Source organism: Escherichia sp. WS33, from assembly GCF_046486385.1.
Classification (GTDB): domain Bacteria; phylum Pseudomonadota; class Gammaproteobacteria; order Enterobacterales; family Enterobacteriaceae; genus ECMA0423.
The window spans coordinates 1-57,671 of record NZ_JBJQLJ010000029.1 but is presented as its reverse complement, the minus strand read 5'-3'; the positions used below and the strand labels follow the sequence as shown (position 1 = coordinate 57,671).

Annotated in this window: 53 protein-coding genes and 1 tRNA gene; 37 read left to right on the top strand and 17 right to left on the bottom strand. The window is 52.1% G+C overall.

Going from position 1 to position 57,671, the window contains the following annotated elements:
• The first annotated feature begins 142 nt into the window (after positions 1-142).
• Entirely contained in the window at positions 143-1,642 is a 1,500-nt protein-coding gene (gene pitB, locus ACJHXA_RS19620) for an inorganic phosphate transporter PitB (RefSeq protein WP_000933279.1), read from the top strand.
• A gap of 48 nt (positions 1,643-1,690) precedes the next feature.
• On the opposite strand, the gene ACJHXA_RS19615 is transcribed toward pitB, so the two are convergent.
• Positions 1,691-2,383 (bottom strand): dTMP kinase, encoded by a 693-nt coding sequence (locus ACJHXA_RS19615; protein ID WP_001190773.1) that lies wholly within the window; start codon positions 2,381-2,383, stop codon positions 1,691-1,693.
• Positions 2,384-2,556: 173 nt separating this feature from the next.
• Between ACJHXA_RS19615 and ACJHXA_RS19610 the strand changes: the two genes are divergently transcribed.
• Genes ACJHXA_RS19610 through lptG form a run of 7 tightly spaced genes read left to right on the top strand, consistent with a single transcriptional unit; the run spans position 2,557 to position 9,028 of the window.
• Entirely contained in the window at positions 2,557-3,270 is a 714-nt protein-coding gene (locus ACJHXA_RS19610; RefSeq protein WP_001076237.1) for a dTMP kinase, read from the top strand.
• A 31-nt stretch (positions 3,271-3,301) separates the two neighbouring features.
• Positions 3,302-4,060 (top strand): hypothetical protein, encoded by a 759-nt coding sequence (locus ACJHXA_RS19605; RefSeq protein ID WP_000339532.1) that lies wholly within the window; start codon positions 3,302-3,304, stop codon positions 4,058-4,060.
• Positions 4,061-4,105: 45 nt separating this feature from the next.
• The gene (locus tag ACJHXA_RS19600) at positions 4,106-5,455 is read left to right on the top strand and encodes a lipopolysaccharide biosynthesis protein (protein WP_000896880.1); all 1,350 of its coding nucleotides are present in this window, start codon (positions 4,106-4,108) and stop codon (positions 5,453-5,455) included.
• Positions 5,455-6,279 (top strand): hypothetical protein, encoded by an 825-nt coding sequence (locus ACJHXA_RS19595; protein WP_000984977.1) that lies wholly within the window; start codon positions 5,455-5,457, stop codon positions 6,277-6,279. The genes ACJHXA_RS19600 and ACJHXA_RS19595 overlap by 1 nt, the downstream gene beginning before the upstream one ends.
• An 11-nt stretch (positions 6,280-6,290) precedes the next feature.
• A complete protein-coding gene (locus ACJHXA_RS19590; protein WP_001315848.1) occupies positions 6,291-6,851 on the top strand; it encodes a YtfJ family protein in 561 nt (186 codons plus the stop codon).
• Positions 6,852-6,881: 30 nt separating this feature from the next.
• Complete coding sequence (gene lptF, locus ACJHXA_RS19585; RefSeq protein WP_000779644.1) at positions 6,882-7,952, top strand: LPS export ABC transporter permease LptF; 1,071 nt, start codon at positions 6,882-6,884, stop codon at positions 7,950-7,952.
• Positions 7,949-9,028, top strand: coding sequence for an LPS export ABC transporter permease LptG (gene lptG / locus ACJHXA_RS19580; RefSeq protein WP_001298753.1), 1,080 nt, complete (start codon positions 7,949-7,951; stop codon positions 9,026-9,028). The genes lptF and lptG overlap by 4 nt, the downstream gene beginning before the upstream one ends.
• 34 nt (positions 9,029-9,062) lie before the next feature.
• Here lptG and spt read toward each other — a convergent pair whose 3' ends face one another.
• Genes spt through ACJHXA_RS19560 form a run of 4 tightly spaced genes read right to left on the bottom strand, consistent with a single transcriptional unit; the run spans position 9,063 to position 13,147 of the window.
• On the bottom strand, positions 9,063-10,235 hold the full coding sequence (gene spt, locus ACJHXA_RS19575) for a serine palmitoyltransferase (protein WP_000524972.1): 1,173 nt from the start codon (positions 10,233-10,235) through the stop codon (positions 9,063-9,065).
• Positions 10,235-10,483, bottom strand: coding sequence for an acyl carrier protein (locus tag ACJHXA_RS19570; RefSeq protein ID WP_000248097.1), 249 nt, complete (start codon positions 10,481-10,483; stop codon positions 10,235-10,237). The genes spt and ACJHXA_RS19570 overlap by 1 nt, the downstream gene beginning before the upstream one ends.
• A gap of 31 nt (positions 10,484-10,514) precedes the next feature.
• A complete protein-coding gene (locus ACJHXA_RS19565; protein WP_001077177.1) occupies positions 10,515-11,429 on the bottom strand; it encodes an NAD-dependent epimerase/dehydratase family protein in 915 nt (304 codons plus the stop codon).
• Positions 11,426-13,147, bottom strand: coding sequence for a fatty acyl-AMP ligase (locus tag ACJHXA_RS19560; protein ID WP_001390306.1), 1,722 nt, complete (start codon positions 13,145-13,147; stop codon positions 11,426-11,428). The genes ACJHXA_RS19565 and ACJHXA_RS19560 overlap by 4 nt, the downstream gene beginning before the upstream one ends.
• A 370-nt stretch (positions 13,148-13,517) precedes the next feature.
• On the opposite strand from ACJHXA_RS19560, the gene yghO reads away from it, so the two are divergent.
• Complete coding sequence (yghO, locus tag ACJHXA_RS19555; RefSeq protein ID WP_000388786.1) at positions 13,518-14,660, top strand: protein YghO; 1,143 nt, start codon at positions 13,518-13,520, stop codon at positions 14,658-14,660.
• A 6-nt stretch (positions 14,661-14,666) separates the two neighbouring features.
• Here the strand turns inward: yghO and glcC are convergent, their stop codons facing one another.
• A complete protein-coding gene (gene glcC / locus ACJHXA_RS19550) occupies positions 14,667-15,431 on the bottom strand; it encodes a transcriptional regulator GlcC (protein WP_001297764.1) in 765 nt (254 codons plus the stop codon).
• 250 nt (positions 15,432-15,681) lie between these two features.
• Here glcC and glcD point away from each other — a divergent pair, with 250 nt between their 5' ends.
• The 20 genes from glcD to yghD all read left to right on the top strand — a co-directional run bounded on the left by glcD (position 15,682) and on the right by yghD (position 41,064).
• Positions 15,682-17,181, top strand: a complete 1,500-nt coding sequence (gene glcD, locus ACJHXA_RS19545) for a glycolate oxidase subunit GlcD (protein WP_000026117.1) — start codon at positions 15,682-15,684, stop codon at positions 17,179-17,181.
• Complete coding sequence (gene glcE / locus ACJHXA_RS19540; protein WP_000943059.1) at positions 17,181-18,233, top strand: glycolate oxidase subunit GlcE; 1,053 nt, start codon at positions 17,181-17,183, stop codon at positions 18,231-18,233. The genes glcD and glcE overlap by 1 nt, the downstream gene beginning before the upstream one ends.
• Positions 18,234-18,243: 10 nt before the next feature.
• Positions 18,244-19,467: a glycolate oxidase subunit GlcF gene (gene glcF, locus ACJHXA_RS19535; RefSeq protein ID WP_001194682.1), complete on the top strand. Its 1,224-nt coding sequence runs from the start codon at positions 18,244-18,246 to the stop codon at positions 19,465-19,467.
• A 4-nt stretch (positions 19,468-19,471) separates the two neighbouring features.
• A complete protein-coding gene (locus ACJHXA_RS19530) occupies positions 19,472-19,876 on the top strand; it encodes a GlcG family protein (protein WP_000853256.1) in 405 nt (134 codons plus the stop codon).
• Positions 19,877-19,897: 21 nt separating this feature from the next.
• Positions 19,898-22,069, top strand: a complete 2,172-nt coding sequence (glcB, locus tag ACJHXA_RS19525) for a malate synthase G (protein WP_000084053.1) — start codon at positions 19,898-19,900, stop codon at positions 22,067-22,069.
• Positions 22,070-22,424: 355 nt separating this feature from the next.
• Positions 22,425-24,107, top strand: a complete 1,683-nt coding sequence (gene glcA, locus ACJHXA_RS19520) for a glycolate permease GlcA (protein WP_000259303.1) — start codon at positions 22,425-22,427, stop codon at positions 24,105-24,107.
• Positions 24,108-24,591: 484 nt separating this feature from the next.
• Positions 24,592-29,160, top strand: a complete 4,569-nt coding sequence (sslE, locus tag ACJHXA_RS19515; RefSeq protein ID WP_001034504.1) for a lipoprotein metalloprotease SslE — start codon at positions 24,592-24,594, stop codon at positions 29,158-29,160.
• 139 nt (positions 29,161-29,299) lie between these two features.
• The gene (gene pppA / locus ACJHXA_RS19510) at positions 29,300-30,109 is read left to right on the top strand and encodes a prepilin peptidase PppA (protein WP_001317326.1); all 810 of its coding nucleotides are present in this window, start codon (positions 29,300-29,302) and stop codon (positions 30,107-30,109) included.
• Positions 30,110-30,174: 65 nt separating this feature from the next.
• Positions 30,175-30,585 carry a type II secretion system pilot lipoprotein GspS-beta gene (gene gspS2, locus ACJHXA_RS19505; protein WP_001349452.1) on the top strand — a complete coding sequence of 137 codons (411 nt, stop codon included), beginning with the start codon at positions 30,175-30,177 and terminating at the stop codon, positions 30,583-30,585.
• A gap of 17 nt (positions 30,586-30,602) precedes the next feature.
• The gene (gspC, locus tag ACJHXA_RS19500; RefSeq protein WP_001317325.1) at positions 30,603-31,562 is read left to right on the top strand and encodes a type II secretion system protein GspC; all 960 of its coding nucleotides are present in this window, start codon (positions 30,603-30,605) and stop codon (positions 31,560-31,562) included.
• A gap of 29 nt (positions 31,563-31,591) precedes the next feature.
• On the top strand, positions 31,592-33,652 hold the full coding sequence (gene gspD / locus ACJHXA_RS19495; protein WP_000498824.1) for a type II secretion system secretin GspD: 2,061 nt from the start codon (positions 31,592-31,594) through the stop codon (positions 33,650-33,652).
• On the top strand, positions 33,652-35,145 hold the full coding sequence (gene gspE / locus ACJHXA_RS19490; RefSeq protein ID WP_000249368.1) for a type II secretion system ATPase GspE: 1,494 nt from the start codon (positions 33,652-33,654) through the stop codon (positions 35,143-35,145). The genes gspD and gspE overlap by 1 nt, the downstream gene beginning before the upstream one ends.
• Positions 35,145-36,368 (top strand): type II secretion system inner membrane protein GspF, encoded by a 1,224-nt coding sequence (gspF, locus tag ACJHXA_RS19485; protein ID WP_001173448.1) that lies wholly within the window; start codon positions 35,145-35,147, stop codon positions 36,366-36,368. The genes gspE and gspF overlap by 1 nt, the downstream gene beginning before the upstream one ends.
• A 16-nt stretch (positions 36,369-36,384) precedes the next feature.
• The gene (gene gspG / locus ACJHXA_RS19480) at positions 36,385-36,840 is read left to right on the top strand and encodes a type II secretion system major pseudopilin GspG (protein ID WP_001087296.1); all 456 of its coding nucleotides are present in this window, start codon (positions 36,385-36,387) and stop codon (positions 36,838-36,840) included.
• A gap of 3 nt (positions 36,841-36,843) precedes the next feature.
• On the top strand, positions 36,844-37,407 hold the full coding sequence (gene gspH, locus ACJHXA_RS19475; protein WP_001115139.1) for a type II secretion system minor pseudopilin GspH: 564 nt from the start codon (positions 36,844-36,846) through the stop codon (positions 37,405-37,407).
• Positions 37,404-37,775 (top strand): type II secretion system minor pseudopilin GspI, encoded by a 372-nt coding sequence (gene gspI, locus ACJHXA_RS19470; protein WP_000820125.1) that lies wholly within the window; start codon positions 37,404-37,406, stop codon positions 37,773-37,775. Before gspH ends, gspI begins: the two co-directional genes overlap by 4 nt.
• Positions 37,772-38,377, top strand: a complete 606-nt coding sequence (gene gspJ, locus ACJHXA_RS19465; RefSeq protein ID WP_001255030.1) for a type II secretion system minor pseudopilin GspJ — start codon at positions 37,772-37,774, stop codon at positions 38,375-38,377. Before gspI ends, gspJ begins: the two co-directional genes overlap by 4 nt.
• Positions 38,374-39,351: a type II secretion system minor pseudopilin GspK gene (gene gspK / locus ACJHXA_RS19460; RefSeq protein WP_000633239.1), complete on the top strand. Its 978-nt coding sequence runs from the start codon at positions 38,374-38,376 to the stop codon at positions 39,349-39,351. The genes gspJ and gspK overlap by 4 nt, the downstream gene beginning before the upstream one ends.
• Complete coding sequence (gspL, locus tag ACJHXA_RS19455) at positions 39,348-40,526, top strand: type II secretion system protein GspL (RefSeq protein ID WP_000094989.1); 1,179 nt, start codon at positions 39,348-39,350, stop codon at positions 40,524-40,526. Before gspK ends, gspL begins: the two co-directional genes overlap by 4 nt.
• Before the next feature lies 1 nt (position 40,527).
• Positions 40,528-41,064 carry a GspM family type II secretion system protein YghD gene (yghD, locus tag ACJHXA_RS19450; RefSeq protein WP_000942795.1) on the top strand — a complete coding sequence of 179 codons (537 nt, stop codon included), beginning with the start codon at positions 40,528-40,530 and terminating at the stop codon, positions 41,062-41,064.
• Between the two features lie 148 nt (positions 41,065-41,212).
• Here yghD and ACJHXA_RS19445 read toward each other — a convergent pair.
• Positions 41,213-41,288: transfer RNA gene (locus ACJHXA_RS19445), tRNA-Phe, on the bottom strand.
• 105 nt (positions 41,289-41,393) lie between these two features.
• Positions 41,394-42,101: a DUF554 domain-containing protein gene (locus ACJHXA_RS19440; protein ID WP_000234514.1), complete on the bottom strand. Its 708-nt coding sequence runs from the start codon at positions 42,099-42,101 to the stop codon at positions 41,394-41,396.
• A 152-nt stretch (positions 42,102-42,253) separates the two neighbouring features.
• Between ACJHXA_RS19440 and ACJHXA_RS19435 the strand changes: the two genes are divergently transcribed.
• Both ACJHXA_RS19435 and speC read left to right on the top strand, forming a co-directional pair.
• A complete protein-coding gene (locus ACJHXA_RS19435) occupies positions 42,254-42,337 on the top strand; it encodes a hypothetical protein (protein ID WP_212734590.1) in 84 nt (27 codons plus the stop codon).
• Between the two features lie 161 nt (positions 42,338-42,498).
• Positions 42,499-44,634, top strand: coding sequence for an ornithine decarboxylase (speC, locus tag ACJHXA_RS19430; RefSeq protein WP_283512349.1), 2,136 nt, complete (start codon positions 42,499-42,501; stop codon positions 44,632-44,634).
• 49 nt (positions 44,635-44,683) lie between these two features.
• Here the strand turns inward: speC and nupG are convergent, their stop codons facing one another.
• The 4 genes from nupG to mutY form a co-directional block, all read right to left on the bottom strand.
• Positions 44,684-45,940, bottom strand: coding sequence for a nucleoside permease NupG (gene nupG, locus ACJHXA_RS19425; RefSeq protein ID WP_001049791.1), 1,257 nt, complete (start codon positions 45,938-45,940; stop codon positions 44,684-44,686).
• A gap of 201 nt (positions 45,941-46,141) precedes the next feature.
• The gene (mltC, locus tag ACJHXA_RS19420; RefSeq protein ID WP_001298916.1) at positions 46,142-47,221 is read right to left on the bottom strand and encodes a membrane-bound lytic murein transglycosylase MltC; all 1,080 of its coding nucleotides are present in this window, start codon (positions 47,219-47,221) and stop codon (positions 46,142-46,144) included.
• A gap of 64 nt (positions 47,222-47,285) precedes the next feature.
• Positions 47,286-47,561, bottom strand: a complete 276-nt coding sequence (locus tag ACJHXA_RS19415; RefSeq protein ID WP_000091700.1) for an oxidative damage protection protein — start codon at positions 47,559-47,561, stop codon at positions 47,286-47,288.
• A gap of 27 nt (positions 47,562-47,588) precedes the next feature.
• Positions 47,589-48,641, bottom strand: a complete 1,053-nt coding sequence (mutY, locus tag ACJHXA_RS19410; RefSeq protein ID WP_001298922.1) for an A/G-specific adenine glycosylase — start codon at positions 48,639-48,641, stop codon at positions 47,589-47,591.
• A gap of 160 nt (positions 48,642-48,801) precedes the next feature.
• Here mutY and trmB point away from each other — a divergent pair, with 160 nt between their 5' ends.
• The 5 genes from trmB (at position 48,802) to ACJHXA_RS19385 (ending at position 53,096) form a co-directional block, all read left to right on the top strand.
• Positions 48,802-49,521 (top strand): tRNA (guanosine(46)-N7)-methyltransferase TrmB, encoded by a 720-nt coding sequence (trmB, locus tag ACJHXA_RS19405; protein WP_000786911.1) that lies wholly within the window; start codon positions 48,802-48,804, stop codon positions 49,519-49,521.
• Complete coding sequence (locus ACJHXA_RS19400; RefSeq protein ID WP_001107564.1) at positions 49,521-49,847, top strand: YggL family protein; 327 nt, start codon at positions 49,521-49,523, stop codon at positions 49,845-49,847. The genes trmB and ACJHXA_RS19400 overlap by 1 nt, the downstream gene beginning before the upstream one ends.
• Before the next feature lie 183 nt (positions 49,848-50,030).
• Positions 50,031-50,750 carry a DUF2884 domain-containing protein gene (locus tag ACJHXA_RS19395; RefSeq protein WP_000984796.1) on the top strand — a complete coding sequence of 240 codons (720 nt, stop codon included), beginning with the start codon at positions 50,031-50,033 and terminating at the stop codon, positions 50,748-50,750.
• Positions 50,751-50,925: 175 nt separating this feature from the next.
• On the top strand, positions 50,926-51,972 hold the full coding sequence (ansB, locus tag ACJHXA_RS19390; RefSeq protein ID WP_000394125.1) for an L-asparaginase 2: 1,047 nt from the start codon (positions 50,926-50,928) through the stop codon (positions 51,970-51,972).
• Between the two features lie 116 nt (positions 51,973-52,088).
• A complete protein-coding gene (locus tag ACJHXA_RS19385; RefSeq protein WP_000745217.1) occupies positions 52,089-53,096 on the top strand; it encodes a DUF1202 family protein in 1,008 nt (335 codons plus the stop codon).
• Between the two features lie 63 nt (positions 53,097-53,159).
• On the opposite strand, the gene hemW is transcribed toward ACJHXA_RS19385, so the two are convergent.
• From hemW to yggS, 5 genes are read right to left on the bottom strand one after another with little or no spacing between them, the layout of a single operon-like run.
• A complete protein-coding gene (gene hemW, locus ACJHXA_RS19380; RefSeq protein ID WP_000239939.1) occupies positions 53,160-54,296 on the bottom strand; it encodes a radical SAM family heme chaperone HemW in 1,137 nt (378 codons plus the stop codon).
• Positions 54,289-54,882, bottom strand: a complete 594-nt coding sequence (locus ACJHXA_RS19375) for an XTP/dITP diphosphatase (protein ID WP_001174743.1) — start codon at positions 54,880-54,882, stop codon at positions 54,289-54,291. The genes hemW and ACJHXA_RS19375 overlap by 8 nt, the downstream gene beginning before the upstream one ends.
• 7 nt (positions 54,883-54,889) lie before the next feature.
• Positions 54,890-55,180 carry a DUF167 family protein YggU gene (yggU, locus tag ACJHXA_RS19370; protein ID WP_001277222.1) on the bottom strand — a complete coding sequence of 97 codons (291 nt, stop codon included), beginning with the start codon at positions 55,178-55,180 and terminating at the stop codon, positions 54,890-54,892.
• A complete protein-coding gene (gene yggT, locus ACJHXA_RS19365; RefSeq protein ID WP_001094831.1) occupies positions 55,177-55,743 on the bottom strand; it encodes an osmotic shock tolerance protein YggT in 567 nt (188 codons plus the stop codon). Before yggT ends, yggU begins: the two co-directional genes overlap by 4 nt.
• A gap of 17 nt (positions 55,744-55,760) precedes the next feature.
• The gene (gene yggS / locus ACJHXA_RS19360; RefSeq protein WP_000997795.1) at positions 55,761-56,465 is read right to left on the bottom strand and encodes a pyridoxal phosphate homeostasis protein; all 705 of its coding nucleotides are present in this window, start codon (positions 56,463-56,465) and stop codon (positions 55,761-55,763) included.
• A 17-nt stretch (positions 56,466-56,482) separates the two neighbouring features.
• Here yggS and ACJHXA_RS19355 point away from each other — a divergent pair, with 17 nt between their 5' ends.
• Entirely contained in the window at positions 56,483-57,463 is a 981-nt protein-coding gene (locus tag ACJHXA_RS19355) for a PilT/PilU family type 4a pilus ATPase (RefSeq protein ID WP_001349546.1), read from the top strand.
• The last annotated feature ends 208 nt before the right edge of the window (positions 57,464-57,671 follow it).

Here is a 57,671-nt window from a genome sequence, read left to right as displayed (position 1 = left end):
GGTTTTGAATGAATGCTTATTGTCTGATACACAAGAAATAACACTCTTTTTATCGTTAAAAAATGATATTTCACTTTGCCCATGCCGTTAAAGTCACTGATAATGCGTCCGTTCGTAAATTCAAAATGGCGTAATCTAATATATGCTAAATTTATTTGTTGGCCTTGATATATACACAGGGCTTTTGTTATTGCTTGCTCTGGCATTTGTGTTGTTCTACGAAGCAATCAATGGTTTTCATGACACGGCGAATGCGGTGGCAACCGTTATTTATACTCGTGCCATGCAACCACAACTTGCTGTGGTGATGGCGGCATTTTTTAACTTTTTTGGCGTGTTATTGGGCGGACTTAGCGTTGCCTATGCCATTGTCCATATGTTACCAACCGATTTGTTGCTGAATATGGGGTCAACCCACGGTCTGGCGATGGTCTTTTCCATGCTGCTGGCGGCGATTATATGGAACCTGGGGACGTGGTTCTTCGGTTTACCGGCCTCCAGTTCGCACACCTTGATTGGTGCGATTATCGGCATCGGTTTAACCAACGCGCTGTTAACCGGCTCATCGGTGATGGATGCGTTAAACCTGCGTGAAGTGACCAAAATTTTCTCCTCGCTGATTGTTTCCCCTATCGTCGGCCTGGTCATTGCGGGAGGCCTGATATTCCTGCTGCGACGCTACTGGAGCGGGACGAAAAAGCGTGATCGTATTCACCGCATTCCGGAAGATCGCAAAAAGAAAAAAGGCAAACGTAAACCGCCATTCTGGACGCGTATTGCGCTGATTGTTTCCGCTGCGGGCGTGGCGTTTTCGCACGGCGCGAACGACGGGCAGAAAGGGATCGGCCTGGTGATGCTGGTACTGGTGGGGATTGCCCCTGCTGGCTTCGTCGTCAATATGAACGCATCCGGCTATGAAATTACCCGTACTCGCGATGCCGTCTCCAACTTCGAACACTATCTGCAACAGCATCCTGAACTGCCGCAGAAGTTGATTGCGATGGAACCTCCATTGCCTGCGGCATCGACTGATGGCGCGCAAGTAACAGAGTTTCACTGTCATCCGGCAAATACCTTTGATGCGATTGCGCGCGTTAAAACGATGCTGCCAGGCAATATGGAAAGTTACGAGCCGTTAAGCGTGAGTCAGCGCAGCCAGCTGCGCCGCATTATGCTGTGCATCTCAGATACCTCCGCGAAGCTGGCGAAACTGCCAGGCGTCAGTAAAGAAGACCAGAACCTGCTGAAAAAACTGCGCAGCGATATGTTAAGCACCATTGAGTACGCTCCGGTGTGGATCATCATGGCGGTAGCACTGGCGCTCGGCATTGGCACCATGATTGGCTGGCGTCGTGTAGCAATGACCATCGGTGAGAAGATTGGTAAGCGCGGCATGACGTATGCGCAAGGCATGGCGGCACAAATGACGGCGGCAGTGTCTATCGGCCTTGCCAGTTATATTGGGATGCCCGTCTCTACAACACACGTACTCTCATCTGCCGTAGCAGGGACGATGGTGGTGGACGGCGGTGGGTTACAGCGTAAAACGGTAACCAGCATCCTGATGGCATGGGTGTTTACTTTACCGGCGGCAATTTTTCTTTCTGGTGGGCTGTACTGGATAGCATTGCAGTTGATTTAACCTTCCTGAAAATGCCCGGTCCTGGCGATCGGGCATTTCCATTTTTGACTAGTGATAACCACGCGCGGTCATAAAATCCGTAATCGCTTTTTCTGCATCAACCAACACCTGTTCCAGTGGCTGATTGGCATCGATATCAACCAGTTGTGCACCACCAAAGGTTAACTGTGGCGTTATGGCTATCTTTCTTGCCAGCGATTCCCTTTTGTGGTCAGGCTTACGCGCGCAGGCCACGTCTAGATCGACATTGAGTTTGATGACCAGATCAGGCTTATGGCTCGCCATCCAGTGAAACGCTTTACGTTCCTGGCTTGCCAGCCATGAGACAAAACGACCACCTTCAACGTTAGGTGGGAACACCGTACCATCGTAAGCGCCAGGAATTTGGTCCTGAGGATAACGGTCGGTTAGAACAATTAACCCGCGACGACGACAGGCAAGCATATGACGAAAGCGCAGTAAGCGACGGGCGACAAACGCTGTAATTACCAGCGCCGGAACTGGTCCTGGCAATTTTTTTGCTGTTTTCACCTGATTTCGTTCAATTGTTTTATGTAAGGATTTTCCCATCAACGGTAATTTTGTCACTGCACGACCGACATTTCCGGCTTGTTTTCCTAAATGAACTCTTTCGGCAGCACCATATTTTTCGACAACGGTAATGAGATGTTCACACACCGTTGACTTGCCTGAACCATCGCTACCAATAACGGCAATTAATGGAGGTGTTATTGACTGCATGAATATATCCTTAAATTTAAATATCCATCCAAAATATTTATTTGGTTAATATGTTTTTATGAAAGCGTAATTCAGGTCAATGTCACAATTAACCATTGTCACAATAAGGTTGAACGGATATTCTGAGCACGGACCACGTAATATTCAATACATTATTTACTGCCGGGTTTTTCGTGAATCAACGTAATATGTCAATAATTAATTCCACGCCAGTGCGTGTTATTGCCATTGTAGGATGTGATGGTTCAGGTAAATCGACCCTCACGGCAAGCCTGGTAAATGAACTGGCAGCAAGAATGCCAACAGAACACATTTATCTCGGGCAATCGTCCGGGCGAATTGGCGAATGGATTTCACAGCTCCCTGTTATTGGCGCACCTTGTGGGCGTTATCTGCGAAGTAAAGCGGCACATGTGCACGAAAAACCCTCAACACCGCCTGGCAATATTACTGCGCTGGTTATCTATCTGCTTTCCTGCTGGCGGGCGTACAAGTTTCGCAAAATGTTGTGTAAAAGCCAGCAAGGCTTTCTGCTCATCACCGACCGCTACCCGCAGGTTGAAGTGCCGGGTTTTCGCTTTGATGGCCCGCAATTGGCAAAAACCACGGGCGGTAACGGTTGGATAAAAATGTTAAGGCAGCGCGAGCTGAAGCTGTACCAATGGATGGCATCTTATTTGCCCGTATTGTTGATTCGTCTTGGCATTGATGAACAAACCGCGTTTGCGCGTAAACCTGACCACCAACTGGCAGCGTTACAGGAAAAAATCGCCGTTACGCCGCAACTGACATTCAATGGCGCAAAGATCCTTGAACTGGATGGGCGACACCCCGCCGATGAAATTCTGCAAGCGTCACTACGCGCAATTCACGCCGCGCTTTCCTGATCACCAAAATGGATAGGGGATGATTTAACGAATGGATGCACTACAAACTCAAACTGTTAATAGTACAACCGCGCCGCAGCCCAACTACATTCCGGGGCTGATTGCGGTGGTCGGGTGTGATGGCACCGGTAAATCCACACTGACCACCGACCTGGTGAAATCGCTGCAACAACACTGGCAAACCGAGCGGCGCTATCTGGGGCTGCTCTCCGGCGAAGACGGCGACAAAATCAAACGATTGCCGTTGGTTGGCGTCTGGCTGGAACGGCGACTGGCGGCCAAATCCTCGAAAACCCAAAGCATGAAAACCAAATCTCCGGCGCTATGGGCGGCGGTGATTATGTACTGCTTCTCGCTGCGAAGAATGGCGAATCTACGCAAGGTTCAGCGACTGGCGCAAAGTGGCGTTCTGGTGGTCAGCGATCGCTTCCCGCAGGCTGAAATTTCGGGCTTTTATTATGATGGACCGGGGATTGGCGTCGAACGTGCGACCGGGAAAATCAGCATGTTTCTGGCGCAGCGCGAACGGCGTTTATACCAACAAATGGCGCAATATCGCCCGGAATTAATTATTCGCCTGGGCATTGATATTGAGACTGCCATCTCCCGCAAGCCTGACCATGACTATGCCGAGCTGCAGGACAAAATCGGCGTCATGTCGACGATTGGCTATAACGGCACAAAAATTCTTGAGATTGATTCCAGAGCGCCCTACAGCGAAGTGCTGGAACAGGCACAGAAGGCGGTTTCTCTGGTTGCCATCGTTTCTGACCGCCGAAGTTTAACTTAAGGCTGGCGGGATACTTTTTACTATCAACGATAAGGTCAGGCTGAATTGGCGGGTTTTAACATCAAACATTGGTTTGCAGATGGCGCGTTTCGCACCATTATTCGCAATAGCGCCTGGTTAGGCTCCAGTAATGTCGTGAGCGCCTTGCTGGGTCTGTTGGCGCTCTCGTGTGCCGGTAAAGGGATGACGCCCGCCATGTTTGGCGTACTGGTGATTGTGCAATCGTACGCCAAGTCGATCAGCGATTTTATTAAGTTTCAGACATGGCAACTGGTGGTTCAGTACGGAACGCCAGCCTTGACCAACAATAATCCGCAGCAATTTCGCAATGTCGTCTCATTTTCCTTCTCGCTGGATATCGTCAGCGGCGCGGTGGCGATTGTCGGCGGCATTGCCTTACTGCCATTCCTTTCCCATTCATTAGGTCTGGATGACCAAAGCTTTTGGCTGGCGGCGCTGTATTGCACGCTCATTCCTTCAATGGCTTCCTCCACGCCGACCGGCATTCTGCGTGCGGTAGATCGCTTCGATTTAATTGCTGTACAGCAGGCGACGAAACCTTTTCTGCGCGCAGCGGGGAGCGTCGTAGCCTGGTATTTTGACTTTGGTTTTGCGGGTTTTGTTATTGCCTGGTACGTGTCGAATCTGGTTGGCGGCACCATGTACTGGTGGTTTGCAGCGCGCGAATTACGCCGCAGAAATATCCATAATGCCTTCAAATTGAATCTGTTTGAGTCTGCCCGACACATCAAAGGCGCGTGGAGTTTTGTCTGGTCAACCAACATTGCCCACTCCATCTGGTCGGCGCGTAACTCGTGCAGCACAGTGCTGGTGGGGATCGTGTTAGGACCCGCTGCCGCCGGGTTATTTAAAATCGCCATGACATTCTTCGACGCCGCCGGAACGCCAGCGGGTTTGCTGGGTAAAAGTTTTTACCCAGAGGTGATGCGTTTAGATCCGCGCACCACCAGACCGTGGTTGTTAGGTGTGAAGTCCGGTTTACTGGCGGGCGGAATCGGTATTCTGGTGGCGCTCGCGGTGTTTATCGTCGGCAAGCCGCTCATTTCGCTGGTGTTTGGCGTTAAGTATCTCGAAGCGTATGACCTGATTCAGGTGATGCTGGGCGCAATTGTGATTTCGATGCTGGGCTTCCCTCAGGAGTCATTGCTATTGATGGCGGGAAAACAGCGCGCTTTTCTCGTGGCGCAAACCATCGCCTCAATCGGCTACATCGTATTGCTGTTCATGTTCTGTCATCTGTTTGGTGTGCTGGGAGCAGCGTTTGCTTACTTCGGTGGGCAATGTCTGGACGTGGCGCTCTCGTTAATTCCAACCTTAAAGGCATTTTTTCAGCGCCATTCCTTGCTTTATAACGCAGCCGGAGAGAAATCCTGATGATGAGAAAATATTTCCCGCTTGAGGCGAGCGAGCGTCTATTTGTTGCGATTGAAGAAGATGATGTCGTTGATGCACAGGTTAGTTTGCCGCCGACTATTGCACTAAGTTGTACCACCGAAATCATTCATGATAATTACGCGTTATGCCTGCAATTCTGGCTCAATGGCGTTGATCGTCAGGAATTACTGCGTTTAGTTCGCAAACAAGCCAAAGGCGATGAGCTGACTGCTGATGAGCGCAAACAATTTAAATACATGCGAGCGCGCTACAAGCACCTGCGTTTTGCGCAACGGCTGTATTTAAAGAAGCATCAGGCCGGATTTTTATTCGGCAAAACGACCGTTTTTCTGGGGCGTTTTCAGGACGGCTTTCGTAACGGTAAGAAAAATATTGTGTCGTATTACGGCAACCTGTTACGGATTTATTTAAGCTCTCCGGTCTGGTCGTTGGTGAACTATTCATTACGCCATAGCCAGTTAGAAAGCGTAAGCAGTTTTATTGCCTATCGGCAAAAGCAAATGCATACCCTGAAAGAGATTATTGCCAAACCGCGACTAACCGGCAGGGAATTTCATGATGTGCGAAAAATCATCAGCCAACAGGTTTCTTATTACGACACCTTAAGATCGCTTGATCCTGAAAATAAAGAGGCGTTACAGATTTCCCGTTTCCTCGCCGCCATTAATGGCCTGATGGGAGATAAACACGACGACATGGTGGCGGATGATATGGAAAACCGCCAGTCGTATGATGCACCGTTGGCGCTGGATAGCGATATTCGTCAGCGCTTAGAGCTGCTGATTTCGCGTTTTCCGCTATAGCCGGAGCAATGATGTCATCTCGTTTGATTATTGCGTTGATTATCATGCTCTTAGCCCCGGGTGTGCAGGCACACAATTTCGTCACTGGCAAAACGGTTACCCCTGTTTATATCCAGGAAGGCGGCGAGCTGCTTCTGAATAGCGACGACGAAATTCACTACCAAAAGTGGAAAAGCACACAATTAGCGGGAAAAGTCCGCATTATTCAGTATATCGCCGGGCGTAAGTCGGCGAAGAAAAAGAACTCACTGTTAATTAAAGCGGTTGAAGCGGCAAACTTTCCGCAGGATCGTTTTCAGCCCACCACCATTGTGAACACCGATGATGCCATCTTTGGTACCGGCTATTTTGTCGTTGGCAAAATCGAAAAAAATAAACGCCGCTATCCGTGGGCGCAATTCGTTATTGACGGCAATGGACAGGGACGCGTTGCCTGGCGCTTGCCGGAGCAGAGTTCAACCATTCTGGTGCTGAATAAAGCCGGGCAAATTCAGTGGGCAAAGGACGGCAGCCTGACGCCGGAAGAGGTAGATCATGTCATTGCGTTGGCGCAGAAACTGATCAATGAATAAAAAACTCAAAGGATTGAGGGCGTTAGTTAGATGAAGCTGGTTGAACACTACATCATGCGTGGTACGCGCCGTCTGGTGCTGATTATCGTCGGTTTTCTGATCTTTATTTTCGCCAGCTACTCCGCACAGCGTTATCTGACCGAAGCGGCAAATGGGACATTAGCTCTTGATGTTGTGCTGGATATCGTTTTCTACAAAGTACTGATTGCACTGGAGATGTTGTTACCTGTTGGTCTGTATGTGTCAGTTGGCGTGACGCTAGGGCAGATGTATACCGACTCGGAAATTACCGCTATCTCTGCGGCGGGGGGCAGTCCGGGACGCTTGTACAAAGCCGTTCTTTATCTGGCGATACCGCTAAGTATTTTTGTCACCCTTCTGTCGATGTATGGTCGTCCGTGGGCTTATGCGCAGATTTATCAACTGGAGCAGCAGTCGCAGTCGGAGCTGGATGTTCGCCAGTTGCGGGCAAAGAAATTTAACACTAACGATAACGGACGAATGATCCTTTCGCAGACGGTTGATCAGGATAATAATCGCCTGACTGACGCGCTGATTTATACTTCTACTGCCAATCGAACCCGTATTTTCCGCGCCCGTTCGGTTGATGTGGTTGACCCATCACCCGAGAAACCGACCGTTATGTTGCACAACGGCACTGCCTATCTTCTCGATCATCAGGGGCGTGACGACAACGAACAGATCTACCGTAATCTGCAATTACATCTGAATCCGCTGGATCAAAGCCCTAACGTCAAACGCAAAGCAAAATCGGTCACGGAGCTGGCGCGCTCCGCCTTTCCTGCCGATCATGCCGAACTGCAATGGCGACAAAGCCGTGGCCTGACCGCATTGTTGATGGCGCTGCTGGCCATTTCATTAAGTCGGGTAAAACCGCGGCAAGGGCGATTTTCAACGTTATTGCCACTGACGTTGCTGTTTATTGCCATTTTTTATGGCGGCGACGTCTGCCGTACGCTGGTGGCTAACGGCGCGATTCCCCTCATTCCTGGTTTGTGGTTAGTACCCGGACTCATGCTAATGGGCCTGCTGATGCTGGTCGCACGCGACTTCTCTTTGCTGCAGAAATTTTCCCGATGAATGTTTTCAGTCGCTATTTAATCCGTCATCTCTTTCTCGGTTTTGCCGCCGCCGCAGGGCTATTGCTGCCGCTTTTTACCACCTTCAACCTGATTAACGAACTGGATGATGTCAGCCCGGGCGGTTATCGCTGGACTCAGGCGGTGCTGGTGGTGCTAATGACCTTACCGCGCACACTGGTCGAACTTTCGCCGTTTATCGCGTTATTGGGTGGTATTGTTGGACTGGGGCAGTTATCGAAAAACAGTGAGCTTACCGCCATTCGCAGCACGGGGTTTTCTATCTTCCGTATTGCACTGGTGGCGCTGGTTGCCGGGATATTGTGGACTGTTTCGTTAGGCGCGATAGATGAGTGGGTGGCGTCGCCATTGCAGCAACAGGCGTTGCAAATCAAATCGACCGCCACCGCGTTGGGGGAGGACGATGATATTACCGGCAATATGCTGTGGGCCAGGCGCGGTAATGAATTTGTGACGGTGAAATCGCTGAATGAACAGGGCCAGCCTGTGGGCGTGGAGATATTTCATTATCGCGACGATCTCTCGCTCGAATCCTACATTTATGCACGCAGTGCCACCATTGAAGACGACAAAACGTGGATTCTGCATGGTGTGAATCATAAAAAATGGCTGAATGGCAAAGAAACGCTGGAAATATTAGATAATCTTGCCTGGCAATCGACATTCACCAGTATGAATCTTGAAGAACTGTCGATGCCGGGCAATAGCTTTTCCGTTCGTCAGCTCAACCATTACATCAATTACTTGCAGGAAACCGGACAACCGAGCAGTGAGTATCGCCTGGCATTGTGGGAAAAGCTGGGGCATCCCATTTTAACCCTGGCGATGATTTTGCTGGCAGTGCCTTTTACCTTTAGCGCCCCGCGCTCGCCGGGGATGGGCAGCCGTCTTGCTGTAGGCGTCATCGTTGGCTTACTTACCTGGATAAGCTACCAAATAATGGTCAATCTGGGATTATTATTTGCGCTGAGTGCGCCCGTTGCTGCACTCGGTTTACCTATGGCATTTGTGCTGGCGGCGTTGATTCTGGTGTATCTATTTGATAGGCAACATTAAACCCGCCGTGGCGCAACACCACGGCGGGCTCACATTACTGCTTCAGAGTAGCAAATGCCTGAATGATGGCATCGATTTGCTCACGACTGTGGGCAGCATTTACGCTACAGCGCAGCAGCGTGATGCCTGCAGGCGCGGCAGGCGGCAGGATAAGATTCACATACACGCCCAGCGAGATAAGCTCGCGCCAGATGCGTAAACCTTCCTCTTTCGAACCGATTATTACTGGCACTACCGGGCTAATATGTGAACTTAACTCATAACCCAGTTTTTGCAGACCGTCATACAGATGGTTGGCGTTATCCATCAGCTTTTGCCGCAGCTCTGGTTGTGTGGCAATAGTTCTTAACGACGAGCGCACGGTCGCAATGCAGGACGGAGAAGGAGAGGCGGTAAAAATATACGGGCGGCTGCCGTAGCGCAGCACTTCCATCGCTTCCGAACCGACAGCAAAACCGCCAATCGAGGCCAGACTTTTACTGAAAGTACCAACGATAATATCCACATCATCTTCAACGCCGACAGCTTCAGCCAGTCCGCGCCCCGTTGCGCCTAACACGCCAAACGAATGCGCTTCATCGACAATCAAATAACCACCGAGACGACGTTTGATATCAACAATTTCCGCCAGCGGCGCAACGTCACCGAGCATGCTGTAGATGCCCTCAACGATGATAATCGCCTCTTTCGCCCGTTCACCGAGGCGAACCATGCGCCGTTCCAGATCTTTAGCATCGTTATGGCGGAAACGAATAATTTCCGCGCCACCGAGAGAACAGGCGTCATAAATACTGGCGTGGCTGTCGGCATCCAGTAACACCACGGCGTTATGGTCGGCAAGTGCGCTGATGACGCCTAAATTAGCGGTATAACCGGTTGAAAAAACGATAGCGGTAGGGCGATTGAAAAACTCGGCAATCTCTTTCTCTAACGCCAGGTGCGGCGCATAACTGCCGTTTGCCATACGAGAACCGGTGGTGCCGGTACCTTGGGCCGCTAACGCGGCCTGACCTTCGCTGATGGCATCATGATTAAAGGTTAAACCGAGATAATTATTGGTCCCGGCCAGAATCACTTTTTTATTGCCGATCCGGCCTTCGGTGGCGGAATACACTTCATCAATACAGGTGCCAAACGGTGTTAACCCGTTGTCACTAAATTGCAGTCGCTCGCCAGCAAGGCGCGCATATTTATCGTATAGCCCCATTATTTATTCTCCAGCCATGGAAGTAGAGTTTCCATTAATTGCGCAGGGGTTTTGACATCCAGCAGAATATTAATAGGAATGGAAATATCGAATCTGTCTTCCAGCATCATTAAGAGATCCATCACTTTGATCGACTCCAGGCCAAGATCGTTGACGAGATCGCTGTCGGGCTTAATTTCCACACCGTTTTCGACCAAATCCTGTAAACAGGAAAGGATGTAATCCATTACTATTTCACGATTTACCATAGAAACGTTAACACACCTTTAAACAAGACAATCAAAATAGCCCGTTGCGTAATGCGTGTTCCAGGCTAATCCCGGGAAACCAATTAATATCTTCAGAAATACGGTTATTACTTGCCGACCAGTCGGCGTGGGTTAATTCACGAATTTTCGAGCGGGTCAGCATAGGTTCTTTACCTGCCAGGCGACTCAACGCGGTACTGATATCCGCAAGGCAGGTGAGTACCGGCAGAGGAATACCAACCATTCGCACGGAACCGCAACGGACGTTGGCGGCAAGTTGCTGTATGCGTTGCCAGTCATAGCCGCCAGCGACGCCATCGCATAATTCATAGGTTTGCGTCTGTACAGTTTCGGCGCTTAACCACTGACCCACTGCTTGCGCAAAATCGGTGACGTGCAGGAAAGAGAGCTGTGTATCTGGTGCACCAAGTCGTGGCAGCAGGCCGCGCAGCATCCAGTCAAACAGCGGTTTTAACTCTTTATCGCCGGGACCATACACGGCTGTCGGGCGAAAAACGCCCAGCGTAATTTCGTCAGCCATTGCAGTCAGCCGTTGTTCGGCGATGTGTTTGGAATTTGCGTACCAGGAGAGCTCGGGATGGCGCGCCGCCAGCGAAGAGATAAACAGAAAACGTTGGCAAAAGCAGCTCTCTTTTGCTGCTTGCATCAGGCGCAGGCTGCCGTCAACGTTACAGCGGGTGAAAATCTCTTCTTTGTGCCCGCGCACTTGCCCGGCGCAATGGACCACTGCGCTGGCTCCGGCAACCAGCTTGCTAAGTGAATGAGTATCTTCCAGCGAACCGCGCACCCAGGTGAGATTATCATTGACGTGAGCGCGGGCAGTACGCGTCAATGCGCGAACGTGAAAGCCGCGGGCGAGCAGGTTATCGATAATATATTTACCGATAAACCCGGTAGCGCCCGTCACCGCGACAGTTTGATTCATGCCAGGGATTCCTGCACATGAAGGCTTGCAGCATAAGCCTTCTGATAACGTTTTTTCGCTTCCGCACGGGCAGGCTTGCCGGAGGATGTTCGGGGAATACTGTGGGGCGGCAACAGATCGATAGCCGCTGTTACGCCAAATTCGCTTTGGATCCGTGCTGCCAGCGCGTGGATAAGCTGCCCGCGACGTTCTTCGTCGCTGATCCGACACTGGATCTGCAAAATGATTTTTTCCTGGGCGGTAACAAAAGCAATCGCATCGCCAGAATGAATTTCCGGTTCTTGTTCCGCAATATATTCAATATCCTGCGGCCAGATATTACGGCCACGAATAATAATCAGATCTTTAATACGTCCGGTGACATACAGATAACCGTCCAGCAGATAACCGAGGTCGCCGGTGTCTAACCAGCCCGTCGCGGCAATCTCGTCTTGCGAAACCTGGTCGCCAAAGTAACCGCTCATCAGGCTGGGGCCGGAGATGCAAATATGGCCTACCACACGTTCCGCGACCGGCATACCTGCTTCATTGCGGATTTCAATGCCATGTTCCGGCAACGCTTTGCCGCAGTTGACGAAAGTCGATACGGCGCGTGTTTCAGCACCCGGCGCGACGGCTTTGCCCTGATATTCTAGGATGTCGCGATCCACTTCGTTAACCACAACCCCAGAGCCTTCATCAGAGAAGCTGACAGCCAGCGCATTTTCTGCCAGTCCGTAGCACGGCATGAACGTTTTATCGTCAAAGTTAACCTGACGGAAACATTCAGCGAATTGATGGAGTTGTTCTGCGGAGATCGGCTCAGCACCAATACCAGCGACGCGCCAGCAGGAAAGATCCAGTTCAGCGAGATCTTTTTCATTCACGCGGCGTTGGCACAATTCATAGCCAAACGGCGGCGCAACGGAAACGGTGCCGCGATTTTTACTGATCAATTTAAGCCATTGCAAAGGACGCATGGCAAAATCCTGAGTGCGCAAATAATCTACTGAAAGTTGCGTGGCGACGGGGGTCAGGAGAAAGCCGACCAGTCCCATATCATGGTAGAAAGGCAGCCAGGAGACGCAGCGGTCGCCAGGGCGTAATTTAATGCCATCGTGGCTTATAGCACGTAGATTAGCCATCACTTCGCGATGGGTGATAATGACGCCACGGGGAAAACGGGTGCTGCCGGAGGTGTACTGGAGGTAGGCGATATCGTTCGGAACTGGACGCTGGAGCGCAACATCGGCTTCCGGTAATGCCTTAAACCAGGCGTGGCTTAAAACATGTAATTCGGGGTTGTTATGCGTCGCGGCATTGACCAGTGGCAACCACTCATCACCAGTGATAATGGCTGCGGGCTGGCAACTTGCCAGTAAACCCTGGAGTTTGGCGCTCCAGGAATCCCGCTGACCGACGCCCATTGGAATCGCCAACGGGACGGCGACTAAGCCAGCATACTGACAGGCAAAAAAAGCCTCTACAAACCCGCTACTCGTTTCGGCAATCAGCGCCACGCGTTCGCCTTTTTTCAGGTTCAGCGATAACAACCGCTTCGCACCAGCTTCGGCACGCGTTTTTAACGTCTGATATTCCAGTTGATCTTCAAGTTGGCAACGTCTGTCATAAAAATTCATTCCGGCGCTACTCAGAGCGGCGTAGTCCAAAGCATCAACCAGCGTTGGAAAATCGGCATAGCGCATAGGTAGGGAATGCGTAAAGATTTTATTAGACATATACACCACGAAAAAATTGGATATCAAAAATAAAATGACAATAATGCGGTGGATTATATAGGCATAAAAGATAAATGAGATAGTATTTTCATCGGTGTGAAAATGAACATTGATTTAAATAATGAGTTTAAGTTTTTTGTTTTTATTGTGAATGATATTTAATTTATGAATATATTAAGAAGAAGCCTTGTCCGGTCGCCTTAAATCGACAAAAGGCATTGAGGCGCTTCTGTGTAGTCTCTAACCTTATCATAATCATTAATAAATACTATTTATTCTTTGTTTGTATTCATTGGGTTGATTATTAAGGTGTCGTTCGTTGCTGTTGCAACCTGTTTTTCACCGTTAATTATTTGTTATCCACAGAGATATGGAATGCGATCTGCTGATGATTAAAATTGAAAAAGTAATTAATAAAAATGACCTTAAGGCATTTATCGCTTTTCCGTCATCACTTTATCCCGACGATCCAAACTGGATACCCCCTTTATTCATAGAACGCAACGAGCATTTGTCTGCGAAAAATCCGGGGACGGACCATATCATCTGGCAGGCGTGGGTGGCAAAAAAAGCGGGGCAGATAGTTGGGCGTATTACCGCGCAAATAGATACCTTGCACCGTGAGCGTTACGGTGAAGATACCGGTCATTTCGGCATGATTGACGCCATTGATGATCCGCAGGTTTTTGCCGCGTTGTTTGGCGCAGCGGAAGCGTGGTTGAAGTCACAAGGTGCAAGTAAGATCAGCGGGCCTTTCAGCCTGAATATCAATCAGGAAAGCGGATTACTGATTGAAGGTTTTGACACACCACCCTGTGCGATGATGCCACACGGCAAACCGTGGTATGCCGCGCATATTGAACAACTGGGTTATCACAAAGGCATTGATTTACTGGCGTGGTGGATGCAGCGAACCGATCTCACTTTCTCTCCGGCGCTAAAAAAACTGATGGATCAGGTGCGCAAAAAGGTGACCATTCGCTGCATCAATCGTCAGCGGTTTGCCGAAGAGATGCAGATCCTGCGTGAGATTTTCAACTCTGGCTGGCAGCACAACTGGGGATTTGTGCCGTTTACCGAACATGAATTCGCGACCATGGGCGATCAACTTAAATATCTGGTGCCGGACGATATGATCTACATCGCTGAGATTGATTCTGCACCCTGCGCGTTTATTGTCGGCTTGCCGAACATCAACGAGGCGATTGCCGATCTGAACGGATCGCTCTTTCCCTTCGGCTGGGCAAAATTGCTGTGGCGTTTGAAAGTCAGCGGTGTGCGAACTGCGCGAGTACCGCTGATGGGCGTGCGCGACGAGTATCAGTTCAGCCGCATCGGCCCGGTGATTGCGCTGTTATTGATTGAAGCCTTACGCGATCCGTTTGCCCGCCGGAAGATCGATGCGCTGGAGATGTCATGGATCCTCGAAACCAATACAGGCATGAATAACATGCTGGAACGCATTGGGGCGGAGCCGTACAAGCGTTACCGATTGTATGAAAAGCAGATTTAATACCAGCTAACTCAGGTTCATCTCCAGCGGCACCGCCGAGCGAATCAAATGGTGGCCTTCCAGCTCGATATCGTGGAGATTCTTTTTCACGGTCCGCACATGATCGCGTGCTGCGCGCTGGGCGACGTGCGGCAGCCGCTGCAACACCGCGTTGTAGATCCTCGCATGCTGGCGATCGATCTGCTTTTTTTGCTGTGGTCGATGGTAGAGATTATTTACGCTGGCAAACACTGAATTAAACATCAGATCGGTCAATGATTGCAGCGTAAACACCAGCACCTGATTGTGAGAAGCCTGACAAATGGCGAGATGGAAAGCGTGATCCAACTGCGCATGTTCGATCAGCGAAATCTCTTTGTTGTTCTCACTGGCGGCGAGCATTTTTTCATAACAGCGGGTTATCACAACAAAATCAGCCTGCGTTCCCAGCGTTGCCGCCAGCCTTGCCGATTCGCCCTCCAGTAATGCGCGAACGTCGAGCAGATCGTACAGCGTTCGCGGCTGCGTACTGAACAGATGGATCAGCGGGCTGGTGTCCTGCACCCGATTAAGCCGTGCGACACGAGAATCGCGACCCTGCGCCGTTTCAATAATCCCGCGCCCGCGCAGCACGGTCAGCCCTTCACGCAGTGCGGAGCGTGAGAAGCCGAGCTTTTCACACAGTCGACGTTCCGAGGGAAGTGGCTGACCGACCTTCAGTACGCCGTCGATAATTAACCGTTCGATACTCTCTGCAACCACTTCGCAAATAGGGCGACGTTCATCTTTCATTCCCGGACCTCGTGCACAGGTAGGACCAATTTTTCTGTTCTTAACTCGCAAAACACGCACATCACGTAAGTGATTATGTTACATCAATTTAACATTGAGTTAACCAAGGCAAGGTCACAGAGCTGGAAAAAAAATGGTCTGACCGGTAGCTAAAGAGATAGACGAAAACGAAAAGCCCGCTTAATAACTGTTCACAGAAGCAGCGCGCAAAAATCAGCTGCCACACAACACAACAAAGCGAAGCCTACTCATGAGCATCTTGTACGAAGAGCGTCTTGATGGCGCTTTACCCGATGTCGACCGCACATCGGTACTGATGGCACTGCGTGAGCATGTCCCTGGACTTGAGATCCTGCATACCGATGAGGAGATCATTCCTTACGAGTGTGACGGGTTGAGCGCGTATCGCACGCGTCCATTACTGGTTGTTCTGCCTAAGCAAATGGAACAGGTGACAGCGATTCTTGCTGTCTGCCATCGCCTGCGTGTACCGGTGGTGACCCGTGGTGCAGGCACCGGGCTTTCTGGTGGCGCGCTGCCGCTGGAAAAAGGTGTGTTGTTGGTGATGGCGCGCTTTAAAGAGATCCTCGACATTAACCCCGTTGGTCGCCGCGCGCGCGTGCAGCCAGGCGTGCGTAACCTGGCGATCTCCCAGGCCGTTGCACCGCATAATCTCTACTACGCACCGGACCCTTCCTCACAAATCGCCTGTTCCATTGGCGGCAACGTGGCAGAAAATGCCGGCGGCGTCCACTGCCTGAAATATGGTCTGACCGTACATAACCTGCTGAAAATTGAAGTGCAAACGCTGGACGGCGAGGCGCTGACGCTGGGATCGGACGCGCTGGATTCACCTGGTTTTGACCTGCTGGCGCTGTTCACCGGATCGGAAGGTATGCTCGGCGTGACCACCGAAGTGACGGTAAAACTGCTGCCGAAGCCGCCCGTGGCGCGGGTTCTGTTAGCCAGCTTTGACTCGGTAGAAAAAGCCGGACTTGCAGTTGGTGACATCATCGCCAATGGCATTATCCCCGGCGGGCTGGAGATGATGGATAACCTGTCGATCCGCGCGGCGGAAGATTTTATTCATGCCGGTTATCCCGTCGACGCCGAAGCAATTTTGTTATGCGAGCTGGACGGCGTGGAGTCTGACGTACAGGAAGACTGCGAGCGGGTTAACGACATCTTGTTGAAAGCGGGCGCGACTGACGTCCGTCTGGCACAGGACGAAGCAGAGCGCGTACGTTTCTGGGCCGGTCGCAAAAATGCGTTCCCGGCGGTAGGACGTATCTCCCCGGATTACTACTGCATGGATGGCACCATCCCGCGTCGCGCCCTGCCTGGCGTACTGGAAGGCATTGCCCGTTTATCGCAGCAATATGATTTACGTGTTGCCAACGTCTTTCATGCCGGAGATGGCAACATGCACCCGTTAATCCTTTTCGATGCCAACGAACCCGGTGAATTTGCCCGCGCGGAAGAGCTGGGTGGGAAGATCCTCGAACTCTGCGTTGAAGTTGGCGGCAGCATCAGTGGGGAACATGGCATCGGGCGAGAAAAAATCAATCAAATGTGCGCCCAGTTCAACAGCGATGAAATCACGACCTTCCATGCGGTCAAGGCGGCGTTTGACCCCGATGGTTTGCTGAACCCTGGGAAAAACATTCCCACGCTACACCGCTGTGCTGAATTTGGTGCCATGCATGTGCATCACGGTCATTTACCTTTCCCTGAACTGGAGCGTTTCTGATGCTACGCGAGTGTGATTACAGCCAGGCGCTGCTGGAGCAGGTGAATCAGGCAATTAGCGATAAAACGCCGCTGGTGATTCAGGGCAGCAATAGCAAAGCCTTTTTAGGTCGCCCTGTCACCGGGCAAACGCTGGATGTGCGTTGTCATCGCGGCATTGTTAATTACGACCCGACCGAGCTGGTGATAACCGCGCGTGCCGGAACGCCGCTGGTGGCGATTGAAGCGGCGCTGGAGAGCGCCGGGCAAATGCTTCCCTGCGAGCCGCCGCATTATGGTGAAGAAGCCACCTGGGGTGGGATGGTCGCCTGCGGGCTGGCGGGGCCGCGTCGCCCGTGGAGCGGTTCGGTCCGCGATTTTGTCCTCGGCACGCGCATCATTACCGGCGCTGGAAAACATCTGCGTTTTGGTGGCGAAGTGATGAAAAACGTTGCCGGATACGATCTCTCACGGTTAATGGCCGGAAGCTACGGTTGTCTTGGCGTGCTCACTGAAATCTCGATGAAAGTGTTACCGCGACCGCGCGCCTCCCTGAGCCTGCGTCGGGAAATCAGCCTGCAAGAAGCCATGAACGAAATCGCCCAGTGGCAACTCCAGCCGCTACCCATTAGTGGCTTATGTTACTTCGACAATGCGTTGTGGATCCGCCTTGAGGGCGGCGAAGGATCGGTAAAAGCGGCGCGTGAACTGCTGGGGGGCGAAGAGGTTGCGGGTCAGTTCTGGCAGCAATTGCGTGAACAACAACTGCCGTTCTTCTCGTTACCAGGTACCTTATGGCGCATTTCATTACCCAGCGATGCGCCGATGATGGATTTACCCGGCGAGCAACTGATCGACTGGGGCGGAGCGTTACGCTGGCTGAAATCGACAGCCGAGGACAATCAAATCCATCGCATCGCCCGCAACGCTGGCGGTCATGCGACCCGCTTTAGTGCCGGAGATGGTGGCTTTGCCCCGCTATCGGCTCCTTTATTCCGCTATCACCAGCAGCTTAAACAGCAGCTCGACCCTTGCGGCGTGTTTAACCCCGGTCGCATGTACGCGGAACTTTGAGGAGCAGGCTATGCAAACCCAATTAACTGAAGAGATGCGGCAGAACGCGCGCGCGCTGGAAGCCGACAGCATCCTGCGCGCCTGTGTTCACTGCGGATTTTGTACCGCAACCTGCCCAACCTATCAGCTTCTGGGCGATGAACTGGACGGGCCGCGCGGGCGCATCTATCTGATTAAACAGGTGCTGGAAGGCAACGAAGTCACGCTTAAAACACAGGAGCATCTCGATCGCTGCCTCACTTGCCGCAATTGTGAAACCACCTGTCCTTCTGGTGTGCGCTATCACAATTTGCTGGATATCGGGCGTGATATTGTCGAGCAGAAAGTGAAACGCCCACTGCCGGAGCGAATGCTGCGCGAAGGATTGCGCCAGGTAGTGCCGCGTCCGGCGGTCTTCCGTGCGCTGACGCAGGTAGGGCTGGTGCTGCGACCGTTTTTACCGGAACAGGTCAGAGCAAAACTGCCTGCTGAAACGGTGAAAGCTAAACCGCGTCCGCCGCTGCGCCATAAGCGTCGGGTTTTAATGCTGGAAGGCTGCGCCCAGCCTACGCTTTCGCCCAACACCAACGCGGCAACTGCGCGAGTGCTGGATCGTCTGGGGATCAGCGTCATGTCAGCTAACGAAGCAGGCTGTTGTGGCGCGGTGGACTATCATCTTAATGCGCAGGAGAAAGGGCTGGAACGGGCGCGCAATAATATTGATGCCTGGTGGCCCGCGATTGAAGCAGGTGCCGAGGCAATTTTGCAAACCGCCAGCGGTTGCGGCGCGTTTGTCAAAGAGTACGGGCAGATGCTGAAAAACGATGCGTTATATGCCGATAAAGCGCGTCAAGTCAGTGAACTGGCGGTCGATTTAGTCGAGCTTCTGCGCGAGGAACCGCTGGAAAAACTGGCAGTTCGCGGCGATAAAAAACTGGCCTTCCACTGCCCGTGTACCCTACAACATGCGCAAAAGCTGAACGGCGAAGTGGAAAAAGTGTTGCTTCGTCTTGGATTTACCTTAACGGACGTTCCCGACAGCCATCTGTGCTGCGGTTCAGCGGGAACATATGCGTTAACGCATCCCGATCTGGCACGCCAGCTGCGGGATAACAAAATGAATGCGCTGGAAAGCGGCAAACCGGAAATGATCGTCACCGCCAACATTGGTTGCCAGACGCATCTGGCGAGCGCCGGTCGTACCTCTGTGCGTCACTGGATTGAAATTGTAGAACAAGCCCTTGAAAAGGAATAACAAAATGAAAACTAAAGTCATTCTTAGCCAGCAAATGGCGAGTGCAATTATTGCCGCAGGTCAGGAAGAGGCGCAGAAAAATAACTGGTCGGTTTCCATTGCTGTTGCCGATGACGGCGGTCATCTGCTGGCGTTAAGTCGCATGGACGATTGCGCGCCGATTGCGGCTTACATCTCCCAGGAGAAAGCGCGTACCGCCGCGCTGGGGCGTCGTGAAACTAAGGGCTATGAAGAGATGGTGAACAACGGACGTACCGCGTTCGTGACTGCGCCGTTACTGACGTCGCTGGAAGGCGGCGTACCAGTTGTTGTGGATGGGCAAATTATTGGTGCCGTGGGCGTTTCTGGTTTAACCGGAGCACAGGATGCGCAGGTCGCGAAAGCGGCAGCAGCGGTGTTGGCGAAATAAGCGAAAACGAGGAGATAAACAATGAGTCAAACCATAACCCAGGGCCGTTTACGCATTGACGCCAATTTTAAACGTTTTGTGGATGAAGAAGTTTTACCGGGAACAGGGCTGGACGCTGCGGCGTTCTGGCGCAATTTTGATGAAATCGTTCACGATTTGGCACCAGAAAATCGTCAGTTGCTGGCAGAACGCGATCGCATTCAGGCGGCGCTTGATGAGTGGCATCGCAGCAATCCGGGGCCGGTAAAAGATAAAGCGGCCTATAAATCTTTCCTGCGTGAACTGGGCTACCTGGTGCCGCAACTGGAGCGCGTGACGGTGGAAACCACGGGCATTGACAGCGAAATCACCAGTCAGGCGGGGCCACAGCTGGTGGTTCCGGCAATGAACGCCCGCTACGCGCTGAACGCGGCGAACGCTCGCTGGGGCTCACTGTACGATGCGTTATACGGCAGCGACATCATCCCGCAGGAAGGGGCGATGGTCAGCGGCTACGATCCGCAACGCGGTGAGCAGGTTATCGCCTGGGTTCGGCGTTTCCTCGATGAATCTCTACCGCTGGAAAACGGCAGCTATCAGGATGTGGTGGCGTTTAAGGTGGTCGATAAACAATTACGCATCCAGTTGAAAAATGGTAAAGAAACCACGTTACGTACCCCGGCGCAGTTTGTCGGTTACCGTGGCGATGCCGCTGCGCTGACCTGCATTTTGCTGAAAAATAACGGCCTGCATATTGAACTGCAAATTGATGCCAACGGGCGGATTGGCAAAGACGATCCGGCGCACATCAACGATGTTATCGTCGAAGCGGCCATCAGTACCATTCTCGACTGCGAAGATTCGGTCGCGGCGGTTGATGCGGAAGATAAAATCCTGCTGTACCGCAATCTGCTGGGCCTGATGCAGGGGACTCTGCAAGAGAAAATGGAGAAAAACGGTCGACAAATCGTGCGTAAACTGAATGACGATCGTCATTACACCGCCGCCGATGGCTCTGAAATTTCTCTGCACGGACGCTCGCTGCTGTTTATCCGCAACGTGGGTCATTTGATGACCATTCCTGTGATTTGGGACAGCGAAGGCAATGAAATCCCGGAAGGCATTCTTGATGGCGTCATGACTGGCGCGATCGCCCTCTATGATTTAAAAGTGCAGAAAAACTCGCGCACTGGCAGCGTCTATATTGTGAAACCGAAAATGCACGGTCCGCAGGAAGTGGCGTTCGCCAACAAACTGTTTACCCGCATTGAGACAATGCTCGGTATGGCACCGAATACCCTGAAAATGGGCATTATGGATGAAGAACGTCGGACCTCGCTGAACTTGCGTAGCTGTATCGCTCAGGCGCGCAATCGCGTGGCGTTCATCAATACCGGTTTCCTCGACCGTACCGGCGATGAAATGCATTCGGTGATGGAAGCTGGCCCGATGCTGCGTAAAAACCAGATGAAATCGACGCCGTGGATCAAAGCCTACGAGCGTAATAACGTGCTTTCCGGTCTGTTCTGTGGGCTGCGCGGTAAAGCGCAAATTGGTAAAGGCATGTGGGCAATGCCGGACCTGATGGCAGACATGTACAGCCAGAAGGGCGACCAACTGCGTGCCGGGGCAAACACAGCCTGGGTTCCGTCACCAACCGCTGCTACGCTCCATGCGCTGCACTACCACCAAACCAACGTACAGAGCGTGCAAGCCAACATTGCCCAGACCGAGTTCAATGCTGAATTTGAACCGCTGCTGGACGATCTGCTGACTATTCCGGTGGCTGAAAACGCTAACTGGTCGGTGGAAGAGATCCAACAAGAGCTGGATAACAACGTGCAGGGGATTCTGGGGTACGTGGTGCGCTGGGTGGAGCAGGGGATTGGTTGTTCAAAAGTGCCGGATATTCACAATGTGGCGCTGATGGAAGACCGCGCAACGCTGCGTATCTCCAGCCAGCATATCGCCAACTGGTTACGTCACGGTATTCTGACCAAAGAACAGGTGCAGGCGTCGCTGGAGAATATGGCGAAAGTGGTTGATCAGCAAAACGCTGGCGATCCGGCTTATCGTCCGATGGCGGGGAATTTCGCTAACTCGTGTGCTTTTAAAGCTGCCAGCGATTTAATCTTCCTCGGCGTGAAACAGCCAAACGGCTATACCGAACCGTTATTACACGCCTGGCGTTTACGCGAAAAAGAAAGTCATTAATAGCGTCAAAAAAAGCCCCGGCAAGTTTTATTGTCGGGGCTATGATAGTAACTGCGGTAGTACATTTATCCCGGAAATAACCGGAGCGATTATCAGGGTTTAACAATATTAAATACCCGTAGCGCATTACTAGCGGGCCTAAAACAACAATATGGACATCTTAACGATACTCTGCGCCTGCGTGTGCGGAACAGAAACCCTTACCCGATATACTTGTTATGCCAGAGGTAGCAATTGCGTTAGCGGCGTACTGTTGCTGTAAAGTATAACGCCTATATTTTACAGTTCAGTCCTCTTTTGCTTATTACAACCTTAAGTATATCAAGCATATAAAGATAATAAGAGACTGAACAATATGGTTACCTGGACCCAAATGTATATGCCGATGGGAGGACTGGGGCTATCCGCTCTGGTCGCCCTGATCCCGATAATATTCTTCTTCGTTGCACTCGCGGTATTACGTCTGAAAGGACATGTCGCTGGAGCAATAACCCTTATCTTATCTATCCTGATTGCGATATTCGCCTTTAAAATGCCGATTGATATGGCATTTGCTGCTGCAGGCTATGGCTTTATTTATGGATTATGGCCAATTGCGTGGATTATTGTCGCGGCGGTGTTCCTCTATAAATTAACCGTTGCCAGCGGTCAGTTCGATATTATCCGCAGCTCGGTTATCTCCATCACCGACGATCAGCGTTTGCAGGTGTTACTGATTGGTTTCTCCTTTGGTGCGTTGCTGGAAGGAGCGGCTGGCTTTGGTGCGCCGGTGGCGATTACCGGTGCGCTGCTGGTGGGCCTGGGCTTCAAACCGTTATACGCGGCGGGGCTGTGTCTGATTGCCAACACTGCGCCAGTGGCGTTTGGTGCGTTGGGCGTGCCGATTCTGGTCGCCGGTCAGGTAACGGGAATCGATCCGTTCCACATTGGCGCAATGGCGGGACGTCAGTTACCGTTCCTGTCGGTTCTTGTGCCGTTCTGGCTGGTAGCAATGATGGACGGCTGGAAAGGGGTGAAAGAGACGTGGCCAGCGGCGCTGGTTGCTGGGGGAAGCTTCGCTGTCACTCAGTTCTTTACCTCTAACTATATTGGTCCGGAACTGCCGGATATTACTTCGGCGCTGGTGAGTATCGTCTCACTCGCTTTATTCCTTAAAGTCTGGCGGCCGAAAAATACCGAAACGGCAATCAGCATGGGGCAATCCGCAGGTGCGATGGTGGTAAATAAGCCATCTTCTGGCGGTCCCGTGCCTTCAGAATATAGTCTGGGGCAAATCATTCGTGCGTGGTCACCGTTTTTAATCTTAACGGTGCTGGTCACCATCTGGACCATGAAGCCGTTTAAAGCGTTATTTGCTCCGGGCGGCGCGTTTTATTCACTGGTGATTAATTTCCAGATCCCTCATTTGCATCAACAAGTGTTGAAAGCGGCACCCATTGTCGCCCAACCAACGCCAATGGATGCGGTGTTTAAATTCGACCCTCTCTCGGCTGGCGGCACCGCTATTTTTATTGCGGCGATTATCTCTATCTTCATCCTCGGCGTGGGCATCAAGAAAGGGATTGGCGTCTTTGCCGAAACGCTAATTAGTCTGAAGTGGCCGATATTGTCGATTGGCATGGTGCTGGCGTTCGCCTTCGTCACCAACTATTCCGGCATGTCCACCACGTTGGCGCTGGTACTGGCAGGTACAGGCGTGATGTTCCCGTTTTTCTCACCGTTCCTCGGCTGGCTGGGGGTATTCCTTACCGGCTCGGACACTTCTTCAAACGCCCTGTTTGGTTCACTGCAATCGACCACGGCGCAGCAAATCAACGTCTCTGACACTCTGCTGGTGGCAGCAAATACCAGCGGCGGCGTAACTGGCAAGATGATCTCCCCGCAATCTATCGCCGTGGCCTGCGCCGCGACGGGCATGGTGGGCCGAGAATCTGAACTATTCCGCTACACCGTGAAGCACAGTCTGATTTTTGCCAGCGTTATCGGCGTTATCACGTTGTTGCAGGCGTATGTGTTTACTGGAATGTTGGTCTCGTAAATCAATAATGCCGGATGATCGTTAATATCATCCGGCTTCATTTACATTATTCTGTCTTATTAATTGAAAATTATTTCTCGCTTTATTATCCATGCGGCAATAATGTTTTGTGTTCAGATAACCTGCTAAATAATTAGGAGCGTGAGAACATCTATTTTTTTATCACGCAAAACAAGTCTGTATTAATTATGTTCGCTTGATGAGCAAACACCGTTCTATCTGTTGCTTTTGCAATCTTAATCGTTAAAACTACCAACGAATTTATATAGTTGCGTTGTGAAATGTTGTTAATTTTTTGTTTATTGAAATTTCGTAAAAATAGCCAGCCAGACATCAAATAGGGGTTATTCTTATAAATTTCACCTGTTTTCTATCAATGATGTCGTTTTCTTAAGAATGGAGGAAATTATTAAAGAAGATAAAGCATAAAACTATTTCTCCCAGTTACGAATTTTTTAACATTGTTTTGTCACTTGCGTTATTAATGAATAAGAAATTTAAATATAAGAAATCGCTTTTAGCGGCTATTTTGAGTGCAACCCTGTTAGCCGGTTGTGATGGCGGTGGCTCCGGATCTTCCTCCGATACGCCGCCTGTAGATTCTGGAACAGGGTCTTTGCCGGAAGTGAAACCTGATCCAACACCAAACCCGGAGCCGACGCCTGAGCCAACGCCGGACCCAGAACCTACGCCGGAACCGACACCTGATCCTGAGCCAACACCAGAACCGGAGCCAGAACCTGTTCCTACGAAAACGGGTTATCTGACTCTGGGCGGAAGCCTGCGGGTAACTGGTGATATCACCTGTAATGATGAATCCAGCGATGGCTTTACCTTTACACCAGGCGACAAAGTCACCTGTGTGGCAGGGAACAACACGACAATTGCTACCTTCGACACCCAGTCAGAAGCTGCGCGTAGCCTGCGTGCGGTTGAAAAAGTGTCGTTTAGTCTTGAGGACGCGCAAGAACTGGCGGGTTCCGACAACAAGAAAAGCAATGCGCTCTCGCTGGTCACCTCCATGAACAGTTGCCCGGCGAATACAGAACAGGTGTGCCTGGAGTTCTCCTCGGTGATCGAGAGTAAACGTTTCGACTCGCTGTATAAGCAAATCGATCTGGCACCGGAAGAGTTCAAAAAGCTGGTCAATGAAGAGGTGGAAAACAATGCCGCGACTGATAAAGCGCCATCCACTCATACTTCACCGGTAGTCCCCGTCACGACTCCGGGAACAAAACCGGATCTGAACGCCTCCTTCGTGTCGGCTAACGCGGAACAGTTTTATCAGTATCAACCTTCGGAAATCATTCTCTCAGAAGGTCGCCTGGTGGATAGCCAGGGATATGGTGTTGCTGGCGTCAACTACTACACCAATTCAGGCCGTGGCGTGACAGGGGAAAATGGTGAATTTTCTTTTAGCTGGGGCGAAACCATCTCCTTTGGTATCGATACCTTTGAACTGGGTTCAGTGCGCGGCAATAAGTCGACCATTGCGCTGACTGAACTGGGTGATGAAGTTCGCGGGGCGAATATCGATCAGCTTATTCATCGCTATTCGACGACCGGGCAAAATAATACCCGTGTTGTTCCGGATGATGTACGCAAGGTCTTTGCCGAATATCCCAACGTGATCAACGAGATTATCAATCTCTCGTTATCCAACGGTGCGACGCTGGATGAAGGTGAGCAAGTTGTTAATCTGCCAAACGCATTTATCGAGCAGTTTAAGACGGGTCAGGCCAAAGAGATCGATACCGCGATTTGTGCGAAAACCGACGGTTGTAACGAGGCTCGCTGGTTCTCGCTGACGACGCGCAATGTTAATGACGGCCAGATTCAGGGCGTTATCAACAAGCTGTGGGGCGTGGATACGAACTACAAATCTGTCAGCAAGTTCCATGTATTCCATGACTCTACCAACTTCTATGGCAGCACGGGTAATGCGCGCGGTCAGGCGGTGGTGAATATCTCCAACGCGGCCTTCCCGATTCTGATGGCGCGTAATGATAAAAACTACTGGCTGGCGTTTGGCGAAAAACGCGCCTGGGATAAAAATGAGCTGGCGTACATTACGGAAGCGCCTTCTCTTGTTGAGCCGGAAAACGTTACGCGCGATACCGCCACTTTCAACCTGCCGTTTATTTCGCTGGGGCAAGTCGGTGAGGGCAAACTGATGGTTATCGGTAACCCACACTACAACAGCATTTTGCGTTGCCCGAACGGTTACAGCTGGAACGGGGGCGTTAATAAAGATGGGCAGTGTACGCTCAACAGCGACCCGGATGACATGAAGAACTTCATGGAGAACGTGCTGCGCTATCTGTCCGACGATAAATGGACGCCGGACGCGAAAGCCAGCATGACCGTAGGCACCAACCTGGATACTGTCTATTTTAAACGTCATGGTCAGGTTACAGGAAACAGCGCTGCGTTCGACTTCCATCCGGATTTTGCGGGCATCTCTGTTGAGCATTTAAGTAGCTATGGCGATCTCGATCCGCAGGAAATGCCGCTGCTGATCCTTAACGGCTTTGAATATGTGACTCAGGTGGGTAACGATCCTTATGCAATCCCGCTGCGTGCAGATACCAGCAAACCGAAGCTGACTCAGCAGGATGTGACCGATCTGATCGCCTATCTGAACAAAGGTGGATCGGTGCTGATCATGGAAAACGTGATGAGCAATCTTAAGGAAGAGAGCGCGTCTGGTTTTGTGCGTCTGTTGGATGCCGCAGGTCTGTCGATGGCACTGAACAAGTCGGTAGTAAATAACGATCCGCAAGGGTATCCGAACCGCGTTCGTCAGCAGCGCGCAACGGGCATTTGGGTCTATGAACGTTATCCTGCCGTAGATGGTGCGCTGCCGTACACCATCGATAGTAAGACAGGGGAAGTTAAGTGGAAATATCAGGTAGAAAACAAACCTGATGACAAACCGAAGCTGGAAGTTGCCAGCTGGCTGGAAGATGTAGATGGCAAACAGGAAACGCGTTATGCCTTTATTGATGAGGCCGATCATAAAACAGAGGATTCTCTGAAGGCTGCGAAGGAGAAAATTTTCGCCGCGTTCCCGGGGCTGAAAGAGTGTACTAATCCGGCATATCACTATGAGGTCAACTGTCTGGAATATCGTCCTGGCACGGGGGTTCCGGTTACTGGTGGCATGTATGTTCCACAGTATACGCAACTAAGCCTTAACGCCGACACTGCAAAAGCGATGGTGCAGGCTGCGGATTTAGGCACCAACATTCAGCGTCTGTATCAGCATGAGCTCTACTTCCGGACCAATGGTCGCAAAGGTGAGCGTCTGAGCAGCGTCGATCTGGAACGTCTGTACCAGAACATGTCGGTCTGGCTGTGGAACGATACGAGCTATCGTTATGAAGAAGGCAAAAATGACGAGCTGGGCTTTAAAACGTTCACCGAGTTCCTGAACTGCTACGCCAATGATGCCTATGCAGGCGGCACCAAGTGTTCTGCAGATCTGAAAAAATCGCTGGTCGATAACAACATGATCTACGGTGACGGTAGCAGCAAAGCGGGCATGATGAACCCGAGCTACCCGCTCAACTATATGGAAAAACCGCTGACACGCCTGATGCTGGGCCGTTCCTGGTGGGATCTGAACATCAAAGTTGATGTCGAGAAGTATCCGGGAGCAGTATCGGAAGAGGGACAGAACGTTACTGAAACCATCAGCCTGTACTCGAATCCGACCAAATGGTTTGCAGGTAACATGCAGTCAACTGGCCTGTGGGCACCGGCTCAGAAAGAGGTCACCATTAAGTCCAATGCGAACGTTCCTGTGACCGTCACCGTGGCGCTGGCTGACGACCTGACCGGACGTGAGAAGCATGAAGTTGCGCTGAACCGTCCGCCAAGAGTGACTAAAACGTACTCTCTGGACGCTAGCGGTACGGTGAAGTTCAAGGTGCCTTACGGTGGCCTGATTTATATCAAGGGCAATAGCTCTACCAATGAATCTGCCAGCTTCACCTTTACTGGCGTGGTAAAAGCACCGTTCTATAAAGACGGCGCATGGAAAAACGATCTGAACTCACCGGCTCCGCTGGGTGAGCTGGAATCAGACGCTTTCGTCTATACCACACCGAAGAAGAACCTGAATGCCAGCAATTACACTGGCGGACTGGAGCAATTCGCTAACGATCTGGACACCTTTGCCAGATCGATGAATGACTTCTACGGTCGTGATGAAACGAGCGGTAAGCACCGGATGTTTACCTATAAAGCATTGACGGGACATAAACATCGTTTCACAAACGATGTGCAGATCTCCATCGGTGATGCGCACTCGGGTTATCCGGTAATGAACAGCAGCTTCTCGACGAACAGCACCACGCTGCCGACGACGCCGCTGAACGACTGGTTGATCTGGCACGAAGTAGGGCACAACGCCGCAGAAACACCGCTGACTGTACCGGGTGCAACTGAAGTCGCGAACAACGTGCTGGCGCTGTACATGCAGGATCGCTATCTCGGCAAGATGAACCGTGTCGCTGACGATATTACCGTCGCACCGGAATATCTGGAGGAGAGCAACAACCAGGCATGGGCACGCGGCGGTGCGGGTGACCGTCTGCTGATGTACGCGCAGCTGAAGGAATGGGCAGAGAAAAACTTTGATATCAAGAAATGGTATCCAGATGGCACTCCTCTGCCAGAGTTTTACAGCGAGCGTGAAGGGATGAAAGGCTGGAACCTGTTCCAGTTGATGCACCGTAAAGCGCGCGGCGATGACGTTGGTGACAAGACCTTTGGTGGCAAGAATTACTGTGCTGAATCCAACGGTAACGCTGCTGACACGCTGATGCTGTGTGCATCCTGGGTCGCTCAGACGGATCTTTCGGAGTTCTTTAAGAAATGGAATCCGGGTGCGAATGCTTACCAGCTGCCGGGGGCGAGCGAGATGAGCTTCGAGGGCGGTGTGAGCCAGTCGGCGTACAACACGCTGGCGTCACTCAATCTGCCGAAACCGAAGCAAGGGCCGGAAACCATTAATAAGGTTACCGAGTATTCGATGCCTGCTGAATAACCCGGATAAGGCGTTCACGCCGCATCCGGCATGAAATAAGGCGCACCGGGTTGCGCCAGCTTATTGGGCCTGGAGGAAAGCCATATGGCATACACCTGCAGGCCCGCATCCGGCAAGTTACAACAAACAACCTTTAACCATGCTTTTTGATGTTTTTCAGCAATACCCCGCGGCGATGCCCATACTGGCTACCGTCGGAGGATTGATTATCGGCAGTTTTTTGAATGTGGTGATTTGGCGTTACCCCATCATGCTGCGCCAACAAATGGCGGAGTTTCATGGTGAAATGCCGAGTGCGCAGTCAAAAATAAGCCTTGCGCTACCGCGTTCGCACTGCCCACATTGTCAGCAGACCATCCGGATACGTGACAATATTCCGCTGCTCTCCTGGCTGATGCTCAAAGGGCGCTGCCGCGACTGTCAGGCGAAAATCAGCAAGCGTTATCCGCTGGTGGAGTTATTGACAGCACTCGCTTTTTTGCTGGCGAGTCTGGTCTGGCCGGAAAGTGGATGGGCGCTGGCGGTGATGATATTATCCGCCTGGCTGATTGCCGCGAGCGTCATTGACCTCGATCACCAATGGCTGCCCGATGTTTTTACTCAGGGCGTATTGTGGACGGGACTAATTGCGGCATGGGCGCAGCAGAGCCCGCTCACGCTACAAGATGCAGTCACCGGCGTCCTGGTGGGGTTTATCACTTTTTACTCTCTGCGCTGGATAGCCGGAATAGTTCTGCGTAAAGAAGCATTAGGCATGGGCGATGTATTATTGTTCGCTGCGTTAGGTAGTTGGGTGGGGCCGTTGTCACTGCCCAATGTTGCTTTAATCGCCTCATGCTGCGGCCTGATATATGCCGTTATTATAAAAAAAGGATCAACCACACTGCCTTTTGGACCGTGTTTAAGTCTGGGCGGTATAGCAACACTTTATCTACAGGCATTGTTTTAATGATAACCACGTCATTATCAAAGTGACATTTTAACTCTTATTAATAACCTTAGAGATTATTTACCATGTCGATAAAACAGATGCCAGGGAGGGTATTAATATCGCTATTGTTGAGCGTTACAGGATTATTAAGTGGCTGTGCCAGCCATAATGAAAACGCCAGTTTGCTGGCGAAAAAACAGGCGCAAAATATCAGCCAAAACCTGCCGATTAAATCTGCGGGATATACCTTAGTGCTGGCACAAAGTAGCGGCACGACGGTAAAAATGACCATTATCAGCGAAGCGGGTACTCAGACCACGCAGACGCCAGACGCCTTTTTAATCAGCTATCAACGACAAATGTGCGCTGACCCAACAGTGAAATTAATGCTCACTGAGGGAATTAATTACAGCATAACGATTAATGATACACGTACAGGTAACCAGTATCAGCGGAAACTGGATCGTACCACCTGTGGAATAGTCAAAGCATAACGTCGGGTAGATATAAATTGGCGCGGGTTGTTTTTCGTGACGCACGAATTTATCTCATTCAATGGCTGACAAAAATTCGTCACACTCTTAACCAGAGACAATCTCTTAATACAGACAAAGAGCATCTGCGAAAAATTGTACGCGGGATGTTCTGGCTGATGCTGCTTATTATTTCTGCAAAAGTGGCGCATTCACTCTGGCGCTATTTCTCCTTTTCTGCGGAATATACGGCTGTTTCCCCATCGGCGAATAAACCGCCCCGTGCGGATGCAAAAACGTTCGATAAAAATGACGTGCAATTAATCAGCCAGCAAAACTGGTTTGGCAAATATCAGCCCGTCGCCACGCCGGTAAAACAACCCGAACCTGTGCCTGTGGCAGAAACGCGTCTTAATGTGGTGCTGCGCGGGATTGCCTTTGGTGCCAGACCCGGCGCGGTTATTGAAGAAGGCGGTAAACAGCAGGTCTATTTGCAGGGTGAAACGCTTGGCTCGCACAATGCGGTGATTGAGGAAATCAATCGCGACCATGTGATGCTGCGCTATCAGGGAAAAATAGAGCGCCTGAGCCTGGCTGAAGAGGAGCGTTCCACTGTTGCCGTGACCAACAAAAAAGCTGTCAGTGACGAAGCAAAGCAAGCTGTTGCTGAGCCTGCTGCCAGTGCGCCAGTTGAGATCCCGACTGCCGTGCGTCAGGCACTGGCGAAAGATCCGCAGAAAATTTTTAACTATATCCAGCTTACGCCTGTGCGTAAGGAGGGGATTGTCGGTTATGCAGTGAAGCCGGGGGCAGATCGTTCTCTGTTCGATGCCAGCGGTTTCAAGGAAGGCGATATCGCCATTGCGCTAAATCAGCAGGATTTCACTGATCCACGAGCAATGATTGCTCTGATGCGGCAGTTACCTTCAATGGATTCCATTCAACTTACGGTTTTACGCAAGGGTGCGCGCCACGACATTTCCATCGCGCTGCGCTAACCGCATTTAATCCAGGAGAATCATTCATCGTGTTTTGGCGTGATATTACGTTGTCGGTCTGGCGTAAGAAGACAACTGGCCTCAAAACAAAAAAGCGTTTACTGCCGCTGGTGCTGGCAGCGGCATTATGCAGTTCACCGGTCTGGGCGGAAGAAGCCACTTTCACCGCTAATTTTAAAGATACCGACCTGAAATCGTTCATCGAAACCGTCGGCGCTAACCTTAATAAAACCATCATTATGGGGCCGGGCGTACAGGGGAAAGTGAGTATTCGCACCATGACCCCGCTCAATGAACGCCAGTATTACCAGCTATTCCTTAACCTGCTGGAAGCACAGGGGTATGCCGTCGTACCGATGGAAAACGACGTGCTGAAGGTGGTGAAATCCAGCGCTGCGAAAGTCGAGCCGCTGCCGCTGGTCGGTGAAGGCAGCGACAACTACGCGGGCGATGAAATGGTCACCAAAGTAGTGCCGGTACGTAATGTGTCGGTACGCGAGCTGGCACCGATTCTGCGCCAGATGATCGACAGCGCAGGCTCAGGCAATGTTGTTAATTACGATCCCTCCAACGTGATTATGCTCACCGGACGCGCCTCCGTTGTGGAGCGCCTGACAGAAGTGATCCAGCGCGTGGATCACGCGGGTAATCGCACCGAAGAGGTGATCCCGCTGGATAACGCCTCGGCTTCGGAAATCGCCCGCGTGCTGGAAAGCCTGACGAAAAACAGCGGCGAGAACCAGCCTGCGACGCTGAAATCTCAAATTGTCGCCGACGAACGCACCAACAGTGTGATTGTCAGTGGTGACCCGGCCACGCGGGACAAAATGCGCCGCCTGATCCGTCGGCTGGACTCAGAAATGGAACGCAGCGGCAACAGCCAGGTGTTCTATCTCAAATACAGCAAAGCCGAAGATCTGGTCGATGTGCTGAAGCAGGTCAGCGGCACGCTCACGGCGGCTAAAGAAGAGGCGGAAGGCACGGTCGGTAGCGGGCGTGAGATTGTATCCATCGCCGCCAGCAAACACAGTAATGCCCTGATTGTAACCGCACCGCAGGACATCATGCAGTCGCTGCAAAGCGTGATTGAACAACTGGATATTCGCCGTGCTCAGGTGCACGTCGAGGCGTTGATCGTGGAAGTTGCCGAAGGTAGCAATATCAACTTCGGCGTGCAGTGGGCGTCGAAAGATGCCGGATTAATGCAGTTTGCTAATGGTACGCAGATCCCTATCGGTACGCTGGGGGCAGCCATTTCTCAGGCGAAACCGCAGAAAGGCTCGACGGTGATCAGTGAAAACGGCGCTACCACCATTAATCCGGATACCAACGGCGATCTCTCCACACTCGCCCAGCTTCTTTCTGGATTTAGCGGTACGGCGGTTGGCGTGGTGAAAGGCGACTGGATGGCACTGGTGCAGGCGGTTAAAAACGACTCCAGCTCGAACGTTCTCTCCACGCCGAGCATCACTACGCTGGACAACCAGGAAGCCTTCTTCATGGTGGGCCAGGACGTTCCGGTATTAACCGGCTCTACCGTTGGCTCCAATAACAGCAATCCTTTCAATACAGTAGAAAGGAAAAAAGTCGGCATCATGCTGAAAGTCACGCCGCAGATTAACGAAGGTAACGCGGTACAGATGGTGATTGAGCAGGAAGTCTCGAAGGTGGAAGGACAGACCAGCCTCGACGTGGTGTTTGGTGAGCGCAAACTGAAAACCACCGTGCTGGCTAACGATGGTGAGCTGATTGTGCTTGGTGGTCTGATGGACGATCAGGCGGGAGAAAGCGTGGCGAAAGTGCCGCTGCTGGGCGATATCCCATTGATTGGTAACCTGTTTAAATCGACGGCGGATAAAAAAGAAAAACGTAACCTGATGGTGTTTATCCGTCCGACCATTCTGCGTGACGGTATGGCGGCAGACGGCGTGTCGCAGCGCAAATATAACTACATGCGCGCCGAGCAGATCTATCGCGATGAGCAAGGTTTAAGCCTGATGCCGCACACCGCGCAGCCGGTACTGCCAGCGCAAAATCAGGCTCTACCGCCGGAAGTTCGTGCATTCCTTAATGCCGGGAGAACGCGTTAATGGTGCCTGTAGCACAGGAAACCACCGCTAACACCGTGCGTCTGCCCTACAGTTTCAGCCGTCGGTTTAGCCTGGTGGCATGGTGCGAAGCGTCGCTGGAGATCCTCCATGTGCATCCGTTGTCGCTCTCTGTTTTGCAGGAGCTGCAGCGGGGGCTGAACGCGCCCTTTACGCTGCGGCAAATCGACGGGGCCGAATTTGAACAGCGGCTGAATGCGGTCTGGCAGCGGGACTCTTCCGAGGCTCGCCAGCTGATGGAAGATCTCGGTTCTGCTGAGGACTTTTTTACTCTCGCGGAAGAACTGCCAGAAACGGAAGATCTGCTGGAAAGTGACGACGATGCGCCGATCATCAAACTGATCAACGCCATGCTGGCAGAGGCGATTAAAGAAGGCGCTTCGGATATCCACATCGAGACGTTTGAAAAGAGTCTGGTGATCCGTTTTCGCGTTGACGGCACATTACATGAAATGCTGCGCCCGGGGCGCAAACTGGCCTCGCTGCTGGTGTCGCGTATCAAGGTGATGGCGCGGCTGGACATTGCCGAAAAGCGCGTGCCGCAGGATGGACGTATTGCGCTGTTGCTGGGCGGCCGGGCGATTGACGTGCGTGTCTCCACCATGCCTTCTGCCTGGGGCGAGCGCGTGGTGCTGCGACTGCTGGACAAAAACCAGGCCCGCCTGACGCTGGAGCGTCTGGGGCTTAGCCAGCAACTGACCGCGCAGTTGCGCCAGCTGTTACACAAACCGCACGGCATCTTTCTGGTGACGGGGCCGACGGGTTCCGGCAAAAGCACCACGCTGTACGCCGGATTGCAGGAGCTGAACAACCATTCGCGCAACATTCTCACGGTTGAAGATCCCATCGAATACATGATTGAAGGGATCGGTCAGACGCAGGTTAACACCCGCGTCGGCATGACCTTTGCCCGTGGGCTGCGCGCGATTTTGCGTCAGGACCCGGATGTGGTGATGGTCGGTGAAATTCGCGATACCGAAACCGCAGAAATCGCCGTCCAGGCTTCACTTACCGGACACCTGGTCCTTTCCACGCTGCATACCAACACAGCGGTGGGGGCGATCACACGTTTGCAGGATATGGGCGTGGAGCCTTTCCTGCTCTCTTCCAGTCTGACGGGCGTGATGGCGCAGCGACTGGTTCGCACGCTGTGTCCCGACTGCCGCCAGCCCGCACCAGCCACTGACGAAGAAAAACGCCTGCTGGGAATTACCGACGCCCGTACCGTCACTCTGTACCATCCACAGGGCTGTCCCGCCTGTAATCACAAAGGTTTTCGCGGACGGACTGCCATCCATGAGCTGATCGTGGTGGATGCCACATTGCGTGATTTGATCCACCGTCAGGCCGGGGAGCTGGAGCTGGAACGTTATGTCCGACAACACTCTGCGGGTATCCGCAGCAACGGCATTGAGAAAGTGCTCGCCGGAGAAACCTCTCTCGATGAAGTTCTGCGGGTAACCATGGAGGCGTAATGGCACTGTTTTACTATCAGGCGCTGGAGCGTAATGGTCGCAAAACCAAAGGTATGATTGAGGCGGATTCCGCGCGTCATGCCCGCCAGTTGTTGCGCGGTAAAGAGCTTATCCCCGTGCATATTGAAGCCCGGATGAATACTTCGTCAGGGGGGATGTTGCAGCGTCGGCGGCACGCACATCGTCGCGTGGCGGCGGCAGATCTTGCGCTGTTCACGCGCCAACTGGCAACGCTGGTACAGGCAGCAATGCCGCTGGAAACCTGCTTACAGGCGGTCAGTGAGCAAAGTGAAAAACTGCATGTAAAAAGCCTCGGAATGGCGCTGCGCAGCCGGATTCAGGAAGGTTACACCCTGTCGGACAGCCTGCGCGAACATCCCCGCGTCTTTGATTCTCTGTTTTGTTCGATGGTTGCTGCCGGAGAAAAATCCGGGCATCTCGACGTGGTGCTTAATCGCCTGGCAGATTACACCGAACAGCGACAGCGCCTGAAATCACGTCTATTGCAGGCCATGCTCTATCCGCTGGTTCTGCTGGTGGTGGCAACGGGCGTAGTCACTATTTTGCTGACGGCAGTGGTGCCGAAAATCATCGAACAGTTTGATCATCTCGGACACGCGCTACCCGCCTCAACCCGCACGCTTATTGCCATGAGCGACGCGTTACAGGCCAGCGGCGTTTACTGGCTGGCGGGATTGCTGGCGCTTCTGGTGCTGGGGCAACGGCTACTTAAAAATCCTACTATGCGCCTGCGCTGGGATAAAACCGTGCTGCGTCTGCCCGTGACAGGGCGTGTTGCGCGCGGGCTGAATACGGCGCGTTTTTCCCGCACCTTAAGCATCCTCACCGCCAGCAGTGTTCCGCTACTGGAAGGTATTCAGACCGCTGCCGCTGTGTCGGCAAATCGCTATGTCGAACAACAACTACTGCTGGCGGCAGATCGCGTCCGCGAAGGAAGCAGTCTGCGCGCCGCGCTGGCGGAGTTGCGCCTGTTCCCCCCGATGATGCTGTACATGATCGCCTCCGGCGAACAGAGCGGCGAACTGGAAACCATGCTTGAGCAGGCCGCTGTTAACCAGGAACGGGAATTTGATACCCAGGTGGGGCTGGCGTTGGGGCTGTTTGAGCCTGCGCTGGTGGTGATGATGGCGGGCGTGGTGCTGTTTATTGTCATCGCCATCCTCGAGCCGATGCTGCAACTGAATAATATGGTTGGAATGTAATTTACGGAGTTATCACATGAATTCGTTATCCCGCACACAAAAACCACGGGCAGGTTTTACCCTGCTGGAAGTGATGGTGGTGATTGTTATTCTTGGCGTCTTGGCAAGTCTGGTGGTGCCTAACCTGTTGGGCAACAAAGAGAAAGCCGATCGGCAAAAAGCCATCAGCGATATCGTGGCGCTGGAAAACGCACTGGATATGTACCGACTGGATAACGGGCGTTATCCGACCACAGAACAGGGGCTTGAGGCGCTGATCCAGCAGCCAGCCAATATGGCGGACTCCCGCAACTACCGTACTGGTGGATACATTAAACGACTGCCAAAGGATCCGTGGGGCAATGATTATCAGTATCTCAGTCCGGGTGAAAAAGGGCTGTTTGATGTTTATACCCTGGGGGCGGATGGTCAGGAAAACGGGGAAGGCGCTGGCGCAGATATCGGTAACTGGAATTTGCAGGAGTTTCAGTAAGCAGTGCCTGAACGCGGATTCACACTTCTGGAAATCATGCTGGTGATTTTTCTTATCGGCCTTGCCAGTGCGGGCGTGGTACAGACTTTTGCGACCGATTCTGAATCGCCCGCGAAAAAAGCGGCGCAGGATTTTCTGACTCGCTTTGCGCAGTTTAAGGACAGGGCAGTGATCGAAGGGAAAACACTCGGTGTGCTAATCGACCCGCCTGGCTACCAGTTTATGCAGCGTCGTCAGGGGCAGTGGTCGCCCGTTTCCTCGACCCGGTTATCGGCACAGGTTACGGTGCCGAAACAGGTGCAGATGCTGTTACAACCCGGAAGTGATATCTGGCAGAAGGAATATGCGCTGGAGCTGCAACGTCGTCGACTGACGCTGCACGATATTGAACTGGAGCTGCAAAAAGAGGCGAAAAAGAAGACTCCGCAGATCCGTTTTTCGCCTTTTGAACCCGCCGCGCCGTTTACGCTGCGCTTCTACTCGGCGGCGCAAAACGCATGTTGGGCGGTAAAACTGGCGCACGATGGCGCGTTATCCCTCAATCAATGTGATGAGAGGATGCCATGAAGCGCGGATTTACCTTGCTGGAAGTGATGCTCGCGCTGGCGATTTTTGCGCTGGCTGCCACGGCGGTGTTACAGATTGCCAGCGGTGCGCTGAGTAATCAGCAAATTCTTGAGGAAAAAACGGTAGCGGGCTGGGTGGCTGAAAACCAGACCGCGCTGCTCTACCTGATGACCCGCGAGCAGCGGGCGGTCAGGCAGCAGGGCGAGAGCGATATGGCAGGAAGCCGCTGGTACTGGCGAACCACACCGCTGAGTACAGGCAACGCGCTGCTCCAGGCTGTGGATATTGAAGTCAGCCTTCACGAAGACTTTTCGTCGGTGATTCAGTCACGACGCGCCTGGTTTAGCGCCGTGGGAGGCCAACAGTGAGAAGGACTCGCGCTGGTTTCACGTTACTGGAAATGTTGGTGGCAATTGCCATTTTTGCCTCGCTGGCACTGATGGCGCAGCAGGTGACAAACGGTGTCACACGCGTGAATAACGCCGTCGCCGGACATGATCAAAAACTAAACCTCATGCAGCAAACGATGAGTTTTCTGACCCACGATCTGACCCAAATGATGCCGCGTCCGGTAAGAGGCGAACAGGGCCAGCGTGAACCAGCGTTACTGGCGGGCGCTGGCGTGCTGGCGTCTGAGAGTGAAGGCATGCGCTTTGTGCGCGGCGGCGTGGTTAACCCGTTGATGCGTCTGCCACGCAGCAATCTGCTCACCGTCGGTTACCGCATTCATGACGGTTATCTCGAACGGTTAGCCTGGCCGCTGACCGATGCCGCAGGCAGCGTGAAGCCGACAATGCAAAAGTTGATTCCGGCGGATTCGCTCCGTTTGCAGTTCTATGATGGTACGCGCTGGCAGGAGAGCTGGTCGTCAGTACAGGCGATCCCTGTGGCAGTGCGCATGACTCTGCATTCGCCGCAATGGGGCGAGATTGAACGCATCTGGTTGTTACGCGGGCCGCAATTATCATGATCACCTCACCACCAAAACGCGGAATGGCACTGGTCGTGGTGCTGGTATTGCTGGCGGTTATGATGCTGGTAACCATCACGCTTTCCGGGCGGATGCAGCAACAACTTGGGCGAACGCGCAGCCAGCAGGAGTACCAGCAGGCGCTGTGGTACAGCGCCAGTGCGGAAAGCCTGGCGCTGAGCGCGCTCAGTCTGAGCCTGAAAAATGAAAAGCGCGTGCATCTGACACAGCCGTGGGCATCCGGCCCTCGTTTCTTCCCTCTGCCGCAGGGGCAAATTGCGGTCACCCTGCGTGACGCACAGGCTTGCTTTAACCTGAATGCCCTTGCTCAGCCGACAACGGCGTCGCGTCCGCTTGCGGTACAACAGTTGATTGCCCTGATCTCGCGCCTGGATGTGCCTGCTTATCGGGCCGAACTGATAGCCGAAAGCCTGTGGGAGTTTATTGACGAGGACCGCAGCGTCCAGACACGTCTGGGCCGTGAAGACAGCGAGTATCTCGCCCGTTCGGTGCCTTTCTACGCCGCGAATCAACCGCTGGCCGATATCAGCGAGATGCGCGTGGTGCAGGGAATGGACGACGGGCTTTATCAAAAACTGAAACCGCTGGTCTGTGCGCTGCCGATGACCCGCCAGCAAATCAACATCAATACCTTAGACGTCACGCAAAGTGTGCTTCTTGAGGCGCTGTTTGACCCGTGGTTAAGCCCTGTTCAGGCGCGGGCATTATTACAACAACGTCCGGCGAAGGGCTGGGAAGATGTCGATCAGTTTCTTGCACAGCCGCTACTTGCTGACGTCGATGAGCGTACTAAAAAACAGCTAAAAACCGTCCTGAGCGTGGACAGCAATTACTTCTGGCTGCGTTCAGATATCACCGTGAATGAGATTGAACTGACGATGAATTCGTTAATTGTCCGCATGGGCCCACAACACTTTTCGGTTCTCTGGCATCAGACAGGAGAAAGTGAGTGAGTTCCATCCTTGAGATTTTTTTCCCGCTTTGCGCCTCCGATACCGTCCGCTGGCAGCGCCGTACACCCGACGTGGAACACGGTATCTGGCCTGACGTTGCTGACGAACAGCTTCAGCAATGGCTGCAAACCGATGCGATTCGACTCTACATTCCCGGCGAATGGATCAGCGTCTGGCAGGTTGAACTGCCTGATGTCGCCCGCAAGCAGATACCGACTATTCTGCCCGCCTTGCTGGAAGAAGAGCTGAACCAGGATATCGATGAACTGCATTTCGCCCCGTTGAAAATCGACCAGCAACTGGCAACCGTAGCAGTGATTCACCAACAGCATATGCGCAACATTGCGCAGTGGTTGCAGGAAAACGGCATCACCCGCGCTACCGTCGCGCCGGACTGGATGTCCATTCCTTGTGGGTTTATGGCTGGCGATGCGCAACGGGTTATCTGCCGCATCGATGAATGCCGGGGATGGAGCGCCGGGCTGGCGCTGGCTCCGGTCATGTTCCGCGCCCAGCTCAATGAGCAGGATTTACCGCTTTCGCTAACCGTAGTCGGCATTGCACCGGAAAAGCTATCAGCATGGGCTGGCGCAGACGCTGAACGCCTGACCGTTACAGCTCTGCCCGCCGTTACCACTTATGGCGAACCGGAAGGGAACCTGCTGACAGGGCCGTGGCAGCCTCGCGTCAGCTACCGAAAACAGTGGGCGCGCTGGCGGGTGATGATTCTGCCGATATTGCTGATTCTGGTTGCGCTGGCAGTGGAGCGGGGCGTGACGTTATGGAGCGTCAGCGAACAGGTGGCGCAAAGCCGCACCCAGGCGGAGGAACAGTTCTTAACGTTGTTCCCGGAGCAGAAGCGGATTGTGAATTTACGCTCTCAGGTGACGATGGCGCTGAAAAAATATCGCCCACAGGCCGACGATACCCGGCTGCTCGCCGAGTTGTCAGCGATAGCCAGCACCCTGAAATCAGCGTCACTTTCCGACATCGAAATGCGTGGTTTCACCTTTGATCAAAAACGCCAGACGCTTCACCTCCAGTTGCGGGCTGCTAACTTTGCCAGTTTCGACAAACTGCGTAGTGCACTGGCAACCGATTATGTTGTGCAACAGGACGCATTACAGAAAGAGGGTGATGCGGTTTCCGGCGGCGTAACGTTGCGGAGGAAATAACATGTTACGCGATAAATTTATTCACTATTTTCAGCAATGGCGTGAACGCCAGTTAAGCCGTGGCGAACACTGGCTGGCACAACACCTGGCGGGGCGTTCTCCGCGTGAAAAGGGCATGTTACTGGCAGCGGTGGTGTTCCTGTTTAGCGTCGGATATTACGTCCTCATCTGGCAGCCGTTGAGCGAACGGATAGAACAACAGGAGACAATGTTGCAGCAACTGGTGGCGATGAACACCAGACTGAGGAGCGCCGCGCCGGATATTATGGCGGCGCGAAAATCCGCCACAACAACGCCTGCGCAGGTATCGCGGGTTATCAGTGACAGCGCTTCCGCGCACTCGGTAGTCATCAAGCGGATAGCCGAGCGTGGGGAGAATATTCAGGTCTGGATAGATCCGGTGGTGTTTAATGACCTGCTGAACTGGTTAAACGCGCTGGATGAAAAGTATGCGCTGCGGGTGACACAAATTGATGCCAGTGCTGCTGAGAAGACTGGGATGGTGAATGTGCAGCGGCTGGAGTTTGGACGGGGGTAAAGTATCAGGAGATTAGTATCAATAAAATTACTCTCGTTAACGTGGCGAGAGTAATTCCCCCAGACTTTATAAGCAAACTTTTTTCGTGAAGGTTATTGTCAGATCCAAAAGCAAAAACCCGCCTTGTGGGCGGGTTCTTAAGAATTAGTGGTGCCCGGACTCGGAATCGAACCAAGGACACGGGGATTTTCAATCCCCTGCTCTACCGACTGAGCTATCCGGGCAACGGGGCGCATTAAACCTGATTCGCCTCGTCTCGTCAATCAAATTTCTTCAATTTACTGCAGACTGCACAATCTATCATCACTTTGCCGCTATTGCACGCATTGTCAGGCAAACCAGGCGGTCCAGGCGGCGGAAAGCGGCATTGCCAGAAGGAGTGCTGGAAGCATGTTGACCACCGGGAACATTTTAATGCCACAGATGCGTAATCCGGTTGCCAGCAGCAATAAACCGCCTACGGCGCTGAAGTCTGCCATCATCGACGGTGTGGTCAGCGGTAATATCAGCGCGGCAGCCCACGCCAGCGTTAACTGGATGATCAGTAATGGGATACTAATTACCGACACCGCAATACCCAGCGAGCAGGCGAAGATCATCGCCGTAAAGAAATCAAGAAATGACTTGGCGATTAAAATACTCGGATCGCCGGTCATCCCTTCGTTCATCGCCCCGAAGATCCCGGTGCCGCTGGCGCAAAACAGGACAATAATCGCGACATAATTCTGAATAAAAGATTCATGCGCTGGCTTCTTACGTGAGTGACGAAACAGATTTTGTGCTTTGGCGACTGCTGTATTGACACCTTTCTCCAGCAAACAAATTTCGCCAATTAGAGCGCCAAGTAGCGTAGCTAAAACCATCGCTGGAAGGTTGGCGCATTTCACAACCAGTAAAATACCAATCCCCAGCGATGCCAGACCAAAAATAGATGTCATGGAGACGCGGATACGTTCCGGTAAGCGTTGGCTGAGCAGTGCGCCGAGAACGCCACCCAGTAAGACTGCACTAGCGTTGATAAAAGGGCCGATGACCACAAGAGTTCCTGTTAGCTGTATTGTTTGATTTTCTTATTATGAACTTTTTGCCTTGTTGATGGCTTGTCTGGTCGCAAAGTCCTGGCTTGCACGCTTTAGCGAAAGGTGCCATGATTGCGCGAATTTTCTCCTCTCTGTACGGAGTTTGCCCGATGCACGCCATCTCCTTACATTCTCTCGCTTATCGCCGTTTCGCGCGAAACTCTTCTCTTTTTATGCTACTGCTCATGCGGTGAAGTTAACGCACGTTCACTGCAGGACAACAGTAAAATCAGAGCGTTTCTGCTTTTACTGATGTCTGGCGGTCGGAGCTGGTGACCAGTTTGACCCATATCTCATGGGGCAGGGTTTTCCACCTTGTCCGGTATTCTTACTTCCCCGAAACGGGTTTGCGCTTATGAAATCAATGAATATTGCCGCCAGTAGTGAACTGGTATCCCGACTTTCTACTCATCGCCGCGTGGTGGCGTTGGGAGATACTGATTTTACGGACGTCGCGGCAGTCGTCATTACCGCTGCGGATAGTCGCAGTGGCATTCTTACGTTGCTTAAGCGCACCGGTTTTCATCTACCGGTGTTTTTGTATTCCGAACATGCTGTTGAATTACCTGCGGGCGTTACGGCGGTAATCAACGGCAACGAGCAGCATTGGCTGGAGCTGGAATCCGCAGCCTGTCAGTATGAAGAGAATTTGCTGCCACCGTTTTATGACACGCTGACGCAGTACGTTGAGATGGGCAACAGCACCTTTGCTTGCCCTGGGCATCAACATGGTGCGTTTTTTAAAAAGCATCCTGCCGGACGCCATTTTTACGATTTCTTTGGTGAGAACGTCTTTCGCGCCGATATGTGTAATGCTGACGTAAAATTGGGCGATCTGCTTATTCATGAAGGATCGGCGAAAGATGCGCAGAAATTCGCAGCCAAAGTCTTTCATGCCGATAAAACCTATTTTGTGCTGAACGGCACATCGGCAGCGAATAAAGTGGTGACGAATGCGCTGTTAACGCGTGGCGATCTGGTGCTCTTCGACCGTAACAACCATAAGTCGAATCATCACGGCGCGCTGATTCAGGCGGGGGCGACGCCGGTCTATCTGGAAGCTTCACGCAACCCGTTTGGTTTCATTGGCGGTATTGATGCGCACTGTTTTAATGAAGAGTATCTGCGCCAGCAAATTCGCGACGTTGCGCCAGAAAAAGCCGACCTGCCGCGCCCGTTTCGCCTGGCGATTATTCAGCTGGGAACCTATGACGGCACTGTCTATAACGCCCGTCAGGTGATCGATACCGTTGGGCATCTGTGTGATTACATTCTGTTTGATTCCGCGTGGGTCGGTTATGAACAATTTATCCCGATGATGGCGGATAGCTCGCCGCTGCTGTTAGAACTTAACGAAAACGATCCGGGGATTTTTGTGACCCAGTCGGTGCACAAACAGCAGGCTGGATTCTCACAGACGTCGCAGATCCATAAAAAAGATAACCATATCCGCGGACAGGCGCGTTTTTGCCCGCATAAGCGGTTGAATAACGCCTTTATGCTCCATGCTTCTACCAGCCCGTTCTACCCGCTGTTTGCCGCGCTGGACGTTAACGCCAAAATTCATGAAGGGGAGAGTGGGCGTCGGCTGTGGGCTGAGTGCGTTGAGTTGGGTATTGAGTCGCGCAAGGCTATTCTTGCGCGCTGTAAGCTGTTCCGCCCGTTTATCCCCCCCGTTGTTGATGGCAAATTGTGGCAGGATTATCCGACATCAGTGTTAGCCAGCGACCGCCGTTTTTTCAGTTTTGAGCCGGGGGCGAAGTGGCACGGCTTTGAAGGATATGCCGCGGATCAGTATTTTGTTGATCCGTGCAAGCTGTTACTCACTACACCAGGTATCGATGCCGAAACCGGCGAATATAGCGACTTTGGCGTTCCGGCGACGATTCTGGCGCACTATCTGCGTGAGAACGGCATTGTGACGGAGAAGTGCGATCTCAACTCCATTCTGTTCTTATTAACTCCGGCGGAAAGCCACGAGAAGCTGGCACAACTGGTGGCGATGCTGGCGCAATTTGAACAGCATATTGAGGATGACTCGCCGCTGGCTGAGGTGTTGCCGAGCGTTTATAACAAATATCCGGTGCGCTATCGCGACTACACCCTGCGCCAGTTGTGTCAGGAGATGCACGATCTGTATGTCAGTTTCGACGTCAAAGACCTACAAAAAGCGATGTTCCGCCAGCAGAGTTTCCCGTCAGTGGTGATGAACCCCCAGGATGCGCATAGCGCTTATATTCGCGGTGACGTGGAGTTGGTGCGGATTCGTGATGCCGAAGGGCGAATTGCGGCAGAAGGGGCGTTGCCTTATCCACCTGGCGTGCTTTGCGTGGTACCCGGGGAAGTCTGGGGTGGGGCGGTTCAACGTTATTTCCTTGCACTGGAAGAAGGGGTGAATTTGTTGCCGGGATTTTCGCCGGAGCTGCAAGGTGTTTATAGCGAAACCGATGCGGATGGCATGAAACGGTTGTACGGTTATGTGTTGAAGTAAGAATAAAAAAAACGGGTCACCTTCTGGCGACCCGTTTTTCTTTGCGTAATTAGTGGCTAACCGTCTGTGTACCTGTCGGGACACGAACGTGTTTATATTTGAACATCGCCATGAACGCGAAGGCCAGAACCACGGAGTAACCAGCGAAAATCAACCATACGGTCTGCCAGTCGGTAATGCCGTTTTGGGTGTACATCTCAACCACTTTACCGCTCACGATGCCACCGAGGATACAGCCGAAGCCGTTGGTCATCATCAGGAACATCCCTTGCGCACTGGCGCGAATCGCCGGGCTAACTTCTTTTTCGACAAACACCGAACCAGAGATGTTGAAGAAGTCGAACGCACAGCCGTAAACAATCATCGACAGAACCAGCAGTACGGTGCCGAACGGAGTCGGGTCGCCGTAAGCAAACAGCGCAAAACGCAGGATCCACGCCACGATACTGATCATCATTACGTTCTTAATGCCGTAGCGGCTTAAGAAGAACGGGATGGTCAGAATGAACAGGGTTTCAGAGATCTGCGAAATCGACATGATGATTGACGCATGCTGCACAATAAAGCTGCTGGCAAACATCGGATCTTTGTCGAAGCTGTGCAGGAAGGTATTACCGAACATGTTGGTAATCTGCAGTTCCGCGCCCAGCAGCATTGAGAAGATGAAGAAGATTGCCATACGCTTGTTTTTAAACAGCGCGAATGCATCGAGGCCCAGCAGGGTTGTCCAGCTCTGATTCGCTTGCTGTTTAGCAACCGGAATATGCGGCAGAGTCAGGGTAAACAGAACCAGAATGGCGGAAAGAGCTGCGCCAATATACAGCTGCATGTGGCTTAATTCGAAGCCAGACAGGCTCACCACCCACATTGCCATGATAAAGCCGATGGTGCCCCAGATACGGATTGGTGGGAAGTCAGTAACGATATCCATCCCGGCATTTTGCAGGCGATAGTAAGAGATGGTGTTGATTAACCCAAGCGTTGGCATATAAGCAAACGAGTTAATCAATATCACAAGGAACATCGCCTCCGGCGTCGTGACCTGTGCTGCCATGAACAGCGTGATAGCGCCAATGGTGTGGCAAATGGCATATACCCATTTCGCACTTAACCATTTGTCGGCCACAATCCCCAGCAGCGCAGGCATAAAGACCGCGGCGATACCCAGTGAGCTATAAACTGCGCCAATAGAAGCACCGTCAAACTTCAGGGTAACAAACATATAGGAGCCGAGGGTCGTCAGCCAACTTCCCCACAGACAGAACTGCAGAAAAGAGAGGATTTTCAGCTGCAGCTTAAGATTCATGTTAATTTCCTCACATCGTGATGCGGATGAGTGTTTGAAAAAGCACATTTGACCGTGCGAGATGATGGGATTCTATCAACTTCGCGGACTGGTTTTTTGTTACCTGTGGCAAATAATTGCAAACATTCCCAATTTGCAAAACGAAATTGTGATGTGGATAACATTTTTGCCCCTGAGCATCGTCAGGGGCGGTTAATGGAATTATCGGCGGCGGTAGGATTTTTGCGCGGTATTCACTTTATAAAGATAACGGCGAGATTCCGCAGAGGGATGGCGGGTCGTCAGCGTCTGATAAACATCGCCCGGCGTCATGGTGTTAATAATATTGGCAGCCTGAATCTTATCATTCGAAAAGACTCGCAGCACGCTGCCTGCGCCGCCGTTATAGGCGGTGATGACGGCATAACGCCGCGATGTTGGGTTATCAATTCCGCCGAGATAAACATTGTTCAGCATCGCCAGATACGCGGTGCCGGTATCAATATTGCTGGCAGGATCAAACAAGAAACTGCGGCTCGGCGTGCCGGATTTCCCCTGCGAGCGGAACACATCTTTCCCGGCAGTATGTTGTACCACCTGCATTAATCCCAGCGCATCGGAACGGCTGACCGCATACGGGTTAAAGGAAGATTCGGTCTGCATAATTGCCAGAATCAGCGACTCATCAACGCCATATTTCCGTGACGCCTGGCGGACCATGCCGAGATATTTGTGCGCACGTTTATCAAGGTGGTTCGGTACCATGTTAATGGTGACGCTGTAGATGATACGCAGCCCGTTACTGCGGCTTTGCAGACGGTTTTTCAGCAGATAATCCGCGAAGTTGCTTGCGCGACCTTCCCAGCGAATCGGCTGCCCGGTGTTGTCCACCACCTGACCGTAAAGGAAAGGTTCTTTCGAAATCGTAATATCATCAACGTCGGAATAGAGATCGACCGAACTCGGATCGTCACCCATCAATAACGTTTTGATAATTGCCCGGCGCAAATGCGCGGCAGGTTCTGTCCCGGCGATGGTTTCGATAGTAATCGTACCGTCATCGAAGTTGATGTGGCTGCGGGTCTGATATTGATCGGTGTATTTCACGTAGTCCTTAGGACCAGCGATCACCACCTCTTTGAATCCCCAGATGTTCTCAATATTGTGGGCAAATTGCCCCATCAGAATATCAAAACCGTTGGTGTCTTTGACCCAGGCTTCGTTATAGGTATCGCCTTTTTTGGTCGTCGAACAGGAGATGAGCAACGGCGCAATCAAAGCCAGCGCGAGATATTTTTTCATCATTCCGGGTGCGTGTTGTGTTTGTTTTTATGCAAGTTGCCGGAGGCGTGCTCCGGCACTGTTTTTATTTTTTATCTTCCGGCGTATAGCCCTCGATATGCACCTCTTTACCCTCGAACAGGAAGTTGACCATCTCCTGCTCCAGCAGCTTGCGGTGCTCGGCATTCATCATGTTGAGTTTCTTTTCATTAATCAGCATGGTTTGTTTGTGCTGCCACTGCGCCCAGGCTTCTTTGGAGATCTCGTTATAGATGCGTTTTCCCAGCTCGCCGGGGTACAGCTGAAAATCCTGACCTTCTGCTTCACGTTGCAGGAAAGTACAAAAAATCGTTCTGCTCATAAATCATCCTCTTTATCGGCTCACGCGCTAAACCGGCGCGCCAGTGCGTAACTGCTGTAACAAACGCTCCACGGGAGCCGCCAGGCCAACTGACGGCGGTTGCGCTAAGTTATACCAGAGCGCATTGCCTTCATCCATGCAGCCGGTGAATGACGACACGGGAAGCCACATAGGCACAATATCTAAGTGGAAATGGCTGAAGGTATGGCGAAACGCGGTCAGCTGCGTCAGGTTATCGGCAGCAATCTGCCGTTGCGCCAGCCAATGCCGCAAACTTTCTTCGTCGGCAAACTGCGGGAAACAGTATAAACCGCCCCACAATCCGCTCGGCGGACGCTGCGCCAGCAATACTTCATCTTCGTGCTGTAATAGCAAAAAGTAGCCGGTGCGCTCCGGCAGCGTCTGTTTCGGTTTTTTGCCCGGATAAAGCGCCCAGCTATTGTTGGCGGCGGCAATACATCCGTTTTGTAGCGGACAGAGCGAACATTTCGGTTTCGAGCGCGTACAAATCATCGCACCCAAATCCATCATCGCCTGATTAAACCGTTCCACGCCGACCGCGGGCGTCACCTGCTCGCTTAAACTCCATAATTTATTCTCGACCTCTTTTTTCCCAGGCCAGCCGCTTACAGCATAGCAGCGCGCCAGCACGCGTTTGACGTTACCGTCGAGAATCGGAAAGTGCTTACCCAGAGAAAGCGAGAGAATCGCGCCTGCGGTGGAACGCCCGACGCCCGGCAGTGCTGCAACTTCCTCAAAGGTTTCCGGGAATTTACCGCCGTGTAAGGTCGCCACTTGTTGTGCCGCTTTATGCAGATTGCGCGCGCGGGCGTAATAGCCAAGCCCGGTCCACAAGTGGAGAACTTCGTCGAGCGGCGCATTGGCGAGATCGGTCACCGTCGGGAAGCGCGCCATAAAGCGTTCAAAATAGGGGATAACGGTCGCAACCTGAGTTTGTTGCAACATCACTTCTGAGAGCCATACTTTGTAGGGCGTCTTGTCAATTTGCCAGGGCAGAGTTTTTCGCCCGTATTTATCGTACCAGTCCAGAACCTGGGCTGAAAATTGCGACGCTTGCATGGTCACCGAATTCACTGTTGTTGGGGGCAAGATTGCAGCACAGCGACGGCAGGGTGTAAACCGGAACTTTCCGCAGCCACGGCCTTATCATGCTTGCATCCGGCAACTAACTTTGGATAATGCCCGTTTTCAGAACACTTTCACAAGCGACTAAATCTTTATGAAAAACGACGTCATTTCACCGGAATTTGATGAAAACGGCCGCCCACTGCGCCGTATCCGTAGTTTTGTGCGCCGCCAGGGGCGACTGACCAAAGGCCAGGAACATGCGCTGGAAAACTACTGGCCGGTGATGGGCGTTGAGTTCAGCGAAGATATGCTGGATTTCCCCGCGCTTTTTGGCCGTGAAGCGCCGGTGACGCTTGAGATTGGTTTTGGCATGGGGGCGTCGCTGGTGGCAATGGCTAAAGATCGCCCCGAGCAGGACTTCCTCGGCATTGAAGTGCATTCACCGGGCGTTGGTGCGTGCCTGGCTTCTGCGCATGAAGAGGGCTTAAGCAACCTGCGCGTGATGTGTCACGATGCGGTTGAAGTGCTGCATAAAATGATTCCTGACAATTCATTGCGCATGGTGCAGCTCTTTTTCCCTGACCCGTGGCACAAAGCGCGCCATAATAAACGCCGTATCGTTCAGGTGCCGTTTGCCGAACTGGTAAAAAGCAAACTGCAGCTGGGGGGCGTATTCCATATGGCGACCGACTGGGAACCTTATGCGGAACATATGCTTGAAGTGATGTCTTCTATTGACGGTTATAAAAACCTGTCAGAGAGCAATGATTACGTACCGCGTCCGGCATCACGTCCAGTGACGAAATTTGAACAACGTGGTCATCGTCTTGGTCACGGAGTATGGGACTTAATGTTCGAGAGGGTGAAATAATGGCAAAGAACCGTAGCCGTCGTCTGCGTAAAAAAATGCACATCGACGAATTCCAGGAATTAGGATTTTCGGTGGCATGGCGATTCCCGGAAGGTACATCGGAAGAACAGATTGATAAAACCGTTGATGATTTTATTAACGAGGTTATCGAACCGAACAAACTGGCCTTTGACGGCAGCGGTTATCTGGCCTGGGAAGGTCTGATCTGCATGCAGGAAATCGGCAAATGCACCGAAGAACATCAGGCAATTGTGCGTAAGTGGCTGGAAGAGCGCAAACTGGATGAGGTACGCACCAGCGAACTTTTCGACGTTTGGTGGGACTAAGAAAGCATACGGGCGATGACAAATGCAAAACTGCCTGATGCGCTACGCTTATCATGCCTGGAAAGATGCACGATCGAGTAGGCCGGATAAGGCGTTTACGCCGCATCCGGCATGGAAAACGCGTACTTTGTTATCAATCTGGGGCCAGCAAATGCTGGCCTGATTTGTTCTTGAGGGAAGACTATGATGCGCAAAATGCTGCTGGCGGCAGCACTTTCAGTGACGGCAATGACCGCTCACGCCGACTACCAGTGCAGCGTCACGCCGCGTGACGATGTGATTGTCAGCCCGCAAACCGTGCAGGTGAAGGGCGAAAACGGCAATCTGGTGATCACGCCAGACGGCAACGTGATGTATAACGGTAAGCAATATTCCCTGAATGCCGCCCAGCGCGAGCAGGCGAAGGATTATCAGGCTGAACTACGCAGCACGCTGCCGTGGATTGATGAAGGCGCGAAAAGCCGCGTCGAAAAAGCCCGTATTGCGCTGGATAAAATTATCGTTCAGGAGATGGGCGAAAGCAGCAAAATGCGCAGCCGTCTGACCAAACTTGATGCGCAGCTGAAAGAGCAGATGAACCGCATTATCGAAACGCGCAGCGATGGCCTGACGTTTCACTATAAAGCCATTGATCAGGTTCGCGCCGAAGGCCAGCAATTAGTGAATCAGGCAATGGGTGGAATTTTACAGGACAGCATTAATGAAATGGGCGCGAAAGCGGTGCTGAAAAGCGGCGGTAACCCATTACAGAATGTGCTGGGAAGCCTGGGGGGGCTGCAATCCTCAATCCAAACCGAGTGGAAAAAGCAGGAAAAAGATTTCCAGCAGTTTGGCAAAGATGTTTGTAGCCGCGTTGTGACTCTGGAAGATAGCCGCAAAGCCCTGGTCGGGAATTTAAAATAATCCTCTATTTTAAGACGGCATAATACTTTTTTATGCCGTTTAATTCTTCGTTTTGTTACCTGCCTCTAACTTTGTAGATCTCCAAAATATATTCACGTTGTAAATTGTTTAACGTCAAATTTCCCATACAAAGCTAAGGGATAATGCGTAGCGTTCACGTAACTGGAGGAATGAAATGGAGTTTTTCAAAAAGACGGCACTTGCCGCACTGGTTATGGGTTTTAGTGGTGCAGCATTGGCATTACCCAATATCACCATTTTAGCAACCGGCGGGACCATTGCCGGTGGTGGTGACTCCGCAACCAAATCTAACTACACAGCGGGTAAAGTTGGCGTAGAAAATCTGGTTAATGCGGTGCCGCAACTGAAGGACATTGCGAACGTTAAAGGTGAGCAGGTAGTGAATATCGGCTCCCAGGACATGAACGATAATGTCTGGCTGACACTGGCGAAAAAAATTAACACCGACTGCGATAAAACCGACGGCTTCGTCATTACCCACGGTACCGACACGATGGAAGAAACCGCTTACTTCCTCGACCTGACGGTGAAATGCGACAAACCGGTGGTGATGGTCGGCGCAATGCGCCCGTCCACGTCCATGAGCGCAGACGGTCCATTCAACCTGTATAACGCGGTAGTGACCGCAGCTGATAAAGCCTCCGCTAATCGTGGCGTGCTGGTGGTGATGAACGACACCGTACTGGACGGTCGCGATGTCACCAAAACCAACACCACCGACGTAGCGACCTTCAAGTCTGTTAACTACGGTCCTCTGGGCTACATTCACAACGGTAAGATTGACTACCAACGTACCCCGGCACGTAAGCACACCAGCGATACGCCATTCGATGTCTCTAAGCTGAATGAGCTGCCGAAAGTCGGCATCGTTTATAACTACGCTAACGCATCCGATCTTCCGGCTAAAGCACTGGTAGATGCGGGCTATGATGGCATCGTTAGCGCTGGTGTGGGTAATGGTAACCTGTATAAATCCGTGTTCGACACCCTGGCAACCGCCGCGAAAAACGGCACTGCAGTAGTGCGTTCTTCCCGCGTACCGACGGGTGCTACCACTCAGGATGCTGAAGTGGATGATGCGAAATACGGCTTCGTCGCCTCTGGCACGCTGAACCCGCAAAAAGCGCGCGTCCTGCTGCAGCTGGCTCTGACGCAAACCAAAGATCCGCAGCAGATCCAGCAGATCTTCAATCAGTACTAATCACCTCGCCCCGGTATCGTGCCGGGGCTTTTTCACTTCAGACTTACGTCCATTGCCAATTTTCATTACCCTAATGATAATCACCGGAATAAATTATTCCGCGTGAGGTTTTTCGGGTGAAAAAGCAATGGATTGTTGGCACGGCACTGCTTATGTTGATGACTGGTAATGCTTGGGCAGATGGCGAACCGCCAACTGAAAATATCTTAAAAGATCAATTCAAAAAGCAGTATCACGGCATTCTCAAGCTTGATGCTATCACCTTAAAAAATCTTGATGCTAAGGGTAATCAGGCCACCTGGTCAGCGGAAGGCGATGTCTCTTCCAGTGACGATCTCTATACCTGGGTCGGTCAGTTGGCAGATTACGAACTGCTCGAACAGACCTGGACGAAAGATAAACCGGTAAAATTCTCGGCGATGTTAACCAGTAAAGGAACGCCCGCGTCTGGCTGGTCGGTGAACTTTTACTCTTTTCAGGCGGCAGCCAGCGATCGTGGGCGGGTGGTCGACGATATCAAAACGAATAATAAATATCTGATCGTGAATAGCGAAGATTTCAATTATCGCTTTAGTCAGCTTGAATCTGCGTTGAATACCCAGAAGAACTCGATTCCTGCGCTGGAAAAGGAAGTGAAAGCGCTTGATAAGCAAATGGTGGCGGCGCAGAAAGCAGCGGATGCATATTGGGGAAAAGATGCAAACGGTAAGCAAATGACCCGCGAAGAAGCCTTTAAAAAAATTCACCAACAGCGTGATGAGTTTAATAAACAGAACGATAGCGAGGCGTTCGCGGTTAAATATGACAAAGAGGTTTATCAACCGGCGATTGCGGCATGTCATAAACAGAGTGAAGAGTGTTATGAAGTGCCGATTCAGCAGAAACGAGATTTCGATATCAACGAACAACGGCGACAGACTTTTCTGCAATCACAAAAACTCAGCCGTAAATTGCAGGATGACTGGGTAACGCTCGAAAAAGGGCAATATCCGTTAACGATGAAAGTTTCAGAAATAAACAGTAAAAAAGTCGCGATTTTGATGAAAATTGACGATATCAACCAAGCTAATGAACGCTGGAAAAAAGATACCGAACAACTGCGGCGCAATGGGGTGATTAAGTAAGTTTGATATAGTGCACGATTTGTAGCAGGATGCGGCGTTGACCCCGCATCCGGCAATACAAGTTTACTCAGCCAGAAAAAGCTCCAGCAGCGAATTTAAAAACAGCTTCCCATGTTCCGTTATCTGCCAGTAATCCGCACATTCGGTGAGATAACCCTGGGCAATCGCCTCGTCTAACTGTGGGCGAATCACATCTTCGCAAAGCCCGGTATACGCAATAAACTCCACGCGCGGCGCGGCCTCCAGCAGACGGAAGCGATTCATAAAGAACTCAAACGGCTTATCTGCGGCTTCGACATCACGCTGGCTTTCCAGATACCTTCCCTGCATAAAACCACGCGGATGACGCGTTTTGGTGGTACGCAGAATGCGCCCATCCGGGAAGGTCACTTTGCCGTGCGCGCCACAGCCAATACCGATGTAGTCGCCAAATCGCCAGTAGTTGAGATTGTGCTGGCACTGATAACCGGGTTTGGCGTAAGCGGAAGTTTCATATTGCTGATAACCCGCTGCGGTTAATAACTGATGCCCCTGTTCGAAAATATCCCACAGCGCGTCATCGTCCGGCAGCACCGGTGGTCGCGAACCAAACAGCGTATTGGGTTCGATGGTCAGTTGATACCAGGAAAGATGCGGCGGATTCAGTTCAATGGCCTGGCGTAGATCGCCAAGCGCCTCTTCCAGTGATTGATCCGGTAGTCCATGCATCAAATCAAGGTTAAAGCTACGTAACCCTAAACCGCTCGCCAGCTTTGCCGCTCGTTTCGCTTCTTGCGGGCCATGAATGCGCCCGAGTCGTTTCAGCTTTTCTTCGCTAAAACTCTGCACACCAATAGAGATGCGGTTCACACCAGCACGCTGATAATCGACAAAGCGATCCGCTTCTACCGTGCCTGGGTTCGCTTCCATAGTAATTTCTGCATCCGCTGCCAGCGGCAAACGCGCACGCACGCCGTCCAGCAGCGTTTGCATCGCCGGGCCGGAAAGCAGGCTCGGCGTACCACCGCCAATAAAGATTGTCTTTACTTCACGGCCCTGAGCGTAAGCCACATCGTTGTCCAGATCGTTAAGCAGATGCTGAACATAATCGTCGTGCGGCACTTCTCCTTTCAACGCGTGAGAGTTGAAATCGCAGTACGGGCATTTCTGCACGCACCACGGGATGTGAATGTAGAGACTCAGCGGCGGTAATTTAACCATTACGTAAAGCGTCCAGCAGCAGTTTCAATGCCTGACCACGGTGGGAAATGGCGCTCTTTTCTTCGCGGGTCAGTTCGGCGGCGGTTTTCCCTTCGGAAGGTACGAAGAAGATTGGATCATAACCAAAGCCACCAGTGCCCGCTGGTTCACGAGTAATCACGCCCGGCCAGCTACCGTGGCATACCAGCGGAGTCGGATCTTCCGCGTGACGCAGATATACCAGCACGCAGTGGAAACGCGCCTGACGTTGGTCATCCGGTACGTCTTTCAGTGTTTCCAGCAGTTTTTGCAGATTCTTTAGATCGGTCGCGTCTTCACCGGAATAACGCGCGGAGTAAATGCCCGGCGCGCCGCCAAGCACATCTACCGCCAGACCAGAGTCGTCGGCAATTGCCGGTAAACCGGTCACTTTTGCCGCATGGCGCGCTTTCAGAATCGCGTTTTCGATAAAGGTCAGGCCGGTTTCTTCAGCGGAATCTACGCCGAGGTCTGTTTGGGCCACGATATCAAGACCGAAGTCGCTAAGCAGCGACGCCAGCTCACGCACTTTACCGGCATTGCCGGTTGCGAGGACAACTTTTTGCATAGGATACCTAATTAATTAACGCCGCGATTTCTGGCGGGATTTGTTGCGGATTAATGATTTTAATTTGTTTGTGGCGGCCAAGTTCGCCTTTTTCAATCACCACCTGGCTTTTGGCAACCCGGAATTGCTTACCGAGAAACTTCACCAGATGACTGTTGGCCTGACCGTCAACCGGCGGCGCGGTAATGGCGACTTTAACTTCGTCGCCATGTAAACCGACAATAGAATCACGGCTGGCTTTCGGCTGAATATAGAGCCGTAAAACCAGACCGTCATCATTAACTGTTACGGCACTCATAACGCCATCCACAGCCCCGGCAGCAGCATGTTTCCGGTTGCCTGTAATACTTCTGCGACACCCATATTGATGACATACAGCAGCAGAACGAGGATCATCGGCGAGAAATCAATCCCACCCATTGCCGGTAGCAGGCGGCGAATCGGGCGCAGCAGCGGATCGGCCAGCTGAATCAGCACGTATTCAATCGGGCTACGACCCTGGCTTACCCAGCTCATAATCGCCATCACCAGCAGGACCCAGAAAATCAGCAGGCCGATGGTTTTCAGCAGAATCAGTAAACCGGCAATCCAGATGATTGGCAGGAAGGTCACCACTTTAAACAGCACGATGGCTTTGATAAAACTGAGAATATAGGCAACCAGCAGCGAGGCGCTGTCAATGGGGCCCATTGCCGGAATAACGCGGCGCAGTGGCCCGATAATTGGCTGCGTTACCTTCACTACAAACTGTGAGAAGGGGTTGTAAAAATCACAATGAGCCCACTGCATCCAGATGCGTAATAACAGCACCATGGTATACAGCTCAATGACCGTTGAAAGCAGGAAAGTCAACGTATTCATGGCGTTCCTTTAATTCCTTATTTTTTAGAGTAATCACGCGCACCAAAAATTGCAGTGCCGATACGAACCATCGTGCTACCTGCCGCAATGGCGGCTTCCATATCGTCCGACATTCCCAGAGAGAGCGTGTCGATATGCGGGTAGCGCGTTTTCAGTCCGGCAAATGCTACAGCCATTTGGCGTGCAACTTCAAACTGCCTTACATATTCTGACTCAGGTGCAGGGATTGCCATCAGCCCGCGCAGACGTAAACGCGGTAGTTCAGCGACCGCAGCTGCCAGCTCGTCCAGTTCTGCCAGTTGAATCCCGGACTTACTGTTTTCATCACTAATATTAATTTGAATCAGTACGTTAAGAGGGGGAAGTTCTGCCGGGCGCTGATCGTTGAGGCGGGTAGCGATGCGCAAACGGTCGATGGTATGACACCAGTCGAAATGCTCTGCCACCAGGCGGCTTTTATTAGACTGCAACGGGCCAATAAAATGCCATTCTAATCCTGTTACGCCCAGTTCCTGAAAGTGGCGAATTTTATCCACCCCTTCCTGAACGTAGTTTTCACCAAATTGACGCTGCCCGGCATCAATGGCTTCTGCGATGGCGCTCGCAGGTTTTGTTTTACTGACTGCAAGCAGCGTAATTTCTTCTGGAGAACGGCCGCAACGCGTTGCAGCCGCTGAGATTTTGTCCCGGACCTGTGCCAGGTTATGCGCAATATCGTTCATTTTCCGAGGATCTTAGTATGAATATGGAAGAAATTGTGGCCCTTAGTGTAAAGCATAACGTCTCGGATCTACACCTGTGCAGCGCCTGGCCCGCACGATGGCGCATTCGCGGCAGAATGGAAGCTGCGCCGTTTGATGCGCCGGACGTCGAAGAGCTACTGCGGGAGTGGCTGGATGACGATCAGCGGGCAATATTGCTGGAAAATGGCCAGCTGGATTTTGCCGTGTCGCTGGCGGAAAACCAGCGGTTGCGTGGCAGTGCGTTCGCGCAACGGCAAGGTATTTCTCTGGCATTACGGTTGTTACCTTCGCACTGTCCACAGCTCGAACAGCTTGGTGCGCCACCGGTATTGCCGGAATTACTCAAGAGCGAGAATGGCCTGATTCTGGTGACGGGGGCGACGGGGAGCGGCAAATCTACCACGCTGGCGGCGATGGTTGGCTATCTTAATCAACATGCCGATGCGCATATTCTGACGCTGGAAGATCCTGTGGAATATCTCTATGCCAGCCAGCGATGTTTGATCCAGCAGCGGGAAATTGGTTTGCACTGTATGACTTTCGCATCGGGGTTGCGGGCTGCATTGCGGGAAGATCCTGATGTGATTTTGCTCGGAGAGCTGCGTGACAGCGAGACAATCCGTCTGGCACTGACGGCGGCAGAAACCGGGCATTTGGTGCTGGCAACATTACATACGCGTGGTGCCGCGCAGGCAGTTGAGCGACTGGTGGATTCATTTCCGGCGCAGGAAAAAGATCCCGTACGTAATCAACTGGCAGGTAGTTTACGGGCCGTGTTGTCACAAAAGCTGGAAGTGGATAAACAGGAAGGACGCGTGGCGCTGTTTGAATTATTGATTAACACTCCCGCGGTGGGGAATTTGATTCGCGAAGGGAAAACCCACCAGTTACCGCATGTTATTCAAACCGGGCAGCAGGTGGGGATGATAACGTTTCAGCAGAGTTATCAGCAGCGGGTGGGGGAAGGGCGTTTGTGACGTTGCCATGCCCGATGCGCAAGTTTATAGGGCCTATAAAGGCAATAAATGTCTGATGCGACGCTAACGCGTCTTATCAGACCTTGTATTATCCCTCCAGTGCAGAGAAAATCGGCCAGTTTTCTCTGCCTGCAGTCCGCATGCCGTATCGGGCCTTGGGTTCTAACCTGTTGCGTAGATTTATGCAGCGGACTGCCTTTCTCCCAAA

Excerpts from the sequence above, each read along its gene's own strand:
- ACJHXA_RS19570 (WP_000248097.1), bottom strand. The coding sequence starts at position 10,483 with ATGGTAAATCGTGAAATAGTAATGGATTACATCCTTTCCTGTTTACAG.
- ACJHXA_RS19590 (WP_001315848.1), top strand. The coding sequence starts at position 6,291 with ATGTCATCTCGTTTGATTATTGCGTTGATTATCATGCTCTTAGCCCCG.
- pppA (WP_001317326.1), top strand. The coding sequence starts at position 29,300 with ATGCTTTTTGATGTTTTTCAGCAATACCCCGCGGCGATGCCCATACTG.
- glcD (WP_000026117.1), top strand. The coding sequence starts at position 15,682 with ATGAGCATCTTGTACGAAGAGCGTCTTGATGGCGCTTTACCCGATGTC.
- ACJHXA_RS19395 (WP_000984796.1), top strand. The coding sequence starts at position 50,031 with ATGATGCGCAAAATGCTGCTGGCGGCAGCACTTTCAGTGACGGCAATG.
- gspE (WP_000249368.1), top strand. The coding sequence starts at position 33,652 with ATGGTGCCTGTAGCACAGGAAACCACCGCTAACACCGTGCGTCTGCCC.
- ACJHXA_RS19605 (WP_000339532.1), top strand. The coding sequence starts at position 3,302 with ATGGATGCACTACAAACTCAAACTGTTAATAGTACAACCGCGCCGCAG.
- glcB (WP_000084053.1), top strand. The coding sequence starts at position 19,898 with ATGAGTCAAACCATAACCCAGGGCCGTTTACGCATTGACGCCAATTTT.
- glcC (WP_001297764.1), bottom strand. The coding sequence starts at position 15,431 with ATGAAAGATGAACGTCGCCCTATTTGCGAAGTGGTTGCAGAGAGTATC.
- ACJHXA_RS19375 (WP_001174743.1), bottom strand. The coding sequence starts at position 54,882 with ATGCAAAAAGTTGTCCTCGCAACCGGCAATGCCGGTAAAGTGCGTGAG.
- ACJHXA_RS19560 (WP_001390306.1), bottom strand. The coding sequence starts at position 13,147 with ATGTCTAATAAAATCTTTACGCATTCCCTACCTATGCGCTATGCCGAT.
- gspG (WP_001087296.1), top strand. The coding sequence starts at position 36,385 with ATGAATTCGTTATCCCGCACACAAAAACCACGGGCAGGTTTTACCCTG.
- ACJHXA_RS19595 (WP_000984977.1), top strand. The coding sequence starts at position 5,455 with ATGATGAGAAAATATTTCCCGCTTGAGGCGAGCGAGCGTCTATTTGTT.
- mltC (WP_001298916.1), bottom strand. The coding sequence starts at position 47,221 with ATGAAAAAATATCTCGCGCTGGCTTTGATTGCGCCGTTGCTCATCTCC.
- hemW (WP_000239939.1), bottom strand. The coding sequence starts at position 54,296 with ATGGTTAAATTACCGCCGCTGAGTCTCTACATTCACATCCCGTGGTGC.
- spt (WP_000524972.1), bottom strand. The coding sequence starts at position 10,235 with ATGGGGCTATACGATAAATATGCGCGCCTTGCTGGCGAGCGACTGCAA.
- ansB (WP_000394125.1), top strand. The coding sequence starts at position 50,926 with ATGGAGTTTTTCAAAAAGACGGCACTTGCCGCACTGGTTATGGGTTTT.
- sslE (WP_001034504.1), top strand. The coding sequence starts at position 24,592 with ATGAATAAGAAATTTAAATATAAGAAATCGCTTTTAGCGGCTATTTTG.
- lptF (WP_000779644.1), top strand. The coding sequence starts at position 6,882 with ATGAAGCTGGTTGAACACTACATCATGCGTGGTACGCGCCGTCTGGTG.
- gspF (WP_001173448.1), top strand. The coding sequence starts at position 35,145 with ATGGCACTGTTTTACTATCAGGCGCTGGAGCGTAATGGTCGCAAAACC.
- yghD (WP_000942795.1), top strand. The coding sequence starts at position 40,528 with ATGTTACGCGATAAATTTATTCACTATTTTCAGCAATGGCGTGAACGC.
- yggS (WP_000997795.1), bottom strand. The coding sequence starts at position 56,465 with ATGAACGATATTGCGCATAACCTGGCACAGGTCCGGGACAAAATCTCA.
- glcF (WP_001194682.1), top strand. The coding sequence starts at position 18,244 with ATGCAAACCCAATTAACTGAAGAGATGCGGCAGAACGCGCGCGCGCTG.
- pitB (WP_000933279.1), top strand. The coding sequence starts at position 143 with ATGCTAAATTTATTTGTTGGCCTTGATATATACACAGGGCTTTTGTTA.
- glcA (WP_000259303.1), top strand. The coding sequence starts at position 22,425 with ATGGTTACCTGGACCCAAATGTATATGCCGATGGGAGGACTGGGGCTA.
- nupG (WP_001049791.1), bottom strand. The coding sequence starts at position 45,940 with ATGAATCTTAAGCTGCAGCTGAAAATCCTCTCTTTTCTGCAGTTCTGT.
- gspK (WP_000633239.1), top strand. The coding sequence starts at position 38,374 with ATGATCACCTCACCACCAAAACGCGGAATGGCACTGGTCGTGGTGCTG.
- ACJHXA_RS19415 (WP_000091700.1), bottom strand. The coding sequence starts at position 47,561 with ATGAGCAGAACGATTTTTTGTACTTTCCTGCAACGTGAAGCAGAAGGT.
- yggU (WP_001277222.1), bottom strand. The coding sequence starts at position 55,180 with ATGAGTGCCGTAACAGTTAATGATGACGGTCTGGTTTTACGGCTCTAT.
- ACJHXA_RS19435 (WP_212734590.1), top strand. The coding sequence starts at position 42,254 with ATGCACGCCATCTCCTTACATTCTCTCGCTTATCGCCGTTTCGCGCGA.
- ACJHXA_RS19615 (WP_001190773.1), bottom strand. The coding sequence starts at position 2,383 with ATGCAGTCAATAACACCTCCATTAATTGCCGTTATTGGTAGCGATGGT.
- mutY (WP_001298922.1), bottom strand. The coding sequence starts at position 48,641 with ATGCAAGCGTCGCAATTTTCAGCCCAGGTTCTGGACTGGTACGATAAA.
- glcE (WP_000943059.1), top strand. The coding sequence starts at position 17,181 with ATGCTACGCGAGTGTGATTACAGCCAGGCGCTGCTGGAGCAGGTGAAT.
- ACJHXA_RS19565 (WP_001077177.1), bottom strand. The coding sequence starts at position 11,429 with ATGAATCAAACTGTCGCGGTGACGGGCGCTACCGGGTTTATCGGTAAA.
- yghO (WP_000388786.1), top strand. The coding sequence starts at position 13,518 with ATGGAATGCGATCTGCTGATGATTAAAATTGAAAAAGTAATTAATAAA.
- ACJHXA_RS19530 (WP_000853256.1), top strand. The coding sequence starts at position 19,472 with ATGAAAACTAAAGTCATTCTTAGCCAGCAAATGGCGAGTGCAATTATT.
- yggT (WP_001094831.1), bottom strand. The coding sequence starts at position 55,743 with ATGAATACGTTGACTTTCCTGCTTTCAACGGTCATTGAGCTGTATACC.
- speC (WP_283512349.1), top strand. The coding sequence starts at position 42,499 with ATGAAATCAATGAATATTGCCGCCAGTAGTGAACTGGTATCCCGACTT.
- ACJHXA_RS19355 (WP_001349546.1), top strand. The coding sequence starts at position 56,483 with ATGAATATGGAAGAAATTGTGGCCCTTAGTGTAAAGCATAACGTCTCG.
- gspS2 (WP_001349452.1), top strand. The coding sequence starts at position 30,175 with ATGTCGATAAAACAGATGCCAGGGAGGGTATTAATATCGCTATTGTTG.
- ACJHXA_RS19400 (WP_001107564.1), top strand. The coding sequence starts at position 49,521 with ATGGCAAAGAACCGTAGCCGTCGTCTGCGTAAAAAAATGCACATCGAC.
- lptG (WP_001298753.1), top strand. The coding sequence starts at position 7,949 with ATGAATGTTTTCAGTCGCTATTTAATCCGTCATCTCTTTCTCGGTTTT.
- trmB (WP_000786911.1), top strand. The coding sequence starts at position 48,802 with ATGAAAAACGACGTCATTTCACCGGAATTTGATGAAAACGGCCGCCCA.
- gspI (WP_000820125.1), top strand. The coding sequence starts at position 37,404 with ATGAAGCGCGGATTTACCTTGCTGGAAGTGATGCTCGCGCTGGCGATT.